At 69.3% G+C, this 55,349-nt stretch carries 53 protein-coding genes (2 of these 53 running past the window's edge); 30 read left to right on the top strand and 23 right to left on the bottom strand.

The features are described from left to right. Positions 1-816 carry the 5' portion of an NCS2 family permease gene (locus AC2YHJ_RS17040; protein WP_487397284.1) on the bottom strand. Its footprint begins 471 nt before the window's first position, so the window shows 816 of its 1,287 coding nt (coding positions 1-816); it begins with the start codon at positions 814-816; its stop codon lies off the left edge, out of view. A gap of 354 nt (positions 817-1,170) precedes the next feature. Between AC2YHJ_RS17040 and AC2YHJ_RS17035 the strand changes: the two genes are divergently transcribed. Then, positions 1,171-2,325 carry an aminotransferase class V-fold PLP-dependent enzyme gene (locus AC2YHJ_RS17035; protein ID WP_487397283.1) on the top strand — a complete coding sequence of 385 codons (1,155 nt, stop codon included), beginning with the start codon at positions 1,171-1,173 and terminating at the stop codon, positions 2,323-2,325. Positions 2,326-2,370: 45 nt separating this feature from the next. Here AC2YHJ_RS17035 and AC2YHJ_RS17030 read toward each other — a convergent pair whose 3' ends face one another. From AC2YHJ_RS17030 to AC2YHJ_RS17020, 3 genes are all read right to left on the bottom strand, one after another. Beyond that, positions 2,371-2,901 (bottom strand): DUF6973 domain-containing protein, encoded by a 531-nt coding sequence (locus AC2YHJ_RS17030; RefSeq protein WP_487397282.1) that lies wholly within the window; start codon positions 2,899-2,901, stop codon positions 2,371-2,373. Positions 2,902-3,098: 197 nt separating this feature from the next. Further along, complete coding sequence (glnA, locus tag AC2YHJ_RS17025; RefSeq protein ID WP_487397281.1) at positions 3,099-4,538, bottom strand: type I glutamate--ammonia ligase; 1,440 nt, start codon at positions 4,536-4,538, stop codon at positions 3,099-3,101. A gap of 209 nt (positions 4,539-4,747) precedes the next feature. Then, positions 4,748-5,086, bottom strand: coding sequence for a P-II family nitrogen regulator (locus AC2YHJ_RS17020; protein ID WP_211869213.1), 339 nt, complete (start codon positions 5,084-5,086; stop codon positions 4,748-4,750). A gap of 358 nt (positions 5,087-5,444) precedes the next feature. Here AC2YHJ_RS17020 and AC2YHJ_RS17015 point away from each other — a divergent pair, with 358 nt between their 5' ends. Both AC2YHJ_RS17015 and AC2YHJ_RS17010 read left to right on the top strand, forming a co-directional pair. Beyond that, on the top strand, positions 5,445-6,635 hold the full coding sequence (locus tag AC2YHJ_RS17015) for an aminotransferase (protein ID WP_487397280.1): 1,191 nt from the start codon (positions 5,445-5,447) through the stop codon (positions 6,633-6,635). 438 nt (positions 6,636-7,073) lie between these two features. Beyond that, positions 7,074-7,331 (top strand): hypothetical protein, encoded by a 258-nt coding sequence (locus AC2YHJ_RS17010; RefSeq protein WP_487397279.1) that lies wholly within the window; start codon positions 7,074-7,076, stop codon positions 7,329-7,331. 117 nt (positions 7,332-7,448) lie between these two features. Here the strand turns inward: AC2YHJ_RS17010 and AC2YHJ_RS17005 are convergent, their stop codons facing one another. After that, on the bottom strand, positions 7,449-7,694 hold the full coding sequence (locus AC2YHJ_RS17005; protein ID WP_487397278.1) for a DUF3297 family protein: 246 nt from the start codon (positions 7,692-7,694) through the stop codon (positions 7,449-7,451). A gap of 81 nt (positions 7,695-7,775) precedes the next feature. Continuing rightward, positions 7,776-8,654 (bottom strand): LysR family transcriptional regulator, encoded by an 879-nt coding sequence (locus tag AC2YHJ_RS17000; RefSeq protein WP_487397277.1) that lies wholly within the window; start codon positions 8,652-8,654, stop codon positions 7,776-7,778. Between the two features lie 103 nt (positions 8,655-8,757). On the opposite strand from AC2YHJ_RS17000, the gene bla reads away from it, so the two are divergent. Next, a complete protein-coding gene (gene bla, locus AC2YHJ_RS16995) occupies positions 8,758-9,639 on the top strand; it encodes a class A beta-lactamase (RefSeq protein ID WP_487397276.1) in 882 nt (293 codons plus the stop codon). Between the two features lie 11 nt (positions 9,640-9,650). Here the strand turns inward: bla and AC2YHJ_RS16990 are convergent, their stop codons facing one another. The 3 genes from AC2YHJ_RS16990 to pdxR all read right to left on the bottom strand — a co-directional run bounded on the left by AC2YHJ_RS16990 (position 9,651) and on the right by pdxR (position 12,942). Then, the gene (locus AC2YHJ_RS16990; RefSeq protein WP_487397275.1) at positions 9,651-10,910 is read right to left on the bottom strand and encodes an Hsp70 family protein; all 1,260 of its coding nucleotides are present in this window, start codon (positions 10,908-10,910) and stop codon (positions 9,651-9,653) included. 91 nt (positions 10,911-11,001) lie between these two features. Next, on the bottom strand, positions 11,002-11,397 hold the full coding sequence (locus AC2YHJ_RS16985) for a (R)-mandelonitrile lyase (RefSeq protein ID WP_487397274.1): 396 nt from the start codon (positions 11,395-11,397) through the stop codon (positions 11,002-11,004). A 123-nt stretch (positions 11,398-11,520) separates the two neighbouring features. Further along, complete coding sequence (gene pdxR / locus AC2YHJ_RS16980) at positions 11,521-12,942, bottom strand: MocR-like pyridoxine biosynthesis transcription factor PdxR (protein WP_487397273.1); 1,422 nt, start codon at positions 12,940-12,942, stop codon at positions 11,521-11,523. Positions 12,943-13,017: 75 nt separating this feature from the next. Here pdxR and AC2YHJ_RS16975 point away from each other — a divergent pair, with 75 nt between their 5' ends. Then, positions 13,018-13,737: a pyridoxamine 5'-phosphate oxidase family protein gene (locus AC2YHJ_RS16975; RefSeq protein ID WP_487397272.1), complete on the top strand. Its 720-nt coding sequence runs from the start codon at positions 13,018-13,020 to the stop codon at positions 13,735-13,737. A 39-nt stretch (positions 13,738-13,776) separates the two neighbouring features. Here AC2YHJ_RS16975 and AC2YHJ_RS16970 read toward each other — a convergent pair whose 3' ends face one another. Beyond that, positions 13,777-15,924, bottom strand: a complete 2,148-nt coding sequence (locus AC2YHJ_RS16970; protein ID WP_487397271.1) for a malate synthase G — start codon at positions 15,922-15,924, stop codon at positions 13,777-13,779. A gap of 150 nt (positions 15,925-16,074) precedes the next feature. Here AC2YHJ_RS16970 and AC2YHJ_RS16965 point away from each other — a divergent pair, with 150 nt between their 5' ends. From AC2YHJ_RS16965 to AC2YHJ_RS16955, 3 genes are all read left to right on the top strand, one after another. Continuing rightward, positions 16,075-17,646, top strand: coding sequence for a gamma-glutamyltransferase (locus tag AC2YHJ_RS16965; RefSeq protein WP_487397270.1), 1,572 nt, complete (start codon positions 16,075-16,077; stop codon positions 17,644-17,646). 89 nt (positions 17,647-17,735) lie between these two features. Continuing rightward, positions 17,736-18,152 (top strand): PilZ domain-containing protein, encoded by a 417-nt coding sequence (locus AC2YHJ_RS16960; RefSeq protein WP_487397269.1) that lies wholly within the window; start codon positions 17,736-17,738, stop codon positions 18,150-18,152. Between the two features lie 266 nt (positions 18,153-18,418). After that, positions 18,419-19,411, top strand: coding sequence for a Bug family tripartite tricarboxylate transporter substrate binding protein (locus AC2YHJ_RS16955; protein WP_487397268.1), 993 nt, complete (start codon positions 18,419-18,421; stop codon positions 19,409-19,411). Positions 19,412-19,560: 149 nt separating this feature from the next. Here the strand turns inward: AC2YHJ_RS16955 and AC2YHJ_RS16950 are convergent, their stop codons facing one another. After that, positions 19,561-20,472: a polysaccharide deacetylase family protein gene (locus AC2YHJ_RS16950; RefSeq protein ID WP_487397267.1), complete on the bottom strand. Its 912-nt coding sequence runs from the start codon at positions 20,470-20,472 to the stop codon at positions 19,561-19,563. Between the two features lie 74 nt (positions 20,473-20,546). On the opposite strand from AC2YHJ_RS16950, the gene rutA reads away from it, so the two are divergent. The 5 genes from rutA to AC2YHJ_RS16925 are packed head-to-tail and all read left to right on the top strand — an operon-like array spanning position 20,547 to position 25,300. Further along, complete coding sequence (gene rutA, locus AC2YHJ_RS16945) at positions 20,547-21,632, top strand: pyrimidine utilization protein A (protein WP_487397266.1); 1,086 nt, start codon at positions 20,547-20,549, stop codon at positions 21,630-21,632. A gap of 48 nt (positions 21,633-21,680) precedes the next feature. Beyond that, a complete protein-coding gene (locus AC2YHJ_RS16940; RefSeq protein WP_487397265.1) occupies positions 21,681-23,096 on the top strand; it encodes an amidase in 1,416 nt (471 codons plus the stop codon). A gap of 4 nt (positions 23,097-23,100) precedes the next feature. Next, complete coding sequence (locus AC2YHJ_RS16935) at positions 23,101-23,409, top strand: alkylphosphonate utilization protein (protein ID WP_487397264.1); 309 nt, start codon at positions 23,101-23,103, stop codon at positions 23,407-23,409. A 13-nt stretch (positions 23,410-23,422) separates the two neighbouring features. Beyond that, on the top strand, positions 23,423-24,292 hold the full coding sequence (locus AC2YHJ_RS16930) for a fumarylacetoacetate hydrolase family protein (protein ID WP_487397263.1): 870 nt from the start codon (positions 23,423-23,425) through the stop codon (positions 24,290-24,292). Positions 24,293-24,328: 36 nt separating this feature from the next. Then, entirely contained in the window at positions 24,329-25,300 is a 972-nt protein-coding gene (locus tag AC2YHJ_RS16925; protein WP_487397262.1) for a tripartite tricarboxylate transporter substrate binding protein, read from the top strand. A 6-nt stretch (positions 25,301-25,306) separates the two neighbouring features. Here the strand turns inward: AC2YHJ_RS16925 and AC2YHJ_RS16920 are convergent, their stop codons facing one another. Continuing rightward, complete coding sequence (locus AC2YHJ_RS16920) at positions 25,307-26,293, bottom strand: Bug family tripartite tricarboxylate transporter substrate binding protein (RefSeq protein WP_487397261.1); 987 nt, start codon at positions 26,291-26,293, stop codon at positions 25,307-25,309. A 137-nt stretch (positions 26,294-26,430) separates the two neighbouring features. On the opposite strand from AC2YHJ_RS16920, the gene AC2YHJ_RS16915 reads away from it, so the two are divergent. The 3 genes from AC2YHJ_RS16915 to AC2YHJ_RS16905 are packed head-to-tail and all read left to right on the top strand — an operon-like array spanning position 26,431 to position 30,630. Continuing rightward, positions 26,431-28,002 carry an ABC transporter substrate-binding protein gene (locus AC2YHJ_RS16915; protein ID WP_487397260.1) on the top strand — a complete coding sequence of 524 codons (1,572 nt, stop codon included), beginning with the start codon at positions 26,431-26,433 and terminating at the stop codon, positions 28,000-28,002. 16 nt (positions 28,003-28,018) lie between these two features. Then, on the top strand, positions 28,019-29,392 hold the full coding sequence (locus AC2YHJ_RS16910) for an amidase (RefSeq protein ID WP_487397259.1): 1,374 nt from the start codon (positions 28,019-28,021) through the stop codon (positions 29,390-29,392). Between the two features lie 59 nt (positions 29,393-29,451). Beyond that, positions 29,452-30,630 (top strand): M20 family metallopeptidase, encoded by a 1,179-nt coding sequence (locus AC2YHJ_RS16905; RefSeq protein ID WP_487397258.1) that lies wholly within the window; start codon positions 29,452-29,454, stop codon positions 30,628-30,630. Positions 30,631-30,737: 107 nt separating this feature from the next. Here the strand turns inward: AC2YHJ_RS16905 and AC2YHJ_RS16900 are convergent, their stop codons facing one another. Together AC2YHJ_RS16900 and AC2YHJ_RS16895 are read right to left on the bottom strand one after the other, a co-directional pair. Beyond that, positions 30,738-31,706 (bottom strand): Bug family tripartite tricarboxylate transporter substrate binding protein, encoded by a 969-nt coding sequence (locus AC2YHJ_RS16900; protein WP_487397257.1) that lies wholly within the window; start codon positions 31,704-31,706, stop codon positions 30,738-30,740. A gap of 64 nt (positions 31,707-31,770) precedes the next feature. Then, a complete protein-coding gene (locus tag AC2YHJ_RS16895) occupies positions 31,771-32,739 on the bottom strand; it encodes a tripartite tricarboxylate transporter substrate binding protein (protein ID WP_487397256.1) in 969 nt (322 codons plus the stop codon). 121 nt (positions 32,740-32,860) lie between these two features. Between AC2YHJ_RS16895 and AC2YHJ_RS16890 the strand changes: the two genes are divergently transcribed. Then, complete coding sequence (locus AC2YHJ_RS16890) at positions 32,861-33,307, top strand: acyl-CoA thioesterase (RefSeq protein ID WP_487397255.1); 447 nt, start codon at positions 32,861-32,863, stop codon at positions 33,305-33,307. On the opposite strand, the gene denD is transcribed toward AC2YHJ_RS16890, so the two are convergent. Continuing rightward, positions 33,304-34,287, bottom strand: coding sequence for a D-erythronate dehydrogenase (gene denD, locus AC2YHJ_RS16885; RefSeq protein ID WP_487397254.1), 984 nt, complete (start codon positions 34,285-34,287; stop codon positions 33,304-33,306). The two genes, AC2YHJ_RS16890 and denD, sit on opposite strands and share 4 nt — an antisense overlap. 65 nt (positions 34,288-34,352) lie before the next feature. On the opposite strand from denD, the gene AC2YHJ_RS16880 reads away from it, so the two are divergent. The 7 genes from AC2YHJ_RS16880 to AC2YHJ_RS16850 all read left to right on the top strand — a co-directional run bounded on the left by AC2YHJ_RS16880 (position 34,353) and on the right by AC2YHJ_RS16850 (position 41,912). Further along, on the top strand, positions 34,353-35,528 hold the full coding sequence (locus AC2YHJ_RS16880) for a diaminopropionate ammonia-lyase (RefSeq protein WP_487397253.1): 1,176 nt from the start codon (positions 34,353-34,355) through the stop codon (positions 35,526-35,528). Between the two features lie 73 nt (positions 35,529-35,601). Continuing rightward, positions 35,602-36,951: a sn-glycerol-3-phosphate ABC transporter substrate-binding protein UgpB gene (ugpB, locus tag AC2YHJ_RS16875; RefSeq protein ID WP_487397252.1), complete on the top strand. Its 1,350-nt coding sequence runs from the start codon at positions 35,602-35,604 to the stop codon at positions 36,949-36,951. A gap of 28 nt (positions 36,952-36,979) precedes the next feature. Continuing rightward, entirely contained in the window at positions 36,980-37,861 is an 882-nt protein-coding gene (gene ugpA / locus AC2YHJ_RS16870) for a sn-glycerol-3-phosphate ABC transporter permease UgpA (RefSeq protein WP_487397251.1), read from the top strand. Beyond that, positions 37,861-38,757 (top strand): sn-glycerol-3-phosphate ABC transporter permease UgpE, encoded by an 897-nt coding sequence (gene ugpE, locus AC2YHJ_RS16865; protein ID WP_487397250.1) that lies wholly within the window; start codon positions 37,861-37,863, stop codon positions 38,755-38,757. The genes ugpA and ugpE overlap by 1 nt, the downstream gene beginning before the upstream one ends. A gap of 4 nt (positions 38,758-38,761) precedes the next feature. Then, positions 38,762-39,829: an ABC transporter ATP-binding protein gene (locus AC2YHJ_RS16860; protein ID WP_487397249.1), complete on the top strand. Its 1,068-nt coding sequence runs from the start codon at positions 38,762-38,764 to the stop codon at positions 39,827-39,829. A gap of 64 nt (positions 39,830-39,893) precedes the next feature. Next, positions 39,894-40,871, top strand: a complete 978-nt coding sequence (locus AC2YHJ_RS16855) for a Bug family tripartite tricarboxylate transporter substrate binding protein (protein WP_487397248.1) — start codon at positions 39,894-39,896, stop codon at positions 40,869-40,871. A gap of 72 nt (positions 40,872-40,943) precedes the next feature. After that, complete coding sequence (locus AC2YHJ_RS16850) at positions 40,944-41,912, top strand: Bug family tripartite tricarboxylate transporter substrate binding protein (protein ID WP_487397247.1); 969 nt, start codon at positions 40,944-40,946, stop codon at positions 41,910-41,912. A 39-nt stretch (positions 41,913-41,951) separates the two neighbouring features. Here the strand turns inward: AC2YHJ_RS16850 and AC2YHJ_RS16845 are convergent, their stop codons facing one another. Next, complete coding sequence (locus AC2YHJ_RS16845) at positions 41,952-42,707, bottom strand: SDR family NAD(P)-dependent oxidoreductase (RefSeq protein ID WP_487397246.1); 756 nt, start codon at positions 42,705-42,707, stop codon at positions 41,952-41,954. A 74-nt stretch (positions 42,708-42,781) separates the two neighbouring features. Continuing rightward, the gene (locus AC2YHJ_RS16840) at positions 42,782-44,011 is read right to left on the bottom strand and encodes an ABC transporter substrate-binding protein (RefSeq protein ID WP_487397245.1); all 1,230 of its coding nucleotides are present in this window, start codon (positions 44,009-44,011) and stop codon (positions 42,782-42,784) included. Positions 44,012-44,143: 132 nt separating this feature from the next. On the opposite strand from AC2YHJ_RS16840, the gene AC2YHJ_RS16835 reads away from it, so the two are divergent. The 5 genes from AC2YHJ_RS16835 (at position 44,144) to AC2YHJ_RS16815 (ending at position 47,910) form a co-directional block, all read left to right on the top strand. Next, positions 44,144-45,151 (top strand): NAD(P)H-quinone oxidoreductase, encoded by a 1,008-nt coding sequence (locus AC2YHJ_RS16835; protein ID WP_487397244.1) that lies wholly within the window; start codon positions 44,144-44,146, stop codon positions 45,149-45,151. Positions 45,152-45,238: 87 nt separating this feature from the next. Next, entirely contained in the window at positions 45,239-45,979 is a 741-nt protein-coding gene (locus AC2YHJ_RS16830) for an SDR family NAD(P)-dependent oxidoreductase (RefSeq protein WP_487397243.1), read from the top strand. Between the two features lie 4 nt (positions 45,980-45,983). Beyond that, entirely contained in the window at positions 45,984-46,169 is a 186-nt protein-coding gene (locus tag AC2YHJ_RS16825; RefSeq protein WP_487397242.1) for a hypothetical protein, read from the top strand. Positions 46,170-46,291: 122 nt separating this feature from the next. After that, complete coding sequence (locus AC2YHJ_RS16820) at positions 46,292-47,149, top strand: DMT family transporter (protein ID WP_487397241.1); 858 nt, start codon at positions 46,292-46,294, stop codon at positions 47,147-47,149. Next, the gene (locus AC2YHJ_RS16815) at positions 47,146-47,910 is read left to right on the top strand and encodes an alpha/beta fold hydrolase (RefSeq protein ID WP_487397240.1); all 765 of its coding nucleotides are present in this window, start codon (positions 47,146-47,148) and stop codon (positions 47,908-47,910) included. Before AC2YHJ_RS16820 ends, AC2YHJ_RS16815 begins: the two co-directional genes overlap by 4 nt. Here AC2YHJ_RS16815 and AC2YHJ_RS16810 read toward each other — a convergent pair. The 5 genes from AC2YHJ_RS16810 to AC2YHJ_RS16790 are packed head-to-tail and all read right to left on the bottom strand — an operon-like array spanning position 47,907 to position 53,743. Then, on the bottom strand, positions 47,907-48,347 hold the full coding sequence (locus AC2YHJ_RS16810; RefSeq protein ID WP_487397239.1) for a MaoC family dehydratase: 441 nt from the start codon (positions 48,345-48,347) through the stop codon (positions 47,907-47,909). The two genes, AC2YHJ_RS16815 and AC2YHJ_RS16810, sit on opposite strands and share 4 nt — an antisense overlap. Continuing rightward, positions 48,344-49,879, bottom strand: coding sequence for an acyl CoA:acetate/3-ketoacid CoA transferase (locus tag AC2YHJ_RS16805; protein ID WP_487397238.1), 1,536 nt, complete (start codon positions 49,877-49,879; stop codon positions 48,344-48,346). The genes AC2YHJ_RS16810 and AC2YHJ_RS16805 overlap by 4 nt, the downstream gene beginning before the upstream one ends. Next, positions 49,876-51,885 (bottom strand): ABC transporter ATP-binding protein, encoded by a 2,010-nt coding sequence (locus AC2YHJ_RS16800; RefSeq protein WP_487397237.1) that lies wholly within the window; start codon positions 51,883-51,885, stop codon positions 49,876-49,878. Before AC2YHJ_RS16800 ends, AC2YHJ_RS16805 begins: the two co-directional genes overlap by 4 nt. Further along, positions 51,882-52,736, bottom strand: coding sequence for an ABC transporter permease (locus tag AC2YHJ_RS16795; RefSeq protein WP_487397236.1), 855 nt, complete (start codon positions 52,734-52,736; stop codon positions 51,882-51,884). Before AC2YHJ_RS16795 ends, AC2YHJ_RS16800 begins: the two co-directional genes overlap by 4 nt. Then, complete coding sequence (locus tag AC2YHJ_RS16790) at positions 52,733-53,743, bottom strand: ABC transporter permease (protein ID WP_487397235.1); 1,011 nt, start codon at positions 53,741-53,743, stop codon at positions 52,733-52,735. The genes AC2YHJ_RS16795 and AC2YHJ_RS16790 overlap by 4 nt, the downstream gene beginning before the upstream one ends. A 76-nt stretch (positions 53,744-53,819) precedes the next feature. On the opposite strand from AC2YHJ_RS16790, the gene AC2YHJ_RS16785 reads away from it, so the two are divergent. Further along, positions 53,820-54,587 (top strand): enoyl-CoA hydratase/isomerase family protein, encoded by a 768-nt coding sequence (locus tag AC2YHJ_RS16785; RefSeq protein WP_487397234.1) that lies wholly within the window; start codon positions 53,820-53,822, stop codon positions 54,585-54,587. On the opposite strand, the gene AC2YHJ_RS16780 is transcribed toward AC2YHJ_RS16785, so the two are convergent. Beyond that, a protein-coding gene (locus AC2YHJ_RS16780) for an ABC transporter substrate-binding protein (protein ID WP_487397233.1) crosses the window boundary here: on the bottom strand, positions 54,584-55,349 show its end. 845 nt of this gene lie beyond the right edge of the window; only the last 766 of its 1,611 coding nucleotides appear in the window; the start codon falls outside the window, past its right edge; it ends in the stop codon at positions 54,584-54,586. The two genes, AC2YHJ_RS16785 and AC2YHJ_RS16780, sit on opposite strands and share 4 nt — an antisense overlap.

The following is a 55,349-nucleotide window of genomic DNA, read 5'->3' as shown; positions in this document are numbered from 1 at the left end:
CCCGTCCTTGTTCATCAACCCAGCGCGGTGGACCGTGCCGATCAGCGTGCCCGTATTGTCGAGCAGATCCACCAGGAAGAAGGTGAAGATGATCCCGCCGATGCCAAGGCTGATCGCGCCGGCGATGTCGAGTTGCAGGAAGGTCGGCGCGAGCGAAGGCGGCAGGGAGGCGAAGCCCTGCATCGTCGTCAGCCCGAAGGGGATCCCGGCTACGGCGGTGGCAAGGATGCCGATGACGATCGACCCCGGCACGCCGCGTGCCGACAGCCCGGCGATCAGCAGGAATCCCGCGCAGGCGAGCAGCGTCGTCGTCTGGGTGATCGGTCCGAGCCCGACCAGCGTCGCCGGATGCGCCACCACCAGGCCCATCCCGCGCAGCCCGATCAACCCCAGGAAGAAGCCGATGCCCGCGGCGATGCCGAACTTCAGCGACAGCGGGATGCCGTTCACCAGCCATTCCCGCACCCGCAGGATCGACACGGCGAAGAACAGCAACCCGGACAGGAACACCGCGCCGAGCGCGACCTGCCAGGGCACGCCCATCCCCTGCACCACGGCGAAGGCGAAATACGCGTTGAGCCCCATTCCCGGCGCCAGCGCGATCGGGAAGTTCGCGATCACCCCCATCAGCATCGACCCAATCGCCGCGGCAAGGCAGGTGGCGACGAAGGCCGCCCCCGCATCGATGCCGGCGATCGCCATGATCGAGGGATTGACCACGACGATGTAGGCCATGGTCAGGAAGGTGGAGAGGCCGGCGAGGATTTCGGTACGCGGATCGGTGCCGCGTTCGCTCAGCCGAAACAGGCGCTCCATGCGTGGATCTCCGGGGATCGTGGTGGCGCGACGCTACGCCACGACTCGATTGCGAATCCTACGCAAATCCAGCGCCGCTGCCGCCGGGCCGCGACCGGCCCGGCGGTTGGCGCGTCAGTGTTGCATCCACGCCGCGCCGGCCTCCGCTTGTGGCGGGCGATCCGGCCGGCCCTGCCGGCGCCCCAAGGACCGGGGCCGATTCGGCCAATGAGGGGTGAGGAGCCGCGACATCGGGGAAAGCGACCTGGCCCTGCCACGACATGTTGAAGGGCGGTCGGGCAGGGCGCCCCGCCCCGGTTGCCCTTCGGCCGGGCTGCTCTAGGCTCGCCGCCGACCGGTCCAAGGATGCACGACATGCTCGCCTCGCAGCGCCACCTCTTCGACATTCCGCGCGACGTTGCCTACCTCAACGCGGCCGCCTGGTCGCCGCTGCCGCTCGCGGTGCAGGAGGCCGGGCGCATGGGCGTCGGCCGCAAGGGCTGCCCCTGGGATGTCGACGCGGCGCTGCCCGCCCGCGTCATCGAGCGCTGCCGCGCCGCCGCCGCCGCACTGATCGGCGCCGCGGCCGAGGATGTCGCGCTGATCCCCTCCGTCTCCTATGGCGTGGCGGTGGCGGGCAAGATCTTCGCCCCGCCCGCGGGCAGTCGCGTCCTGGTTTTCGAGGATGACCATTCCTCGCCGGTGCTGGAATGGCTGCATCGCGCCCCCGCGCAGGGCTTCACGGTGGAAACGGTGAAGCGCCCGGCCGATGGCGACTGGACCGCGGCGGTGGAGGAAGCGATCGCGCGGCCGGGCGCGCCGATCTCGATCGCCTCCATCTCCAACCTGCATTGGGCCGACGGCGCGGTGCTCGACATGGACCGCATCAGCAAGGCGGTGAAGGCGAAGGGCGCGGCGCTGCTGATCGACGCGACCCATGGCGCGGGGATGATGGACCTCGATGTCGCGCGCATCGATCCCGACTTCCTGATCTACCCGACCTACAAATGGGTGCTCGGTCCCTATGGCCGCGCCTTTATCTACATCGCCAAGCGCCACCAGAATGGCGTCCCGCTGGAGCAGACGGGCTTCGGCCGCAAGGGCGTGCTGAACGATCGCGTGCCCTACCTGGCGGACCTGTCCTATGCGCCGACCGCGCGGCGCTTCGACATGGGCGAGCGCGACCATTTCGTGGGTCTCGAGATGGCGGCGGTGGGCCTCGAACTGATGGCGTCCTGGGGCCACAAGGCGATCGGCGAACGCTGCGCGATGCTGACGGCGCGGCTGGAGGACGGGCTCGCCGCCGCTGGTGCCATCCTGCCGAAGCGCGCGCTGCGCGCGCCGCATATCCTCTGCGTGTCCTTTGCCGCCGGCATGCCGGCGGGCTTCATCGAGGCGCTGGCGGCGCAGAAGGCCTTCGCGGCGCCGCGGCTGGGGCGGCTGCGCATCAGCCCGCACGTCTACAATGACGAGGAGGATGTGGACCGCTTCGTCGCGGCCTTCGCCCAGCTTGGGCGGAAGGCGGCTTAGCCGGCAGGAAGGGCGACCAGGGGCGGCCCTGGTCGTCCCGGGCCGTCAGCGCCCGAAGGTTAGCGAGCGCGTCGGCACCAGCTTGTTGCCGTCCATCTTGTCGACCACGCGCAGCCGTCCCTGCAGGAAGGCGTCCATCGTCGCCACCTGAAGGTCCACGTCTGACGCCGCCTTCATCCGGGTGCCGAGTTCCAGCCCCACGGCGTTGTTGTGCAGGTCCATCTGGGACGCCGGCGTGCCCCAGGACGCATTCATCTCATGCGCCACCAGAACCTCCATCGCATCGGTGTAGCCGATGTCGCGCGCCAGCATGGAGGCAAGGAAGCAGTGGCGCAGCGCATCCGCCGGGCCCTCGTTGCGTGAAGCGCTGGCGATCGCCTCGGCCTGCACGGCCGGCAGCCCATCGGTGAAGGAATAGGACACGTTGCGCGACCAGCGCGTCGCCTCGTCCTTGGCCGCGAGCAGCTTCGGCAGGGACGTCGCCTTGCTCAGGATGGTCTTGGCTTCCTCGAGGTTGCTGCCCTGGGTGCCGAGAGCCTGATTCGCGAGGTTGGCGAGGTCGTCCATGAAGGACATGGGTGGTCTCCGTGGGATGGCGGTGGCAGCGATCTACGCCGGTCGTTCCGCCTCGCACAGGAAGCACTTCAGTGCCGCGTGCCGGACTGCGATCCGGATCACACTGGCCGGGTTTCGGCGCATACCGGAGCCGCCACGACGAAAAAGGGCCCCGCGCGATGCGCGAGGCCCCGTCGTGCCGTCCGATCCGGATGGGATCAGGCGGAGTAGTACATCTCGAACTCGACCGGGTGCGGGGTGTGCTCGAACTTGTACACCTCGGACCACTTCAGCTCGATGTAGCTCTCGATCTGCTCCTTCGAGAACACGTCGCCGGCGAGCAGGAACTCATGGTCGGCGGCCAGCGATTCCAGCGCCTCGCGCAGGGATCCGCACACCGTCGGGATGTCCTTCAGCTCCTCCGGCGGCAGGTCGTAGAGATCCTTGTCCATCGGGTCGCCGGGGTGGATCTTGTTCTTGATTCCGTCCATCGCCGCCATGGTCAGCGCGGCATAGGCGAGATACGGGTTCGCCGTCGGATCCGGGAACCGCACCTCGACGCGCTTCGCCTTGGGCGAGGTCGTGTAGGGGATGCGGCAGGAGGCCGAACGGTTGCGCGCGGAGTAGGCGAGCAGCACCGGCGCCTCGAAGCCCGGGATCAGGCGCTTGTAGGAGTTGGTCGAGGGGTTGGTGAAGGCGTTGAGCGCCTTGGCATGCTTGATGATGCCGCCGATCGCATACAGGCAGAGCTCGGACAGGTCCGCATACCCGTTGCCGGCGAACAGCGGCTTGCCCGCCTTCCAGATGGACAGGTGGGTGTGCATGCCGCTGCCGTTGTCGCCATAGATCGGCTTCGGCATGAAGGTCGCGGTCTTGCCGTAGCTGTGGGCGACGTTGTGGACGCAGTACTTATAGATCTGCATCTGGTCGGCCATCGTCACGAGCGTGTTGAACCGCGTGCCGAGCTCGTGCTGGGACTGCGCCACCTCATGGTGGTGCTTTTCGATCGGCAGGCCCATCTCGCCCATGGTCGAGAGCATCTCGGCGCGCAGGTCGGCCTCGGCATCCACCGGTGGGACTGGGAAGTAGCCACCCTTCACCACGGGGCGGTGGCCCATGTTGCCTTCCGGATAGTCCTTCAGGGAGGAGCCCGGGCCCTCGACGCTGTCGAGCTGGTAGATGCCGTAGTTGCCGCCCGTGCCGAACTTCACGCTGTCGAACACGAAGAACTCGGCCTCGGCGCCGACCAGCACGCTGTCGCCCACGCCGGACGACGCGACATAGGCCTCGGCCTTCTTCGCCGTGCCGCGCGGGTCGCGCGCATAGAGCTGGCCGGTCGAGGGCTCGAAGATGTCGCAGATCAGGATCAGGCTCGGCTTGGCCGAGAACGGGTCCATGCAGGCCGTCGTCGGGTCCGGCATCAGGATCATGTCGGACTCGTTGATCGCCTTCCAGCCGGCGATGGAGGAGCCGTCGAACATGAAGCCGTCCGTGAACACGTCTTCCGTCACGGTGGAGACGTGCTGGGCGGTGTGCTGCCACTTGCCGCGCGGATCGGTGAAGCGAAGATCCACGTACTCGACGCTGTGTTCCTTGATCATCTCCAGAACTTTGGAGACGGCGGAATCACCGCCGCCGGAGGCGGGCTTCTTGGCCATGATGTGCGGTCCTGTTCCCTGACTGCGAAAACCCCGAAACCTGTTCCCGCGCCGCGGCTTCGGAGCCCCGCGGAACGGCCCGGCGTGCAGGGCGGTGCGGCGGCGAACGCCACCCCGCCCGGCTGTTCCGGTCCGATGGGCGCGCAGCGCCGCGTCCGGACCAGGCACCACCCCCCCGCCGGGGAAAGGGCGGCGAAATCAGCGCGGCTTCAGACCGCGTCGTCGCCCCGTTCGCCGGTGCGGATGCGGATCACCTCCGCGATGTCGGAGACGAAGATCTTGCCGTCGCCGATGCGGCCGGTGCGCGCGGCGGCCTGGATGGCCTCGACGGCGCGATCCAGCATGTCGTCGCCGCAGACGACCTCGATCTTCACCTTCGGCAGGAAGTCCACGACGTATTCGGCGCCGCGGTACAGCTCGGTATGGCCCTTCTGCCGCCCGAAGCCCTTGGCCTCGACGACGGTCAGGCCCTGCAGCCCTATCTCGTGCAACGCGTCCTTCACCTCGTCGAGCTTGAAGGGCTTGATGATGGCCTCGATCTTCTTCATCGGCTCCTGTCCAGCGACCGGCGGCGCCTTTCGGCGTCTCGGCCGTCCTCCCGGTTGACCCGGTGCCTCGTTCCCGTGTGCAGCGTGTGCCCCGACCCACAGGGAGCGGGACACGCGCCGGGTATTGCACGCGCCATGCCGGGCCAGCAATCGGATGCACCCATGGAAAATCGCCGGGCGAGGCCCAGCATGGCCGATTCTTCGGGCGATTTGCATAAAAAGCAGGCGAAATTTGCCTCCTTTCGGTGCTGTCGCGGCTGCCTCCGGGGATCGGTCCGGCCAAGCAACCCGTTGCCGCCCCGCCCGAGCGGTCCCATAACCGCGCACCGTCACACGCTCAGGACAAAGTGCGAGGCCGATGCAGCCGCAGAACGCCCTTCTCTCCGCCACCGGCACCACGATCTTCACCGTCATGTCGGCGCTGGCGAACCAGCACCAGGCGATCAATCTCGGCCAGGGCTTCCCGGACTATGACGGCCCGGAAGACGTGGTGCGCGCCGCGGCCGAGGCGTTGCTCGACGGCCGCAACCAGTACCCGCCGATGACCGGCGTGCCGGAACTGCGCAATGCCGTCGCCGCGCATAACAGGCGCTTCTACGGCATCGAGGCCGACCCGAATGCCGAGGTCGTCGTCACCTCCGGCGCCACCGAGGCGCTGACCGCCTGCCTGATGGCGGTGCTGAACCCGGGCGACGAATGCGTGCTGATCGAGCCGCTCTACGACACCTACCTGCCGGTGGTGAAGCTGCTCGGCGCCATTCCGAAGCTGGTGCGCCTGTCGCCGCCGAACTGGGAATTGCCGCGCGCCGAGCTGGCCGCCGCCTTCGGCCCCAGGACCAAGGCGGTCCTGTTCAACACGCCGATGAACCCGACCGGCAAGGTCTTCACCGCCGCCGAACTGGCCTTCATCGCGGAACTGATCCAGCGTCACGATTGCTACGCCATCTGCGACGAGGTCTATGAGCACCTGACCTTCGACGGCTGGAAGCACATCCCGCTGATGACGCTGCCGGGCATGCGCGAGCGCTGCATGCGCATCGGCTCGGCCGGCAAGACCTTCAGCCTGACGGGATGGAAGGTCGGCTACATCACCTGCGACCGCTCGCTTGCCGGCAATGTCGCCAAGGCGCACCAGAACCTGACCTTCACCACGCCGCCCAACCTGCAGCGTGCGGTCGCTGTCGGGCTGGTGAAGGACGATGCCTATTTCGCCGGACTGTCGACGCATCTCCAGCAGAAGCGCGACCGGTTGGCGGGTGGCCTCGCGCGCCTCGGCTTCGGGGTGCTGGAGACCAAGGGGACCTACTTCATCACCACCGATGTGCGGCCGCTGGGCTGGAACGGCGACGACGTGTCTTTCTGCCGGACCCTGACGGAGGAAGCGAAGGTCACGGCCATTCCCGTGACGGCCTTCTATGCGACCGAGGGCTCGCCGAACCACTACGCCCGCTTCGCCTTCTGCAAGGGCGATGCGCTGCTCGACGAGGCGCTGGCGCGGATGGAGGCGTGGCTGGCCCAGCGCGGTGCCGGGCAGCGGGCGGCTGGCTGACGAGGATGCTGCGGCGCGACCGGGACGGGCGCCTGGCTCCCTTCGGCCGCCGCCCCTCCTCGCGGATGCTGCGATCGCAAAGTTGAATCTGTACAAAAATATTAGTATTGTATCAATTTTTAGTATTTCACGTGGATCAATATGCGCAATCGGCGCGGGTGGTCCTGACTTCATCGCCTTATTGGCGAGGCGGGGTCACGTCCCACACCACTGTCTCACGTGTCTCACGGGCCTGGAGGTCGCGTGAATTGTGCGTTAATCTATATATAGTAGACCAACGACGAAATTTGCCACAATATCTTGTGGTTTATCGGATCGTATAATTATTAAGACTAGTATTGTGATTATGCTTTCGCGATCCCGTGTGGTCACATACTCGCATCACGTGCATCGAGGACCAGTGCCATGTCGGATGCGGGAAAAGCCCAAGGCCATCGGATGTCGACCTACGGGGGTGGTTCATCCGCTCCGGACGCAGCGGTGGCGGTCGCGCTCGGTCTCGCCGCCCTGTTCGTCGGGCTCGGCGCCACCATGGCGGGAACCTGGATGGCTTATTGGCACGGCGCTGCGCTGGTGCCCTTCGGCACCATGATCGCCGCGCCCGAACCCGACACGGTCAGCCTCTACCTCGTCATCTGCGGCACCGTGACGACGATCCTGGGTGGGCTGAGCATCTACAGGTCGCAGGACATGTGAGCACCGCCCGCCGGTTCGGGGGATTCGGGCCGGGCGGCACATGATCGATGCGACCTGACGCGGGGCCGGGCGAGACGTCGCCCGGCCCTACGCATCTGGAGCGGCGTCGTTCCTGCGCTACCCGGCGGGGTCGCGCAGATAGGGTTCGACCGTGCCGGTTAGCTTCAGCGTCAGCGGCCGGCCGCGGCGGTCCACCGCCTTGCCCATGCTGACCCGCACCCAGCCTTCCGAAACGCAATACTCCTCGACATTCGTCTTCTCCTGTCCGCGGAAGCGGATGCCGACGCCGCGCTGCAGCAGTTCCTCGTTGAAGAAGGGGCTGGACGGATCGGTGGAGAGCCGGTCGGGAAGGGTTTCGGCCATGGGGTACTGCCTCCGGGAATGTTGGCCCACCGCCTAGACCGGCTGGCCGCCAAAGCCAAGAACGCGACAAGGAATGGGCCGTCAGGCGGCGGGCGCGCTGGCCGCGTCCACAAGCCAGCGGCGGAACGCCGCCAGCGCGGCGGTCTCCGGTCGTGACCGCAGCCGCGCCAGCCAATAGGCGCCGAGCGTCACCTCGGCCGCGAAGGGCCGCACCAGGCGTTCCTGTCGGAGGTCGTGTTCGAACATGCGGGCCGGCAGCAGGGCAATGCCTGTGCCCTGCGCCGCCGCCGCCGCCATGGCCAGCGAGGAATCGAAGACGAAGCCGCGAATGGCCGGTGCGGTGAGGCCCACCGCGGCGAACCACTGCTCCCATTCATCGACGCGGTATGACCGCAGCAGCGTCTCCCGCAGCAGGTCGGCCGGCTGGCGCAGCCGCTGCGCGATGTCGGGCGCGCAGAGCGGGCAGAGCGGCGCCGTCAGCAGCCGCGTCGCCTCGGTGCCGTGCCAGGCGCCATCGCCGAAGCGGATCGCCGCGTCCAGCCCTTCGCCCGCCAGGTCCACCCGGTTGTTGTTGGTCATCAGCCGCAGATCGACATGGGGATGCGCGGCGCGGAACTCCGGCAGGCGCGGCAACAGCCAGCCGGTGACAAAGGTACCAACGGCACCGAGCGTCAGCACCTCCTGCAACCGGCCACCCTGGAAGCGGTTCAGCGTGGTGCCGATGCGGCGGAAGGCATCGGTCAGGACGGGCAGCAGGGCCTCGGCTTCCTCGGTCAGCGCCAGGCCGCGCGGCAGGCGGCGGAACAGCCGGACGCCCAAGATTTCCTCAAGTGCCTTCACCTGGTGGCTGACCGCCGCCTGGGTCACGCGAAGCTCCAGCCCGGCCCGAGTAAAGCTGAGATGCCGGGCCGCGGCCTCGAAGGCACGCAGCGCGTTGAGCGGAAGCGGCGGCAGGGTCATGTCGCAGTCATTAGTTTTCCTAGGGTCTTTGGCAAGGATTGATCGTTTGCGGCCGCAGCGCTGCCGGCCGAGTGTCCGCCCGCCAGAGACGGATGGAGACGACATGATCGACAGGCGGCAGTGGATGATCGGTGCGATGGCGGGCGTCGCGATGGGCGTGGCGCGTGACGCCGCGGCGTCCGGCGGGTTCGACGCACTGCCGGCACGCTTCGCGCGGATCGAGGCCGAATACGGTGGCCGCCTCGGCGTCGCGGTACTCGACACCGCCACGGGCCGCCAAGCCGGTCATCGTCTGGCTGAGCGCTTCCCGATGTGCAGCACCTTCAAGGCCCCGCTGGTCGCGGCGGTATTGGCCCGCGTCGATGCCGGCGACGAACGGCTCGACCGGCGCATCCGCGTCGCGCGGTCGGACCTGATCGCCTGGTCCCCCGTCACCGAGACGCGGCTGGGCGGGGAGGGGATGAGCGTGGCCGAGCTCTGCGACGCAACCATGACCTTCAGCGACAATGCGGCCGCCAACCTGCTGCTGGCCTCCATCGGCGGGCCTGCCGGTCTCACCGCCTGGCTGCGCCGCATTGGCGACGATGTGACGCGCCTGGACCGCACCGAGCCCACGCTGAACGAGGCGCGGCCCGGCGATCCGCGCGACACGACGACGCCGGCCGCCATGGCGGCGACGCTGCGGCGCCTCGCGCTCGGCGAGGTGCTGTCGGCGGGCAGCCGTGACCGATTCACCGCCTGGCTGCGTGGCAGCCGCACCGGGGATGCGCGGCTGCGCGCCGCGCTGCCCCAGGGCTGGCAGGTCGGCGATCGTACCGGCACCGGCGCGCGCGGCACCAGCAACGTCATCGGCGTGATGTGGCCGCCTGCGGGTCGCCCGCCGCTGGTGGTGGCGGCCTTCCTCACCGAAGGCGCGCAGGAGGGCGCACGGCGCGATGCCGCGCTGGCCGCGGTCGGTGCCGCCGTCACGGCGGCGACCGGCTGAGCGTCGCCGCGTCAGGCGGGGAGGGGCGCGTCTTCCCGCGCCATCAGCGCGAGCCCCTCGGCAACCGAGACGAATTCACCGCCGGACACGACGCGGCCGGCGCCGAAGCGGTCCTCGAACAAACGCCGCACCGCCGGCACCAGGGAGGTGCCGCCGGTCAGGAACACGCGGTCCACGGCCTCGGCCCCGAGACGCGCATCGGCCAGGGCGGCATCGACCGCGGCGGCGATGCGCGTCAGTTCCGGACTGATCCAGGCTTCGAAATCGCCACGCGCGATCTCCGCCTTCAGCGCGAAATTGCCATGCGCGAAGTCCAACGTCGCGACCTCCTGTCCCGACAGCGCGGCCTTTACGCCGGAGACGGCGCGATACAGCGCATAGCCCGCATCGTCCTCGATCAGTTGGATCAGTTGGCGCAGCCGTTCGGGATGTTCCGCCGTGCGGGCGACGGTGGCGATGTCGCGCAGCGTGCGCGGCGCGCGCATCATCGAAAGCTGGTTCCAGCGCGCGAAGGAGGCGAACCAGGCGGGCGGCACCGGCAGCGGTTCGCCGCCCATGATGCTGTAGGTCGTGCCCTTGCCCAGCAACGGCGAGACGACATGGTCGATGATGCGGTAATCGAAGGCATCGCCAGCGATGCCGACGCCCGCATGACCGAGCGCGGCCACGCGGCGCGGCGGCCCTGGGTCGAAGCGCAGCACCGAGAAGTCGCTGGTGCCGCCGCCGAAATCCGCCACCAGCACGGTCGCTGCGTGGTCGAGGTCCTGCGCGAAGCGATGCCCTGCCGCCGCGGGTTCCAGCCCGACCGAGACCTGCGGCAGCCCGGCCTCGGCGAAGGCGCCGAGCAGGCGCTGCTGGCCGAAGCCATCGTCGGCCGTCTCGCCGACGAAGCGCACCGGCCGGCCAACCGTCACCTGCGCATCGGCGAACTCGCGCGCGAAGGGGCCGAGCAATTCGCGCAGGAAGGCCGCGATCAGCCCTTCCAGCCCCCAGGCACGTCCGAAGATCCGCGTCTCGGTGAAGCTGCGCTGCGCCAGGTAGGATTTCATCGACATGATCAGCCGGCTCTCGAGCGGTTCCTCGAGATAGGCCTCGATCGCCGCAGGCCCGGCGGCCCGGCTGGGACGGCCATCCACCCCGGCCCAGAAGCAGAGGACCGAGCGGAACACCTCGCCTGTCGCGTGGCGCAGGGTACGCACGGAACCATCCGCGCCGACCAGGGCGACCACGCTGTTCGTCGTGCCGAAATCGATGCCGATGGCGGGGCGCATGGGGGATGGGTCCGGGGCAGGGGGCGCGCCTTGAAGCCGTTTCGCGCGCCGATGGCAAGTCTCGACCTGCTGGGGAACCGCGTCCGGGCGGTCAGGCGCCGTATTGCGCGTCGGTGACGTGTTCCATCCAGTCGACGGCCTTGCCCTCGAGCCGCTCCTGGATGGCGATGTGGCTCATCGCCGTGGTCGGGGCGGCGCCGTGCCAGTGCTTCTCGCCCGGTGGGAACCAGACGACGTCGCCGGGGCGGATCTCCTCCACCGGCCCGCCTTCGCGCTGCACCCGGCCGCAGCCGGTGGTGACGATCAGCGTCTGGCCGAGCGGATGCGTATGCCAGGCTGTCCGCGCGCCCGGCTCGAAGGTGACGAGCGCGCCGGCAACCCGCGCCGGGTCCGGCGGGCTGAACAGTGGGTCGATGCGCACCGTTCCGGTGAACCAATCGCCTGGTCCATGTCCCGATGGCTGGGAACCCGCCCGCGTGATCTCCATGCTCGATCTCCCTTCGGCAACTCGTCGCCCTGGTGGCAGGGATCGGCACACAAGCATGCCTCGCGCGCCGTGCTGGCCGTCATGATACCGCGGCCTCCCTGCTCGTGTCGCTTGCGCGCGGCGTCAGCCGGCCTGCCGCCGCACCGCCGCGCCAAGCCGTTGCGCGGCCTGCTGCAGCGCGGCGGGGTCGTGGCCGGAATAGCCGATCACAAAGCCGTCGGCGCCTTCCGGCTCCAGCCGGGTCTCCGACAGCAGCCAGCCTTCGACGCCGGCCGCCGCCTGGATCGCCTGTGCCGTGCCCGGCGGCAGGCCGTCCGGCAGGGTGGCGAGCAGATGCAGCCCATGATCCGGCAACAGGATGCCGAGCCGCCCGCCCGAGGCGCGCGCCAGCGTCCCGGCCACCATGTCCCGTGCCGTGCGGTATTGCGTGCGCATCCGCCGCAGATGCGCGGAGAAGTCGCCGCTCGCCATCACCTCCGCCAGCGCCCCGCCCATCAGCGGGGAGGGGAAGCGGTCCGACACTGCCCGCGCCGCCACCACGCGGTCCATCAGGGTCGCCGGCACCACGACGAAGCCGATGCGCAGGCCGGGGAACAGCGTCTTGGAGAAGGTACCGAGATAGATCACCCGCCCCTGCCCATCGATGCCGGCAAGCGCGGTCAGCGGCGCGCCGGCGAAGCGGAACTCGCTGTCGTAGTCGTCCTCCATGATCCAGGCATCGGCCTGCCGTGCCCAGTCGAGCAAGGCGAGCCGCCGCGCCATCGTCATCGTCACGCCGGTCGGGAACTGGTGGGATGGCGTGACATAGGCCATGCGCGCGCCGGGTGAGCGCTGCCGTCCGGCGGCGACGTCGATGCCGGCCGCATCCACCGGCACTGGCACCAGGGTTGCGCCCAAAGCCATCAGCGTGCGCCGCGCGGTCGGATAGCCAGGATCTTCCATCCACACCGCATCGCCCCGCTGCAGCAGCACCTCCGCACAAAGGCGCAGCCCCTGCTGCGTGCCGCTGGTCGCGATGATGCGGCTGGGGTCGCAGGCGACGCCGCGCGTAGCCGCGAGGTGTTCGGCGATAGCCTGGCGCAGCGCCGCATGGCCGCGCGGATCGCCATAGCCGAGATCGGCTGGGTCCGCCCGCACCACGCGGTCGCGCAGCGCGCGACCCAGGCGCCGCAGCAGGATCGGGTCCGTGTTGGTGCAGCCCACCGCGAAGGGGCCGCGGCCAGACGGCAGGGCGGCTGCCGGCACCGGGTCGGGCGCGGCCGGCCCGCGCGGCACCTGGGCGGCGACATAGGTGCCGTCGCCGATCCGCGCCTCGGCCAGCCCATCGCTCAGCAACAGCTCGTAGGCGACGACGACGGCGTTGCGCCGCACGCCGAGCTGATCCGCCAGCGCCCGGCTGGACGGCAGCCGCAGCCCCGCCGCGAGCCGCCCTTCCAGGATGGCGGCGCGCAGCCCGGCATGGACGCGGCTCGACTGGCTGCCTGCCCCGGCCAGTCGCAGCGCCACGTCGAGCGGCGCCGTGCGAGTTTCACGATTGGTCGGCATATCCCGTTCCTGATTGGCCCTCGCGCCGACCAATTTGGTGGTGCGACAAGGTCCCGGTCAATCGAGGACCAGCCCATGTCCGTTACCGCCGAAGCGCCCTCCTATCCCGTCGGCAAGGTCAACCGCGTGAAGCGCCGCCACGATCGCGGCCACTACGACCATGAGACGGTGCACGGCATCCTCGATGCTGCGGCGCTCTGCCATGTCTCCTACGTCATCGACGGCCAGCCCTATTGCACGCCAACGCTGTTCTGGCGGGAAGGGACGCGGCTCTACTGGCACGGTTCCAGCGCGAGCCGGATGCTGCGCAACCTGTCTGAGGGCGAGCCGACCTGCCTGACGGTGACGCATCTCGACAGCCTGGTCATGGCGCGCTGCGGCTTCAACCATTCGGCCGACTACCGTTCCGTGATGTGCTTCGGCCAGGCGCGCCTGCTGCCAGATGCTGACGAGAAGCGCCACGCGCTGGTGATGATGGTCGATCGCCTGTTCCCCAACCGCACCGCCGGCCTGCGCCAGAGCACGACGCAGGAGATCAAGGCGACCGCGGTGGTGTGGATGGAGATCGAGCGCGCCTCGGCGAAAATCCGCGCCAAGGGCGTGGGCGATGACGATGAGGATTACGCCCTGCCGATCTATGCCGAACGCCTGCCCATACGCACGGTGATCGGGGAACCGGAGCCCTGCCCGCGGCTGATGGAAGGGGTGGTGCGCGGTGCGGACCTCAAGGCGTATCAGCCAGGGCGCGCCTTGGAGGACGCATTGCGCGACGCCTATGCCGAAGCCTATCGCTGACGGCGCTGCGGGAGGGGCGATGCCCCTCCCGAACGTGGTTCAGCCGGCGGCCTTGGCTTCCCGCCGCCGCTTGGTCAGCACAAACTCCGTATAGCCGTTCGGTTGCTTGGCGCCTTCGAACACCAGGTCGCAGGCTGCCTTGAAGGCCGGCCCATCGAAGCCCACCGCCATCGGCTTGTAGGCCGCGTCCTCGGCATTCTGCCGGTCCACCACCGCCGCCATGCGCTTCATCGTTTCCATCACCTGCGCCGAGGTGGCGACGCCGTGCCGCAGCCAGTTGGCGATGTGCTGGGAGGAGATGCGCAGCGTCGCACGGTCTTCCATCAGCCCGACATCGTTGATGTCCGGCACTTTGGAACAGCCCACGCCCTGGTCCACCCAGCGCACGACATAGCCCAGGATGCCCTGCGCGTTGTTGTCGAGTTCCGCCTGCACGTCGCTCGGCGACCAGTTCGTGTCCTTGGCCAGCGGCACGGTCAGGATGTCGGCGAGCTTCGCGCGGCGGCCACCCTTGAACAGTTCCTCCTGCCGCGCTGCCACGTCGATCTCGTGGTAGTGCAGCGCATGTAGCGTCGCCGCGGTCGGGGAGGGCACCCAGGCGGTGTTCGCACCCGCCTTCGGGTGCCCGACCTTCTGTTCCAGCATCGCGGCCATCATGTCGGGCATCGCCCACATGCCCTTGCCGATCTGCGCACGGCCGCGCAGGCCGCAGGCGAGGCCGGTGTCGACGTTCCAGTCCTCATAGGCACCGATCCAGGCCGCCTTGCGCATGTCGTTCTTGCGCACGACCGCGCCGGCTTCCATCGAGGTATGGATCTCGTCGCCCGTGCGGTCGAGGAAGCCGGTGTTGATGAACACCACGCGGTCCTTCGCCGCCGCGATGCAGGCCTTGAGGTTGACGGTGGTGCGCCGCTCCTCGTCCATGATGCCCATCTTGAGCGTCGCGCGCCGCAGCCCGAGCACGTCCTCGACACGGGAGAACAGCGTGTCGGCCCAGGCCACTTCCTCCGGCCCGTGCATCTTCGGCTTCACGATATAGACGCTGCCCGCGCGCGAATTCAGCCGCTTGCCGCGAATGTCGTGCAGCGCGATCGCCACCGTGCACATGGCGTCGAGGATGGTCTCGGGAATCTCCTCGCCATCCAGCGTCGCGGCGTCGGTCATCATGTGGTGGCCGACATTGCGCACCAGCATCACCGAGCGACCATGCAGCGTCATCGCGCCGCCCGAGGGCTTGTTGAAGATGCGGTCGGGGTTCAGCCGGCGCACCATCACCTGGCCGCCCTTCTCGAATTCCGCGGTCAGGTCGCCCCTCATCAGGCCGAGCCAGTTGCGATAGACGCCGACCTTGTCCTCGGCGTCGACGGCGGCGACGGAATCCTCGCAATCCTGGATCGTCGTCAGCGCCGCTTCCATCACGACATCGGCGATGCCGGCGGGGTCGGTCTTGCCGATCGGGTGCGATCGGTCGAACACCACTTCGATATGCAGGCCGTGATTGGTGAAGAGCAGCGCGGCCGGCATGTGGGCCTCGCCGAGGAACCCGGCGCATTGCCCCGGCCGGGCGAGGCCGGTCGCGGACCCGTCCTTCAGCGCGACGGACAGGACACCGGACTCCAGCCTGTAGCCCGTGGCATCCGCATGGCTGCCCTTGGCGAGCGGCACTGCGCGGTCGAGCACCGCGCGCGCCCTCGCGATCACCTTCGCGCCGCGCGCGGGGTCGTAGCCCTTCACCTTCGCCCCGTCCTGCGGAATGGCGTCGGTGCCGTACAGCGCGTCGTACAGGCTGCCCCAGCGCGCATTCGCGGCGTTCAGCGCGTAGCGGGCGTTGGACACCGGTACCACCAGCTGCGGTCCGGCCATCGACGCGATCTCGGCATCCACATCGGTGGTGCCGACCGTCACCTCGGCGGGCTCGGGCAGCAGGTAGCCGACCTCGCGCAGGAAATCGGTGTATTCGGGCAGGTCCACCGGCCTGGCCGGATGGGCGCGGTGCCAGGCGTCGATCTCGGCCTGCAACGCGTCGCGCTTCAGCAGCAGCGCGGTGTTGGCGGGGCTGAGCTCGCGCAGGATGCGTTCCATCCCCTCCCAGAAGCGCGCCGGTTCGACCCCGGTGCCGGGCAGTGCCTCGGTTTCCATGAAGGCCTTGAGCTCGGGCGCGACGACGAGACCCTTGGTTGCGGGCATGGCAAGCTCTCCTCATCGGGTGCGCCCGGGCGGGGCGCGTACATGCCCGGTTACCTAGGGTGAAAGACCGGCCGGGGCAAACGGGGGTTGCCCGATCCGCCCCCCGGCGCGAGGCTGCGGCGCGAACGCAGCCCGAGGAAGGACGCCATCATGGCCTGGACGCCGCCCCCGCATGTCAGCCAGCACTGGCAGGTGACCAAGCCCGGCGCCACCGGCAAGCGCGGCATGGTCGCCTCCCAGGCGCGCGACGCCGCCGAGGCCGGCATCGCCATCCTCGAGCAGGGCGGCACCGCCGCCGATGCCGCGGTCGCGACCGCCTTCGCGCTCGCCGTGGTCGAGCCGTGGAATTCCGGCCTCGGCGGCATCGGCTTCACACAGGTCGCAGCACCCGGGATTGCACCGCAGACCTTCGATTTCGGCCCCGTCTCCCCGCATGCGTTGGACCCGTCCGCCTTCCCGATGACCGGGAAGATGAAGGCCGACCTGTTCACCTGGCCCGAGGTGTTCGAGGACCGCAACGTCCATGGCCCGCTGTCCTTCGCCATCCCCTCCTCGGTGGCCGGATATGCGGAGCTGCATGCCCGCCACGGGAAGCTGCCGCTCGCGATGGTGCTGGAACCGGCCATCGCGCTGGCGAAGCGCGGCCTGTCGCAGGACTGGTTCACCACACTCAAGATCGCCAACAGTGCGGCGGTGCTGCGGATGTATGCGGAGTCCGCGCGCATCTACCTGCCGAACGGACTGCCCCCGGTGCCGCCCTATCAGGGCAGCCCCGGCTTCTTCCGCCAGGGCAAGCTCGCCGAGACGCTGGAGCGGCTGGCCCAGGCCGGCCTGCGTGATTTCTACGAGGGTGAGGTCGCGAGCGCATTGCTGGCCGATTTCCGCGACATGGGATCGCCGATCAGCGCCGCCGACCTCGCCGGCTGCAAGGCGATCGTGAAGCCGGCGCTGGAGGCATCCTGGCGCGGCAAGCGGTTGTACCTGGCCAATGGGCTGACGGCGGCGCCGACCCTACTGCGCGTGCTGGAAGGCATGCGCGGGGCGGATTTCTCCGGCGCCGCGCCGTCCGCGGCCTGGTACGCCCAACTCGCGCGCGTGCTGCGCGGGGCCTACGCGGAACGCCTCGCCGGCCTCGGCGATGCCGAACCCAAGGCGGCGGAATCCTGCACCACCCACCTGACCGTCTGCGACAAGGACGGGATGATGGTGGCGATGACCACAACGCTGCTGTCGTCCATGGGCAGCCGCGTCGTGCTGCCGCGCTCGGGCGTGCTGATGAACAACGGCATCATGTGGTTCGACCCGCGCCTCGACGCGAAGAACGCGATCGCGCCGGGCAAGCGGCCGCTGACCAACATGTGCCCGGTCGTCGGCGCCGAAGGCGACACGCCGACCATCGCGGCAGGCGCATCGGGCGGGCGGCGCATCATGGCCTCGGTCTTCCAGACCCTGTCCTATGTCGCGGATTTTGGCATGTCGCCCGAACAGGCGGCGCATCATCCGCGCCTCGACGTCTCGGGGCCGGAGGGGGTGACGGCCGATATCCGCCTCGGCGCGGAGACCCTCGCTGCGCTGGCGAAGGAGGACACGGTGACCGAGGTGGAGCACGCCGTGCTGCCGGTGAACTTCGCCTGCCCGAACCTGATCCGCATCGCGGACGACGGCACGCGCGAAGGCATCACCGATGCGATGAGCCCCTGGAGCGCCGCCCTCGCGCAATGAGCGCACCTTTCCGCGAGGTGTGATTCCAGCATGCCGGGGAATGCGGTAGCGTCGTTCCGTCGCCGGGATGTCCCGGCGCCGGAGGGGATATGTCCGACACCGACCCGGGATCCGGGGCCGCGTCTGCTGCCAGCCCGGCACCTCTGGCCGTGGAGGCCCCGAACGACGCCGCGGCGGTGATCGCCGATGCGCTCAGTGAGCGGCGCAATGCACCGCGCATCGAAGTCCATCTCCCCTGCTCCGTCTTCGTGGGGACCCATGTGCAGGATGGTGTGGTGCGCGACGCCTCGCCGGGCGGTGCCATGCTGAACGGCGTGCGGGGGCTGCAGGCGCGCGACCTGATCCGGATCCGCCTGGACAACCGCGAGGATTGCCGCTTCGTGGCCGAGGTCCGCGGCATCAGCCTGCTCGGCGTGCATGTCGCGATCCAGAGCGCGGACGACCAGGTGCGGTGGTGGGACGCGATCCGGGAACTGGTGCCCGCGCTGCCGGACGGACGGGCCTAGAACCGGTCCCCTTCGCTCCCGGGCAGCCAGGTCCTTGATGTTGTGAAAGGCATCGCACGGTCAGGTGGCGCCACCTGATCGCGATCCGCGCTGGCCCGGCGACAATCCGCGCGGTCCCGGGACCGACATGCCCGGATGCGGCTGTCCCGTGGCGGCATGGCGCTTGCGATCCCCCTGCATCACGCCGATTGCCCGGCCGGGAATGGGTTTGAATGCCTGTTTCACGGTCATTCGGCGCCACGAATGCCTGGACAGGGAGCATATCCATGAATCGTCGCGCAGTTCTTGGGCTGGCGGCCGCCGGCACCCTTGGCGCATTGGCCTCGCCGCGCCCGGCCGCCGCGCAATCCGGCCCCTGGCCGACCCGCGGATCGATCCGCCTGGTCGCCCAGTTCCCACCGGGCGGGCTGGTGGACACGATCAGCCGGCTGATGGCCCCGATCCTGTCCCAGTCGCTGGGCCAGACCGTGGTGGTCGAGAACCGCGCCGGCGCCGGCGGCGTGATCGGCACCGACTTCGTCGCCAAGCAGCCGGCTGACGGCTACACGCTACTGGTCAGCCACGCCTCGGTGCATGTCTTCTCGGCGGCGACCATGCCGACGCTGCCGTTCCATCCGGTGACCGACTTCACCCATATGGGAATGCTGGTCGAAGCGTCGAACGTGCTGCTGGTGAAGGCGGAATCGCCCTATCGCACGCTGGACCAGTACCTCACCGCCGCGCGCACGCGCCCGGTGCGCTACGGGTCCTCGGGCATCGGCTCGGCGCCGCATCTGCTGGGCGCGATGCTGACGGGCGAGGCCGGCGTGACCAACCTCGACCACGTGCCCTATCGTGGTTCCGCGCCCGCCATGCAGGACCTGATGGCGAACCAGATCGAGTCCATGATCGACCCGATCACCACCAATGTGCAGCTGATGAAGGATGGCGTGCTGCGCGCGCTGGCGGTCTCCACGCCGCAGCGCCTGGCCGCCTTCCCCGATGTGCCGACCTTCGCCGAGCTCGGCTTCGCCAAACTGACCTCGGCGCAGTGGCTCGGCCTCTCGGCGCCGAAGAACCTGCCGGCCCCGATCGCCGAGCGGCTGACCGCGCTGATCCCGCAGATGGTCGCCCGGCCGGAGCTGATGACGCGCTTCGAGGAGTTGCAGACCTTGCCGCGCAACCCGCCGCCGATGGGGGCGGATTTCACGGCCATCATCAATCAGCAGATCGGCGAATGGACCGCGGTGGCGCGGCAGTTCAACATCGTCGTGACGTAGTTTTTTTGCCCTCAGACGGCGGGCGGCCCGCATCCGCGGGCCTTGCCTTCGCGCCTTGCACTGATGCGTCGGCGGGCGCTGTTGGTCTGGGCGCGGTCGCGCCGTGCGCTCCGGGATCGCGGCCTGGCCGCGATCCGGACCTGGTGTCGTCAGCCCTTCGGCGCCATGCCCGCCTGCGTCGCGCACCAGCGTGCCACCTCCTCATGCGTGCCGAACCACACGCCGGGCGTGCCCTTCATCAGCGTCACCAGCCGGTCGAGCAGCGCGATGCGGCTACGGTGGCCGATGACGTGCGGGTGCATCGTCAGCAGGAACAGCCCGCCCTCGGCGACCGCGCCTTCGAACTCGGCGCGGAAGATCTCCTCCACCGCGGAAGGCGGCGTGTAGGGCCTCAGCCCCGAGAAGCGCAGCATGTTGAAGTACACGGCATCGTCGCGGATCCACTCCGGCGGCAATTCGACGATGCCGGTCGGCTTGCCCTGCACCTCCAGCTCATAGGGATCATCATCGGCCATCAGCGAGGAATCGTAGAGCAGCCCGAGCTCGCGGATGATGTCCATGGTATCGACGGAGAAATCCCAGGACGCGGTGCGGATGCCGACGGGGCGGTGGCCGCTGATCTTCTCCAGCGTATCAGCGGCGCGGAAGGTCAGGTCGCGCTCGACGCCCGGCGGCAACTGCGTGTTGGCCTCATGGATCCAGGAATGGATCCCGATCTCGTGGCCTTCATCCGCCACCGCGCGCACTTCCTGCGGATGCAGCAACGCGGAGACGGCGGGGTAGAAGAAGGATGCGCGAACGCCGTGCCGATCGAGCAGCGCGCGGATGCGCTTCACGCCCTGGCGCGACCCGTATTGCCCCTGGCTGATGCGCATCGGGCTTTCATCCGAATCGCGCAGCGGGATCGTCTCATGGTCCGCATCGAAGGAGAGCGAGACGGCGCAGCGCGCCCCGCCCGGCCAGGACGACGGCGCGAGCGATCGTCCCGCCCGGGCACGCCCGACGATGTGACGCCATTCCGCCTCGCTCCAGTCCCAAGGCTTCTTCGCGCTATCGCTCATCGGTGATCTCCGTGCCGTCAGGGATGGCACGGTAATTGCCCGCCAGGGGGCGTCAACCGGCAGCGGAGCGAGCCATGGATATCGGCGTCTTCATCCCGATCAACAACAATGGCTGGATCATCTCCGCCACCTCGCCGCAGTACATGCCGAGCTTCGATCTCAACAAGGCGGTGGTGCAGAAGGCCGAGGGCTACGGCTTCGACTTCGCCCTTTCGATGATCAAGCTGCATGGCTTCGGCGGGAAGACCGAGTACTGGGACCACGGCCTCGAGAGTTTCACGCTGATGGCGGGGCTGGCCGCCGTCACGTCGCGCATCAGGCTCTTTGCCTCGGTCGCGGTGCTGACCATCCCGCCCGCGATCATCGCGCGCATGACGAGCACGATCGATTCCATTTCCGGCGGCCGCTTCGGCGTGAACATCGTCTCGGGCTGGCACGCGAAGGAATACAGCCAGATGGGCCTGTGGCCGGGCGACCAGCACTTCGCCCAGCGCTACGACTACAGCACCGAATACGTCACCATCATGCGCCAGTTGTGGGAGACCGGGCATTCGGATTTCAAGGGCGAGTATTTCCGCATGGACGACTGCGTCCTGTCGCCCCGCCCGAAGGCGCCCGTGAAGGTGGTCGCCGCCGGACAATCCGACCGCGGCATGGCCTTCGCCGCCGAACTCTGTGACTACAATTTCTGCCTCGGCGAGGGCGTGAACGAGCCCACCCGCGCCGCATCGGTCCCCGCGCGCGTGCTGGAGGCCGGCAGCAGGACCGGGCGCGATGTCGGCGCCTACATGCTCTACATGATCATCGCGGAGGAGACGGACGAGGCCGCCTGGGCCAAGTGGCGGCTCTACAACGAGGGCGCCGACAAGGAGGCGCTGGCCTATCTCCACGGCAAGGCGGCCGAGGACACCACGGCGGCCGATACCTCGATGGCCGCGGCCGTGCTGCGCTCGCCCTCCCCGGTGAACTGGAACATGGGCACTCTGGTCGGCTCCTACGCCAATGTCGCCAGGATGATGGACGAGGTCGCGGCCATGCCCGGCGTGAAGGGCATCATGCTGACCTTCGACGACTTCCTCGAAGGCCTCGACAAGTTCGGCGAGCGCATCCAGCCGCTGATGGAATGCCGCAAGGACCGGCTGCCGCTGGCGGCGGAATGACCGGCCCCTGACTTGAACGGCGCGGGTCGGGGGGACATGGTGCCGGCCATGTCCGACACCGACCCCGCCCTGATGCCCGCCGAGACGCTCCTCGGCCTCTATGCCCGCCGCGCCCTTTCGCCGGTCGAGGCGCTGAAGGCCGTGATGGAGCGCGTTGCGCGCTACAACCCCTGGGTCAATGCCTTCGCGGCGATGAATCCGCGCGCCCTGCAGGCAGCGGGCGAGAGCGAGGCGCGCTGGGCCGCCGGCCGCCCCATCGGGCCGCTGGACGGCGTGCCGGCCACGGTGAAGGACCTGCTCAACCTGGCCGGCTTCCCGACCCGGCGCGGCAGCCGCGCGACCGACACGACGCCGGCAGGCGAGGACGCGCCGGCGGTGATGGGGCTGAAGGAAGCGGGCGCCGTCATCCTCGGCAAGACGACGACGACCGAATTCGGTTGGAAGTCGCCCGGCGACTGCCCGCTGAACGGCATCACGCGCAACCCGTGGAACCCGCAGCGGACGCCGGGCGGTTCGAGCAGCGGCGCCGGCGCGGCTGGCGCGGCCTGCTTCGGCCCGCTGCATATCGGCACCGATGCGGGCGGGTCGATCCGCATCCCCGCGGCCTATTGCGGCCTGGTCGGCGTGAAGCCCTCCTTCGGGCGCATCCCGCAATGGCCGCTCGGCGCCTTCGGCCATGTCGCCGTCGCCGGGCCGATGACGCGCACGGTGCGCGACGCGGCGCTGATGTTCTCCGCCATGGCCCGCTTCGACCTGCGCGATCCCTATTGCCTGCCTGATGAACCGCGCGACTGGCGCGCCGGCATCGAGGACGGCGTCGCCGGGCTGCGCGTCGCCCTGGTGCGGCGCATGGGCTTCGAGCCGCCTCTCGACGCGGATGGCGAGGCGGTGCTGGCCGGCGCGGCGCAGATGCTTGCCGAACAGGGCGCGATCGTGGAGGAGGCCGATCCCGGCCTGCCCGACACCCGTGCGATCTTCGGCCGTGTCTGGGGCGTGGCGCTGTCCCGCGTGCTGGCCACAATCCCGGAGGAGAAGCACGCCCTGCTGGACGCCGGCATGGTCGAGGTGGCGCGGAAGAATGGCGGGATGTCCGCCGTGGATTACCTGGCTGCCGAGGCGATGCGCCTGGAGGCCGCGCACGCCATGGCGCGCTTCCACCAGCGCTACGACCTGGTGCTGACCGCCTGCACGCCGACCGCGGCCTTTGCGGCCGACCAGCCGACGACGCAGCCGGACCTCGCATTGTGGCGCGACTGGGCGCCGTGGACCTTCGCCTTCAACCTGACGCGCCAGCCGGCGATCTCCGTGCCGGTGGCGCTGGACGGGGAGGGCATGCCCCGTGGCGTGCAGGTGGTCGCGGCGCTGTATCGCGACGACCTGGCCTTCCGCGGTGCGCGCGCCCTGGAACGCGCGGCGACGCTGCCGCTCGCCAACCCCGCCGAAACCGCGCCGCAGAGGGGTTGAGGCCATGTCCGGCAGCGATGACGACTACGTCTACGACGAAGCGACAGGCGAGTGGCGCCCGGCCGCGGAGGTCGCCGCCGCGGCCGCCGCGGCCGGCCAGCGCGTGGTGCGCGATTCGGCCGGCAACGCCTTGGCTGATGGCGATTCGGTCACCGTCATCAAGGACCTGAAGGTGAAGGGCGCCGGCCAGACGCTGAAGCAGGGCACGGTCATCCGCTCGATCCGCCTGACGGACAATGACGAGGAGATCGACTGCCGCTACGAAGGCATCAAGGGTCTGGTGCTGCGCACCGAATTCGTGCGCAAGCGATAGAAGGGGAATTGCCATGCGCCTGGTCACGTTCAAGGACGCCAAGGGAACGCGCATCGGCGCGCTGGATGAAACCGGCAAGGTGCTGGATCTTCTCGCCGCGGATGCGTCGCTGCCGCGCGACATGCTGGCGCTGATCGCCGGCGGCGCGCTGCCAGCGGCGCGTGCGGCGTCGGAAAAGGCGCCTGTCGCGGAGGGTGCCACCATCCTCGCCCCCATCCCGCGCCCCACGAAGAACGTCTTCTGCGTCGGCAAGAATTACCATGAGCACGCGAAGGAGTTCGCCAGCAGCGGCTTCGACGCGACGGCGAAGGAAGTGGTGCCCGAGGCGCCGGTGGTGTTCAGCAAGCCGCCCACCAGCGTGATCGGCCCGCACGATCCGATCCCCTCCTTCCTCGATTCCTCGAACAGCACGGATTACGAGGGCGAGATCGCCGTGGTGATCGGCAAGGGCGGTCGCGGTATCCGCGAGGCCGACGCCTATGCCCACATCTTCGGCTACACCATCGTCAACGATGTCACCGCGCGGACGCTGCAGCACAAGCACCGGCAGTGGATCCTGGGCAAGGGGATCGATGGCTTCTGCCCCATGGGCCCGGCGATCGTCACGGCGGATGCCGCGGGCGTGCCGCCGAAACTGTCCATCTCGACCTGGGTGAATGGCGAATTGCGCCAGCGTGCCAGCGTCGACGATCTGATCTTCGGCATCCCGACCCTGATCGCGACGATCAGCGCGGCGATCACGCTGGAACCCGGTGACATCATCGCGACGGGCACGCCTGCCGGGGTCGGCATCGGCTTCACGCCGCCGAAGTTCCTCAAGCCGGGCGACAGGATCCGTATCGAGGTGCCGGGCATCGGCGTGCTGGAGAACCCCGTCGCGTGACCTGACCCCAACGACAATCACCGGGAGGAAACAGGAATGAAGCGTCGCGTCCTGATCGGCTCCGCCGCGGCTGCCGCTTTCGCGCGCGCTGCCGTGGCGCAGGAGGTCTTCCCCTCGCGTCCCGTCAGCATCGTCGTCGCCTTCCCGCCCGGCGGCCAGGCGGATGTGGTCGGCCGTCCGGTTGCCGCGGCATTGGAACGCATCTGGCGCGTCGCCGTGCCCATCGTGAATCGCGGCGGTGCGGCGGGCGCGATCGGCAATGCCGCGGTCGCGCGCGCGACGCCGGATGGCTACACGCTGCTGATGGCGCTGTCGTCGATGGCGCTGCTGCCCGAGGCGGCGCGCGTGAACGGCCGGGAGCCGACCTATTCGACCGACCAACTCGCGCCCATCGCGTTGTTCGCTGCCGACCCGACCGTGCTGGTGGTGCCCGCGGCATCGCCGATCCGCACGCTCGAGGCCTTCATCGCCGATGTGAAGGCGCGGCCCGGGCAGGTCTCCTACTCCTCGGCCGGCAACTACTCCGCGCTGCATGTGCCGATGGCGCAACTGGCGCAGGCGGCGGAGCTCGACATGCTGCATGTGCCCTTCCAGGGCGGCGGGCCTGCGCTGACGGCGTTGCTCGCCGGTCAGGTGCAATGCATGGCCTCAGGTCCGGGACCGATCGCCCCGCATGTGCGCAGCGGCGCGCTGCGTCCCATCGCCACCTGGGGCCGCACGCGTCTCGCCGGCTTCGAGGATGTGCCGACGCTGATCGAGAAGGGCTTCCGGGACTGCGAGTTCTACATCTGGGTCGGCCTCTTCGCGCCGACGGGAACCCCCGCGCCGGCCATGGCGCGCATCCGCGAGGCGTCGCGCCAGGTCGCGGCGGATGCCGAGTTCCGTCGCGCCATGACGGCGAGCGGCAATACCCTCGACTTCCGCGAAGGCGACGCTTTCGCCGCCTTCTATGCCGAGGACGCCGCGCGGCTGGTGCGCGTGGTCCGCGCCCTGGGCAAGATCGAGTAGCGCGCGTCAGTCCGGCCGCGCGCCGCTGCTGCGCACGGCTTCCGCCCAGCGGGCGCGTTCGCGTGCGAGGAAGCGGTCGAGGTCGCCATCGCCGACCCTGACCGGCGTGGCGCTGCGTGCACGCATCAGCGCGTGATAGGATTCCGCCGCCGTCACTTCCGCCAGCGCGGCAGACAGGCGCTGCGCGATCGGCACCGGCGTCGCTGCCGGGACGAACAGCCCGAACCAGTTCGGCACATCGAGGTTGGGGAAGCCAGCTTCCACCAGGGACGGCACGTCCGGCAGCTCCGCTGCACGCTCGCGCGTCGCGATGCCGACGATGCGAACCTGTCCGGATTGATGCAGCGGCAGCGCCGTGGTCAGCGCGTCGAACAGCATCGCCACCTGGCCGGCGATCAGGTCGGCGAGCGCCGGCGGGCTGCCGCGATAGGGCACATGCACCATGCGCAGCGTGGCATCGGCCGCGAAGAGCTCTGCCGTCAGATGCGTCAGCGATCCACTGCCGGACGATGCGAAGGGCACCTCGCCGGGCTTGGCGCGCGCCGCGGCGACCAGCGCGGGTAAGGTCGGTTCAGGCAATGCGCGCGGGCTGACCAGCATGACATTCGCTTGGCCGCCCAGCATGCCGAGGCAGGTGAAGTCGCTGTCCGGATCGTAGTTCAGCCTTCCGTAGAGCGGCTTCGCGATGCCCATCACCGCCGGCCCCACGGCGAGCATGGTGTAGCCATCGGGCGCCGATTTCGCGACGGCCTCGGACCCCACATTGCCGCCCGCACCCGCACGGTTTTCCACCACCACCGGCTGGCCGAGCGCGCGCGAGAGCCCTTCTGCGGCCGCGCGCGCCAGGATGTCGGTGATGCCGCCCGGCGCGAAGGGCACGACGACCCGCAGCGGGCGATTGGGGAATCCGCTCTGCTGCGCGCGGGCAATGCGCGGCATGGCGAGCGAGGCCGCCAGCAGCAGGGCGCGGCGCGATAGTGCATGCAACATCATGATCTCCGAGCCAATCGACGTGGCGCGATCCTCGGCCCGATTGGCTCGGCACGAAAGATGCCGCCTGCCGTCGCCCCGTGGTCTTGTCGGGTTTGGAAACACGGATGAGAGTGACGGGTAGGCATCGGAGTGTGCGGATGCGAATGCATTGGGCAGCCGGAATTGCGGCGTGGATCCTCGCCGCGACGCAGAGCGCAATCGCGCAATCGCTGACCGTCGCGCTGGCCGCGACGCCGACCGCGGTCGATCCGCATTTCCACAATTTGGTGCCGAACAACGCCATCGCGGCACACGTCTTCGACCGGCTGGTACATCAGGATGAACGCCAGGCGTTGGTGCCGGGCCTCGCCGAGTCCTGGCGAGCGGTGTCGGACACGCAGTGGGAGTTTCGCCTGCGGGAAGGCGCGGCGTTCCATGACGGCTCGCCGGTGGAGGCGGAGGACGTCGCGGCGAGCCTGCGACGCGTCCCCGCCGTGCCGAACAGCCCCGGCCCCTTCACCCAGTTCGTGCGTGGCATCGCCTCGGTCGAGGTCGTGGATTCGCGCACTCTGCGCCTGACGACACGCGGCCCGCAGCCGCTGCTGCCGACCGACCTGTCGGTGGTGAACATCATCCCGCGCCGCTTCGAGTCGGCGGCGACCGCCGAATTCCGCACCGGCGCAGCGATGATCGGCAGCGGCCCCTTCCGCTTCGAGAGCTTCACGCCGGGCGACCGCGTCGTGCTGACGCGCAACGACGCCTATTGGGGCGGCGCGCCGCATTGGGCACGCGTGACGTTGCGCATCGTGCCGAATGACAGCGCGCGGGTCGCCGGCCTGCTCGCCGGCGATGTCGATGCGATCGAAGCCGCCCCGATCTCGCAGCTCGACGCGCTGCGCCGGCGGCAGGACATGCGGCTGTGGCGGACCACGTCCAATCGCGTGATGTTCATCAGCTTCGATACCTTCCGCGACGTCACGCCGCATGCCGCCGCGCGCAACGGCCAGCCCCTGCCGGCGAATCCGCTGCGCGACGTCCGCGTGCGCCGTGCCATCTCCATGGCGATCAATCGCCCGGCGATCGTCGAGCGGCTGATGGGCAACGAGGCGATCGCGGCTGGCGGCATGTTGGCCGAGGGCTTCTTCGGCGCCAGCCCACGCCTGCCGCCGCCCGCCTTTGACCTGGATGGCGCGCGCCGCCTGCTGCGCGAAGCGGGCTATCCCGACGGCTTCCGCCTGACCATCCATGGCCCGAACGATCGCTTCCCGAACGATGAGCAGATCCTGCAGGCGGTGGCGCAGATGCTGACCCGCATCGGCATCGAGGTGCGCGCGGAGGCGATGCCCTTCAACCTGATCCTCTCCCAGGGCGGGCCGCCGAACTACGCTTTCTCGGCCATGCTGCTTGGCTGGGGCAGCAATACGGGCGAGGCGTCCTCGCCGCTGCGCGGGCTGGTCGCGAGCGTCGATCGCGAGCGTGGCCTCGGTGTGGCCAATCGTGGACGGTATTCCAATCCGGCGCTGGATGCGATCATCGTCCGCGCGCTCGGCACCGTTGATGACGGCGCCCGCCGCGCCTTGCTCGAGGAGGCGCAGGAGCGCGCCATGACCGACCAGGCCCTGGCACCGATCCTCTACCAGGTGAATATCTGGGCGACGCGCGGCGGCGTCGCCTATGTCCCGCGCGCGGACGAATTCACGCTCGCGCGTTTCTTCACACCGGCGCAATGACGCGGAGAATTTCGATATGACTGAGGATATCTGGCGGCTTTCCGCGACGGCGCTCGCCGCGCGCTATCGCGATGGGAGCCTGACGCCGAGTGCCGCGCTGCGCGCGGTGCTGGATCGCATCGCCGCGGCCAATCCGAAGCTGAATGCCTTCGCCACGCTGGATGAGGCTGGCGCGACCGCGGCCGCCAAGGCCGCCGATGCGCGCTTCGCGGCCGGCAAGCCGCTCGGCCCGATGGATGGCGTGCCGGTGTCGATCAAGGACAACATCACCGTCGCGGGGCTGCGCTGCGCCTGGGGCAGCGCACTGTGGATGGACTACGTGCCCGACGCCGACGAGACGCCGGTGGCGCGGCTGCGTGCGGGCGGCGCGGTGATCCTCGGCAAGACCAACGTGTCGGAGTTCACGCTCGGGCGCGGCAATGTGGATACGCCGAGCTTCGGCACCACGCGCAACCCGTGGAACACGGCGCTGACGCCGGGGGCGTCGACCGGTGGCGGCGCGGCATCGGTGGCGTCGGGCTTCGGGCCGGTGACGCTCGGCACCGATGGCGGCGGTTCGATCCGCCGCCCCGCCTGCCATTGCGGGCTGGTCGGGCTGAAGCCATCCACCGGGCGCGTGGCGCGGCGCGACGGGCTGCCGATCATCCTCGACGATGCAGAGGTGATCGGGCCGATCGCGCGCACGGTCGATGACCTCGCCACCACGCTGTCCATTATCCAGGGACCGTTGGACGAGGACCGGCTGTCCGTCGGCGTGCCGGGGCCGCATGAGGAACCGCCGCCGCCCAAGGGCCTGCGCATCCTCTACGTGCCGCGCATCGCGCAGTGGGAGGTGGAGGCACCGGTCGCCGCATCCTGCGCCGAGGCAGCGCGCAAGCTCGCCGCACTCGGGCACAACGTGACCGAGGGCGAGTTGCCTGTCGATATCTCCCTGTTCGAGAAGCACTGGCCGGTGATCGGCGCTGCCGGCCTCGCCTGGGTGCTGCGCGGCAAGGAGTGGAAGGGCCGCATCGGTGCGATCTACGAGGAGATGATGGCGAAGGCGGAGACCCTCTCCGCTGCCGACTATGTCGATGCGATGAACGCCTTCCGCGAGGTGCAGGCGCAGTTCGCCCGTGCGTTCCGCGATTGGGACGTGATCGTGATGCCGTCCGCCGGTGCGATGCCGTGGGATGCGACGAAGTTCGGCCCGCCCTATCACCGCGCCTTCACCGGCATCGTCAATGCGGGCGGGCTGCCGGGGCTGAACGTGCCGGTCGATCCGGCGCCGGACGGGCTGCCGATCGGCGTGCAACTGGTCGGGCCCTATGGCGCCGACTGGAAGCTGATCGCGCTGGCCCGGCAGTATGAGGCCGCCTACCCCTGGGCGCAGCGCTGGCCTTCGATCTGACCGACCCCTTTCCGTGACGCCTTGCCGGTGCAAGTCTCCGCCCGGCAAGGAGACACGGCATGACCACCGAAGCGCAGATCACCGCCTGGCTGGCATCGCAGAAGGACGCGATGCTGGCCGAACTCGCCGAGATGGTGAACACCGACGGCGGGTCCTACGACAAGCTGGGCGTTGACCGCACCGGGGAGCAGGTGAAGCGCTTCCTGCTGTCGCACGGCATCGCGGCGGAGGTGCTGCCGCAGCAGAAGCATGGCGACTGCATCCGCGGCATCGTCGAGGGCGGGCACACGCTCGGCACCGGCAACCAGCGGTCCAACATCGTGCTGATGGGCCATCGCGACACGGTCTTCCCCAAGGGTGAGCCGGAGCGCCGCCCCTTCCGCATCGAGAATGGCCGCGCCTATGGTCCCGGTGTCGCCGACATGAAGGCCGGCATCGTGATGAACATGTTCGTCCTCGCCGCCTTCGCGAAGTTCGGCGGCGCGCCCGGCCCGCTGGTCGGCCTGTTCACGGGCGACGAGGAGATCGGCAGCCCCGAAGGCCGCCCGGTGATCGAGGCCGAGGCGAAGAATGCGCGCGTCGTCTTCAACAGCGAACCGGGCCGTGCCTCGGGCAATGTCGTGAAGGCGCGCAAGGGCGGCGTGTTCTCCGTCGTCGATCTCGAAGGCAAGGCCGCGCATTCCGGCGGCAACTTCGAAGCCGGCATCAGCGCGATCGGGGAGGCGGCGCACAAGATCGTCGCCATCCATGCGCTGACCGACCTGAAGCGCGGGATCACGCTGAATGTCGGGCTGATCCAGGGCGGCCAGTCGGTCAACACCACCGCGCCGAACTGCCAGTTCCAGATCGACCTGCGCTACATCGAGCCGGCCGATCGCGACGAGATCATGGGCAAGATCCACGACATCGTCGCGCGCGCCTTCGTCCCCGGGACGAAATCCAAGCTGACGATCAAGGGCGAGTTCCTGCCGCTGAACCCCACCCCCGCATCGGATCGTGTCTTCGCGGTGTATCAGGCGGCGGCGGCCGATAGCGGGCTGAAGGTGGAAGGCGAGTTCACCGGCGGTTGCGCCGATTCCGGCTTCACCGCGGCGATGGGCGCGCCGACACTCTGCGCGGTCGGGCCGGTGGGCGGCCTCGCGCACAGCCCGGAGGAATACCTCGAGGTCGAGAGCTTCGTGCCGCGCGCGCAGGCGATGGCGCGTGCGATCGCTCGGCTGGAGCAGACGGGGCTGTAGAGCAGATCCCGATCAGGTGGGATCACCTGATCGGGTGAAGATACCCGCGAATACAACTGGCTGGAGACGTCGCCGTGAGCCGGGGCGAACGGGACGATCTCCAGCCGTCAGCCCCGCCAGGGCCGCACCTGCCACAACTGCCGCAGATTGTTGTCCACCTGCTGCGCGAGGGCCTTGTATTCCGCGCCAACGACGGGCCGCAGCGGCATGGATTGCCGCTCCGCCTCGCGCCGGAAGCCCTCGTCGTTGAGCGCGTTGCGGAATGCCGCCTCCAGCCGCGCCACGATGGCGGGCGGCATGTTCGGCGGGCCGACGATGCCGCGCGACGCGCTGCCGGCGACGTCGATGCCGAGTTCACGGAAGGTCGGCACCTCGCCGGCCTCCGGCTGCCGCCGCGCAGCGGCCTGCGCCAGCATGCGCAGCTTGCCCTCCCGCACCAACTGCAGCGCGTCGTTCACATTCATCACGGCCAGATCCATGTTGCCGCCGAGCAGTTGCGGGATCAGCGGCGCGGCGCCGGCGAAGGGCACCTGCACCATCGGCGGGACATTCGCCGCCGCCTCGAAGGCCAGCATGAACAGGTGGTCGTCGCTGCCGATGCCCGTGGTGCCGTAGGTCAGGTGGTTTGGTCGTGCGCGCGCGGCCGCGACGATGTCCGACACGCTGCGGAAGGGGCTCTCGGCGCGGACATAGAAGCAGTTCGCATCCTCGACGATGTTGCACAGGAAGGTGAAGTCCATCGCGCGATAGCGCACCGGACGTTCGAGCGGGATGGCGTTGTGCGCCGGGATCGTCGTGGCACCCAGGGTGTAGCCATCGGCGGCCGCATTGAAGGTCGCCTCCAATCCGATCTGCCCGGCCGCGCCTGTGCGGTTCACCACCACCGGGCGGAAGCCGGGGATCTGCACCGCGACCAGCGGCATGATCAGCCGCGTCATCACATCCACGCCGCCGCCGGCGGGGAAGGGGACGATGATCTCGACGGGCTTGTCGCCCGGCCAGGCGGCCTGGGCACGGGCGATGCCGGGCGCGGCAAACACCCCCGCCCCGGCGAGCAGGGCGCGACGCGTGGTCATGGACCTTCCTCCCTTGGTTCTTGGGAGGAAGGCTAGGCAGCGCGGCGTCGTCGCCGCAAGGAAATCAGCGCCGCCAGGGGCGCCGTGCGAACATCGCGCGCACCATCTCGCCCTCGCTCAGCACCATGTCGCGATAGGCCTGGCCGACCAGCGGGCGCAGCGGCAGGGAGATCCGGTCCGCAGCCTCGGTGAAGGCCGGGTCGGCGAAGGCGGCCGTGAAGGCGGCCTCCATGGCGCGCGTCGCCTCGGGCGGGAAGCCCGGCGGGGCGACGATGCCGCGCGCCGAACCGATCACCACGTCGAAGCCCTGTTCACGGAAGGTCGGCACGTCCGGCGCCGCGGACCAGCGGGCCGGCGATGCCTGGCCAAGGCAGCGGATCCGACCCTCCCGCATCAGCACGATCCCCTCGCTCATGTTGAAGGAGGCGACGTTGACCGACCCGCCCAGCAGGTCGCGCTGCACCTGCGCCGTGCCGTTGAAGGGGGCGTGCAGCGCGCGGATATCGGCCTTCTCCTCCAATCCCAGCAGCACCAGGTGGTCGTCGGACCCGACCCCGGCCGCGCTGCCGACCGACACGCTTTCGGGCTGGCGCTTCAGCGCCGCGACCAGGTCGCCCAGGCTGCGCAACGGCGAATTCGCCAGCACCCAGAGCCCGCAGGCGTCATCGACGATATTGGCGATGTAGGTGAATTCCTCCGCCTTCCAGCGCACCGAGCGCTCCAGCGGCAGGGTCGAGACGTTGAGGCTGCCGATCGCGCCGATCGTGTAGCCATCCGGCGTGGCGTTGAAGACCGCCTCCATGCCCAACTGGCCGGAGGCGCCGGGCCGGTTGCTGGCGACGAAGCGCACGCCGGGCAGGCGCGGCGTGATCTGGTGCGTCGCGAAGCGCCCCACGGCATCCACGCCGCCGCCGGGCGGGAAGGGGATGATGACCTCGATCGGCCGGTCGGCCGGCCAGGCGGCGCGCGCCGGCCGGATCATCGGCAGCGAAAGGCCGAGCGTGACGAGCGGCAGGTGGCGACGAGCGATCATGGCGTTTCCCCGGATGTTCTTGCCGACAGCCTCGCTGCGTCGCGCGGCGCGATCAAGGGGCGACTTTCCCCGCATCGCGCGGCGCAGCACAATCGGCGAGTACGGAATCAGGGACGGGATCATGGATGCGACGCTGCGCGAACGCTTCAGTGTCGAGGGGCAATGGGCGATCTGGCGGGAGCACGCCATCCGCTGGGCGGAATGCGACATCTACGCCCATGTGAACCACGCGGCCTACCTGACGCTGTTCGAGGACATGCGCATCGATTGGTGGCTCGGTGCCGGTGGTGCCTTCGCGCCGGACGCGCCCGGGCCTGTCGTCGGCACGCTGGAGGTGAAGTACCACCGCCCCGGCCATTTCCAGGACAAGGTGCTGCTGACGGCGCGCACCGCTTCCTTCCGCCGAACCTCTTTCGTCCATCAATACGGGATGTGGCGCGACGGGCTACTGTGTTCGGCCCGTGCGCTCTGCGTGGTGGTGGACAATGCAACCGGGAAGAAGGCCGAGATCCCGGAGGCGATGCGCCGGCTGATGGCCGAGCGCGACGGGGCGGTCGCGGAGGGCTAGATCCCCCGCTCCGCCTTGGTCGCGGCGAGGTCATCCTCGATGAAGGCCTGCACCAGGTCCTCGAGCGATTCCTGTTCGACGAAGCCGAGGCGGCGGGCGCGCGTCGCGGCGAAGGCAGCCGGCCAGCCGACGACGATGTCGTGGACTTCTTTGTCGAAGACGAAGCCAACCTTCTCGCGCGCCACATGGCCGGCGACCGCTTCCAGCGCCGCCAGCATCTTCGCCACCGTCGCGCTGCGCCCGGGCGGGTTGATGCCGCGATCCGCCCCGAGCGTGCTGGTGTCCATCGTCGCGGCGTGCAGGAACCACTCCATCGCGCTGCGCGGGGAACAGATCCACACCGCGAATTCCGGCGGCACCGGGCAGTCGGTCGAAAGCCCGAGCAGCGGTTCGCGCACCACCGCCGACACGAAGGAGGACGCCGCCTTGTTCGGCCGTCCGGGCCGCACCATCACCGTCGGCAGGCGGATCGACACGGCATCGAGGAAGCCCTTGCGCGAGGCGTCCTGCAGCAGCAATTCGCCGATCGCCTTCTGCGCGCCATAGGAATTGGTCGGCACCTGCCGCCCGTCATCCGGCACCACCGCATCCTGCCCGCCGCCGAAGGAGGCGACGGAGGAGGTGAAGATCACCCGGGGCTTCGTGCCGAGCGCCCGGCAGGCCTGCAGCACGGCCAGCGTGCCGTGCAGGTTCACCTTCATGCCCAGGTCGTAGTCGGCCTCCGCCGCCGCGCTGACCACGGCGGCGAGGTGGAAGACGACCTCCGTCCCCGTCGGGATGGCGGCGGCCACGGCGGTGGGGTCGGCGACATCCCCGCCCAGGCAGCGCAGCGGGAAGGGCGCGGCGATCGGCGCCGGCGCGGTCAGGTCGAACAGCGTCAGCCCGGTGATGGCCCGGCCGCCCAGCGCGCCGTCCTTCGCCAGCCGCGCGGCAAGCTTGCGGCCCAGGAAGCCGCCGCCGCCGAGGATGGTGATCTTCATGCCGTCCCTCCGATCTGCGCTTCCGGTTTGGCGCGCGCAGCGGCCGGGCGCAATATGCGCGCACCATGATCCCGACCTTTCCGTTCCGCTTCCTGATCAACCGCCGCCACGGGACGCCGGGCGTCGTCGTGCTTCCCGACAGCGGCTTCCGCCGCGCGAAGGAGGAGATCGCCTCCTGGCCGGGCTATGCGCCGACGCCGCTGGTGGACCTGGCGGATGCCGCCGCTGCCGCGCGGGTGGCGAGCGTCCACTATAAGGATGAGGGCGGGCGCTTCGGCCTCGGCTCCTTCAAGGCGCTCGGCGGCGCCTATGCGGTGATGCGGCTGCTGCAGGCGGAACTGGCGAAGCGCGGCACCGCCAATGCGGCGACCGCGGCGGAGCTGATGGAAGGCAAGTTCAAGGACGCCACGCGCGGCATCACCGTCTGCTGCGCGACCGACGGCAATCATGGCCGGTCCGTCGCCTGGGGCGCGCGGCTGTTCGGCGCGGCCTGCGTCATCTTCGTGCATGAGCATGTCAGCCAGGGCCGCCGCGACGCCATCGCGAAGTACGGCGCCGAGATCCGCGTCGTCCCCGGCAACTACGACGATGCGGTGCGGGAGGCACAGAAGCAGGCTGACGCCAATGGCTGGTTCGTTGTCTCCGACACCTCCTACCCCGGCTATACCGAGGTGCCGCGCGACGTGATGCAGGGCTATCGCGTGATGGCCGACGAAGCCGCTGAACAGATCGGCGCCGCACCGACGCATGTCTTCATCCAGGGCGGCGTGGGCGGTGTCGCGGCCGCGGTCTCGGCGCAGATGCGCGCACGCTTCGGCACCGCGGTCCGCATCGTCATCGCCGAGCCGGAGAAGGCCGCCTGCCTGCTCGCCAGCGTCGAGTCGGGGGCGCCGACGACGGTCGAGGGCGATCTCGATACGCTGATGGCGGGGCTTGCCTGCGGGGAGCCGTCGTTGCTCGCCTGGCAGGAACTCGAACGCGGCGCCTTCGCGGTCATGGCCGTGCCGGACGACAGCGCGGTCGCCTGCATGAAGGCGCTGGCCGCGCGCAAACCGGCCGTGGTGGCCGGGGAGAGCGCCGTCGCGGGCCTCGCGGCGCTGCTGCTTGCGGCGGGGGAGCCCTTCGCGCGTGCAGCATTGGGCCTCGATGAATCGAGCCGCATCCTGCTGTTCGGCACCGAAGGCGCGACCGATCCGGAGGTCTATGCGCGCCTCGTCGGACATGCCCCTTCATCTGACTGACGTCGTTCTGTAATCTCCCTGCAAAGACGCGCGGCTAAGCCGCCGCGTCGCCACAACGGGAGAGGACGAGCCGATGCACCGCCGTACATTGCTGACCGGGGCGATGTCCCTTGGTGTCGCCGCGCCCGCGCTGGGGCAGACCCAGCCCGTCGAGATCCAGTTCTGGCACGGCCTCGCCCAGCCGCTCGGCGGGATGCTGGAACAGCGCTGCACCGACTTCAACGCGAGCCAGTCGCGCTTCAAGATCGTGCCGTCCTTCCGCGGCTCCTATCCCGAGACGATGGTCGCCGCCATCGCCGCCTTCCGCGCCAACAACGCGCCACACATCGTGCAGATGTTCGAGGTCGGCACCGGCACCATGATGGGCGCCGGCCGGGCCGTGAAGCCGGTGCATGAGCTGCTGTCCGAGACCGGCGTGCAGATCGACTTCAACGACTACCTGCCCGGCGTGCGCGGCTACTACAGCCTGTCCGACGGGCGGATGATGTCGATGCCCTTCAACAGCTCGACCACCATCGTCTGGTACAACAAGGACGCCTTCCGCCGTGCGGGCGTCGATCCCGACAAGTTCCCCGAGACCTGGCAGGGCGTTGCCGAGATCCTGCCCAAGCTGAAGGCCGGCGGTGGCACCGCCGTGCCGATGAGCACCGCCTGGCTGACCTGGGCGCAGATCGAGAATTTCTCGGCCATCCACGATATCCCGCTGGCGACGCTCGCCAACGGCTTCGGCGGGCTGGGCACTGAATTGCGCATCAACAACCCGCTGGTGCAGCGCCATATGGAAGCGCTGGTGGCCTGGCAGCGCGACGGCCTGTTCCGCTACGGCGGCCGCAACAATGCCGGCGAGCCAGCCTTCCCGAATGGCGAGGCGGCGATCATGTACACCTCCTCCGGCTTCCGCGCCCGCGTGCAGCGGGAAGCGCGCTTCGGCTGGGGTGTCGCGATGCTGCCCTACTACCAGGGCACGCCGAATGCGCCGATCAACTCCATCATCGGTGGCGCCAGCCTGTGGGTGATGAACAAGGGGCCGGCGGCCGGCGGCGGCCGTTCGCGCGATGAATTCCAGGGCGTCGCGGAGTTCTTCAAGTACCTCAGCCAGCCCGAGATCGACGCGCAGTGGCACATGGATACCGGCTATGTCCCGGTGCGCCGCGCCTCCTATGCCATCGCGCGTGAGAAGGGCTTCTACCGCGACAATCCCGGCGCCGACGTGCCGATCGAACAGCTGCTGCGCGGTGGCGGCACGCTGACCGACAACAGCCGCGGCATCCGCCTCGGCGGTTTCGTCGAGATCCGCACCATCATGGAGGAAGAGCTGGAGCGCGCCTTCCAGGGCCAGCAGACGGCGCAGCAGGCGCTGGCGGCCGCGACCACGCGCGGCAACCAGGTGCTGCGCAACTTCGAACGGGCGAATCGCGGCTGATGTCCGCACCGGCGCCGCGGGGGATTGCTTGAGAAAAAAGGTCATCTTCCGCGGCGCCGTGCTGCCCTATCTGCTGCTGATGCCGCAGATGGCGATCACGTTGGTGTTCTTCTTCTGGCCGGCCGGCATGGCGGTGTGGCAGTCCACGCAGCGCGAGGACGCCTTCGGCCTGCGGGCGGAATTCGTCGCGCTCGAGAACTTCATCGACCTGTTCCATGACGCGATCTATCTGAATGCCGCCTGGAACACGGTCATCTTCTCGACCTCGGTGGCCGCGCTGGCGCTCGGTGCCGCACTCTTCCTCGCCGTGCAGGCGGACAAGCAGATCCGCGGCGCCGGCGTCTACAAGACGCTGCTGATCTGGCCCTATGCCGTCGCACCGGCGCTGGCGGCGGTGCTGTGGCTGTTCATCTTCCATCCCTCGATCGGCCTGGTCGGGCGCGGCTTCGCCTCCATCGGCATCAACTGGGATTACCGGGTCAATGGCGGGCAGGCGATGACCATGGTGATCCTCGCCGCCGCGTGGAAGCAGGTCTCCTACAACTTCATCTTCTTTCTGGCCGGGCTGCAGTCGATCCCGACCTCGGTGCTGGAGGCCGCGGCGATCGACGGCGCACGACCGATGCGGCGCTTCTGGACGGTGATCTTCCCGCTGCTGTCGCCCACCGCCTTCTTCCTGCTGGTGGTGAACCTGGTCTACGCCTTCTTCGACACCTTCGGCGTCATCCACGCGCTGACCCGCGGCGGCCCCGGCAATGCCACCGAGACGCTGATCTACAAGGTCTATGTCGATGGCGTGCAGAACCTCAATTTCGGGTCCTCGGCGGCGCAGTCGGTGATCCTGATGATCATCGTTATTGCCTTGACGGCGATCCAGTTCCGCTTCATCGAACGCCGGGTGCATTACTGATGTCGGGCGCGGCCATCGACGTCGAAGCCCTTGCCGCGGCATCACGCCGGCGCAAGGCGCGTGAGCGGGTGCTCACCCATGTCGCCCTGATCCTCGGCATCATCGTCTTCGCCCTGCCGATCTGGATCACCGTCGTGGGCTCCACCCACGACACCGATACGATCGGCCGTGGCGACGTGCCGCTGCTGCCGGGCGCGGAGGCGGTCCACAACTACGCCACCGCCTGGTTCCAAGGCGGCGGCGGGCGCAACACCTTCGTCGTGCCCGCCAGCACCATGCTGCTCAACAGCCTGATGATGGCGCTGCTGATCGCGGTGGGGAAGATCGCGATCTCCCTGCTGTCGGCCTTCGCCGTGGTGTTCTTCGCCTTCCCCGGGCGGATGATCTTCTTCTGGATGATCTTCATCACCCTGATGCTGCCGGTGGAAGTGCGCATCATCCCGACCTTCCAGGTGATGACCGACCTCGCGCTGATCGACACCATGACGGGGCTGACCCTGCCGCTGATCGCGTCAGCTACCGCCACGCTGCTGTTCCGCCAGTTCTTCCTGACCATCCCGGACGAATATGTGGAAGCGGCGAAGATCGACGGCGCCGGACCCTTGCGCTTCTTCAAGGATGTGGTGCTGCCGCTGTCGGTGACCAACGTCGCCGCGCTGTTCGTCATCCTGTTCATCTATGGCTGGAACCAGTATCTCTGGCCGCTGCTGATGGTGTCGAACCGGGATCTGGAAACCATCATCGTCGGCCTGACCAAGATGATCGGCATCGGCGATACGCAGAATGAGTGGAACCTGATCATGACCACCGCGGTCTTCGCCCTGCTGCCGCCCGTCGCGGTCGTGGTGCTGATGCAGCGCTGGTTCATCAGGGGCCTGACCGAGACGGAGAAATAGCCGCGTGGCGAGCCTCGACATCCAGGGCGTGACCAAGTCCTTCGGCGCCACGAAGGTGCTGCACGGCATCGACCTTGCCGTGCGGGACGGCGAGATGGTGGTGATTGTCGGTGCCTCGGGCTGCGGCAAATCCACCCTGCTGCGCATCGTCGCGGGGCTGGAGACGCCGACCGGCGGCCAGGTGCGGATCGAGGGGCTGGACGTCACGCCGCTGGAACCTGCCGACCGCGACATCGCCATGGTCTTCCAGACCTACGCGCTCTATCCGCACATGACGGTCTTCGACAACATGGCCTATGGGCTCAAGATCCGCGGCCTGCCGAAGGCCGAGATCCGCACCCGCGTCGAGGAAGCCGCCGGGCTGCTGTCGATCGGCCAGTTGCTGGACCGCAAGCCGCGCCAGCTTTCGGGTGGGCAGCGCCAGCGCGTCGCCATGGGGCGCGCCATCGTGCGCCACCCCAAGCTGTTCCTGTTCGACGAGCCACTGTCGAACCTCGACGCCAAGCTGCGCGTGCAGATGCGCGCTGAAATCCGCCGGCTGCAGAAGCGCCTGTCCGTCACCTCGCTCTTCGTCACCCATGACCAGGTCGAGGCGATGACGCTCGGTGACCGCCTGGTGGTGATGCATGAAGGCCGCGCCGCACAGATCGGCACGCCGATGGAGGTGTGGTCGCGGCCTGCCGACACCTACGTCGCCAGCTTCATCGGCAGCCCGGCGATGAACTTCCTGCCGGCGACGCTGACCGAGGGCGGCAACGCGGCGCGCCTCGCCGGCGGCACCGTCTGGCGCTTCGCCGACGGCGCGCGGGCAGGTGGCGAGGGTCAGCGCGTCACCATCGGCATCCGCCCCGAACACCTGCTGCCGGATGGCCAGGATGGGCTGCCGGTCACCATCGACCTTGCCGAGCCGCTCGGTTCCGAGACCGTGCTGCATGGCCGGCTGTCCGACGGCACCGCGCTGACCGCGCGCATCGCCGGCGGCGTGCCGACCGAGGCGCTGCGCCTCGCGCCCGAACTCCCCGCGCTGCATGTTTTCGATGCGGAGAGCGGCCGGCGTCTCGATCCCGCCTGACGCCATTGACGCGCGGGGCGCGTGGCTTCCAGATACCGGCAACCAAACCGGGAGGAACCCACGCATGAATCGTCGCCATATCCTCGGCCTCGGCGCTGCCGGCGCCCTTGCGCCATTCGCCGCGCGCGCCCAGGCGCCCGCCTGGCCGACCGCGCCCGGGCGCATCATCGTTCCCTTCGCCGCCGGTGGTCCGACCGACATTCCCGCGCGACTGCTCGCCGATGAGATGTCGAAGTTCCTGCCCCAGCGCCTCGTGGTCGAGAACCGCACCGGATCGGGCGTGGTGATCGGCACCGATGTCGTCGCCAAGGCGCCGAAGGATGGCCAGACCATCCTCTACACCACGGTCGGGCACGCCTATCTGCCGGGCTTGTTCGACCAGCTTCCATTCGACCCGGTGGCGGATTTCACCCCCTGCGCCTTCATCGGCCAGATCCCGCAGATCATGCTGGTCAACAAGGACTTCCCGGCGCGCACCCTGCCGGAGCTGATCGCGCTGCTGCGCGCCGATCCGGGCAAGTACGACTATGCGTCGTCCGGCAATGGCGGCGCCGTCCACCTCGGCACCGAGCTGTTCCTGCACACGGCGGGCGGGCTGCGGGTGAATCACATCGCCTTCCGTGGTTCCTCCGCCGCGATGCCGGAAGTGCTGTCCGGCCGCATCCCGATGATCTTCGACGTCGCCGCCGGCGCGCTGCCCTACATCCAGCGGGGCGAGTTGCGCGCGCTCGGCATCAGCACGCGCACGCGCATGCCCTATGCCCCCGACATCCCCACCTTCATCGAGGGCGGGGTGCCCGATTTCGAATGCTACACCTGGCACATGGCGATGGCGCCCGCGGGCACGCCGATGCCCGTCGTGCAGGCGATCAATGGCGCCTTCAACCGCGCCCTCGCCATCCCGGCGGTGCAGCAGCGCCTGGCGCAGATGACGATGAACGTCACCACCGACAGCACGCCGGACAGCGCCGCACGCTTCCTCCGCAGCGAGATGGCGAAGTGGACGCCGGTGATCCGCGCGGCGGGCATCCGCCCGAGCTAAACGGGCGGTCCCCGGGGCGGTTGACGCATGCCAGGGCTTGGTCCATGCGTCCGCCCTTCGGGAGATTGCCATATGAACCGTCGTGAACTGCTGGGCCTTGGCGCCGCCGCGGCCCTCGCCCCCGTTGCCGCCCGCGCACAGGCCTGGCCGACCCAGCCCGTGCGTCTCGTGGTGCCCTTCGCCGCCGGCGGGCCGACCGACATTCCCGCCCGCCTCTTCGCCGATGAGCTCTCCAAGATCCTGCCGCAGCGGGTGATCGTGGAAAACCGCACCGGCGCCGGCGTGGTGGTCGGCACCGACGCCGTCGCCAAGGCGCCGAAGGATGGGCAGACGCTGCTCTACACCACGGTCGCGCATTCGGTGCTGCGCCCACTGTTCCCGCGCCTCCCGTTTGATCCCGTGGCGGATTTCACCCCCGTCTCGCTGATCGGCGTGATCCCGATGGTGATCACGGTGAACAAGGATTTCCCCGCGCGCACACTGCGCGAACTGATCGACCGCCTGCGCGCCGAGCCCGGCAAGCACGACTACGCCAGCAGCGGCAATGGCGGCGCGCTGCACCTTGCGACGGAATTGCTGCTGCGCGGCAGCAATGTGCGCGCCAACCACGTGCCCTATCGCGGGACCGCGGCGGCGATGCCGGATGTGCTGAACGGCTCCGTGCCGATCATCGTCGATGTCGCGACGACGACGCTGCCCTTCGTGCAGCGCGGTGAGACCCGTGCCCTGGCGGTGATGGACGAACAGCGCCTGCCGCAGCTGCCCGACGTGCCGACCACGGCCGAGGCCGGCTTCCCGGGCCTGCTCGCCTATACTTGGCACATGGTCATGGCCCCGTCGGGCACGCCGGCACCGATCCTCGATGCCGCTGCTGCTGCCTTCGGCAAGGTCGCGGCCGAACCGGACGTGCGGCGGCGCCTGTCCGACCTCGCCATGCGCGTGTCGGACGACACCACGCCCGCGCGGGCCGAGGCCTGGCTCACCGCCGAGCGCACCAAGTGGGAAAGCATCATCCGCGAAGCCGGCATCCGCGCGGATTGATCGACCCGGCGCGCGGCACGGCCGCGCGCCGCGGCCGCGTCAGGGCCCGCCGTTCGCGTTCCACCCGGCATCCACGGCCAGCACCGCCCCGGTGATGGCCCCGGCGGCGGGGGAGGCGAGGAAGCAGGCGAGTGCCGCAACTTCCTCCGGCCGTACCAGCCGCCGCAGCGGCGCGCGCGCGACCAGCCGCGCCCGATCGAGACGGCCCTGCACGACAAGGTCGCTGACCAGTGTCGTGTCCGTGTAGCCGGGTGCCAGCGCATTCACCCGCACCCCTTGCGGCCCCCATTCGCAGGCCAGCGCCCGGGCGAGGTTCGCGACGGCGGCCTTGGTCGCGCAATAGGCGGCGCGCTCCGCCCCGCCGATGCTCCCATAAAGCGAGGAGGTGAACAGGATCAGCCCCGACCCGTCGCGCAGCATCCGCCGTCCGGCGGCCCGCGCTGTCAGGAAGGCGCCGGTCAGGTTCACATCCACCGTGCGCCGCCAATCCGCGACGGAGAGTTCGAGGCTCGGCGTATTCATCGCGAAGCCAGCATTGGCCAGCGCGACATCGACGCCGCCCCAAGCTGCATCCATCGCGGCGAAGGCGGCTTCCACCTCCTCCTCAACGGCGACATTGCCGGTGACGCAGATCCAGCCCGGCGGCGCATCGGGCACCGCGTCGCGGTCGAGGATGCAGATGCGCGCGCCGCACGCGGCGAAGGCCTCGGCGACCGCGCGCCCGATGCCGCGCGCACCGCCCGTCACCAGCACGCGCGGGTCACGGTGTGGCTGCGGCGACAACGCCTCAGCCATCGGCGCGCGCCTTCAGCCGCATGGCTCCTGTCTCGCGCATCGGTTTCCTCCCCTGGCTGTCCACCGCGTCGGCGCTATCCCGACGTGACGCCCATCTGGCCGCGCAGCGACGCGACGGCCGCCTCCTGTGGGAACACCGTCACCTGGTTGCCGTCCTGCCATTGCAGCAGGAAGGGCCGCGCGCGGGTGTTCTGGCCGCGCTCGTCGAAGCGCACGCCCCAGCCGGTGGCGGTGGTGCCCTCGGCGATGTCGGTCGCCAGCACCGCAGTCCGGATGCGGTCCTTGTCCGTGCCTCCTGCGCGCTGCACGGCATCGAGGAATACCTTCGCGCCGAAATAATTCGCCAGCGAATGCCCCGATCGCGGATCGGACCCGTAGCGCCGCTTGTAGAGATCGACGAAGGCGGAAACGCCGGGTGCGAAGCGTTCATTCACGGCGAACTGCGTGAAGTCCACATTCATCACGCCGTTGAAGGCGGGGCCCACGGCGCGCGCGGTCTCGCTCAGCGAATACCCGGCGCCCGAGCCGATCACCATGCGCGGCTTCCAGTTTGCCTCCTGCATGCCGCGGAAGAACACCACGATGTCGTTCTGGTAGCCGGTGTGCAGCACGATGTCCGCATTGGCGCCGCGCAGGCGCTGGATCGCCGAGGCGAGATCCGCCGAACGCGAGGAATAGGCGAGCTTTTCGACCAGGTTCAGCCCGCGCGCGCGGATCTGCTGTTCCTGGAAGCCGGAGACGGTCTGGCCATACAGCGCATCTTCATGCAGCACGGCGATGCGCAGCGTCGTCGGATCGACGTTGTAGATCGGCGCCAGCGCATCCGGCACGGCGGCGACCGTGGCGGTTCCGAAATCCGACGATCGCGGGCAGGTACGGAAGACGTAGCGGAAGCCGCGATCGGTGATCGGGTCGCTGATCGCGCCCATCTCGAAATAGGGAACGCCCTGCAACTCGCTGACCTGCGTCGCGGCGAAGCTCAGCGTGGAGGCATAGGTGCCGAACACGGCGGCGACGCGCTCGGCGCTCATCAGCCGGCGCACCTCGGCGATCGCCTGGGCCTGGTCCACCGCGTCGGCCTTGGCGAGCCGGATCTGGCGCCCGAGCACGCCGCCGGCGGCGTTGCGTTCCTCGACCGCAACCTCCAGGCCGCGGAAGCTCTCGTCGCCGAGCAGGGCGAGGCTGCCGGAAAAGGGGAAAAGCGCGCCGAACCGCAGATCCTGTCCCTGGGCCATGGCCAGCCGCGGCACCGCAGCCGTGGCGGCCAGTCCCGCCAACAGCGGGCGGCGACGGATCTGGTACATGGCCTTCCTCCGGGATCCCGACCTCGCCGCGATGTTCCGCGCCCTGCCAGCCCCTGGCAAGCCCGCCGCCGCCTTGACGCGCATGCGCCACGGGGAGAATGGTCGCGCCACACGCCAAGGGGGAAGACGCGCATGCCGACGCTACCGCAGGAGATGACGATCATCGACCATGGCGCCGGTGGCGGGCCGGAGGTGCTGGTGCCGGCGCGCGCACCCGTTCCGGTGCCGAAGCCGGATGAGGTGCTGATCCGCGTCATGGCCACCGGCGTGAACCGGCCCGATGTGCAGCAGCGCAGTGGCAACTACCCGCCTCCGCCGGGCGCGAGCCCGATCATGGGCCTGGAATGCGCGGGGGAGGTCGTCGCCGCCGGCGATGCCGTCACGCGCTACAAGGTGGGTGACCGTGTCTGCGCGCTGACCAATGGCGGCGCCTACGCCGAGTATTGCGCGGCCCCCGAGGCGCAGACGCTGCCCTGGCCCGCAGGCTACGACGCGATCCGCGCGGCCGCCTTGCCCGAGACCTATTTCACCGTCTGGGCGAACATGTTCGGCCACGGGCGGCTCGAGGCCGGCGAGACGGTCCTCGTCCATGGCGGCACATCGGGCATCGGCGTCACCGCCATCCAGCTGGCCAAGGCCTTCGGCGCGCGCGTCTTCGCCACCGCCGGCAGCGACGACAAATGCGCCGCCTGCCTGCGCTTCGGTGCGAATGCGGCGATCAACTACCGCACCCAGGACTTCGCCGAGGAAGTCCGCCGCCTGACCGACAAGAACGGCGTCGATGTCATCCTCGACATGGTGGGCGGCGCCTATTTCCAGCGGAACCTGCGCAGCCTCGCCTGGGATGGGCGTCTGGTGCTGATCGCGTTCCTCGGCGGGTTCGAGGTGGAGAAGGCCGATCTCCGCCCCATCATGCTGAAGCGGCTGACGGTGACCGGCAGCACGATGCGGCCGCGCACGACGCTGCAGAAGGGCAAGCTCGCCGCCGCGCTGGAAGCCAAGGTCTGGCCGATGCTGGCCAAGGGCGCGGCCGGCCCGGAGATCTACCGCACCTTCCCGCTGGCCGAGGCCGCCGCCGCGCATCGCCTGATGGAAAGCAGCGAGCATATCGGCAAGATCATGCTGAAGGTCGCGGACTGACCAAGGCGGCGGCGCCGCGTGTCGCGACGCTCCGTGGCGGCCTCGTGATGACGTGACGACGCACCGGCAGAAGCAAGGAACACGGCCATGTTCGACCTGACCGGCAAGGTGGCCCTGATTACCGGGGCGAATGGCGGCATCCCGCGCGCCACGGCGGCGTTGTTCCGGCGCCTTGGCGCGCATCTGGTGCTCACCGACCTCGACCCGGAGGCGGTGGAGGCCTTCGCCGCCACGCTGCCGGCCGCTGAGGCGCGCATCCTCACTGCCCGGGTTGATGTGACCAAACCCGAGGAGGTGGACGAGGCCGTCGCCATGGCCGGGCGCGAATTCGGCGGCATCGACATCCTGGTCACCGGCGCCGGCCTTTATGTCGAGCAGGAGGTCACCGCCATGACGGATGCCGATTGGCATCTGACCCTCGGCGTCAACCTCGACGGTGTCTTCTACGCCTGCCGCGCAGCGATGCCGTTGCTCCGCAAGGGCGGGTCGATCGTCAACATCGCCTCCATGGCCGGGCATCGCGGATCGGTGCGCCACGCGCATTACGCGGCCTGCAAATCGGCGGTGCTGGGTTTCACCCGGTCCCTGGTGCATGAACTCAGCCCGCGCGGCATCCGTGCCAACTGCGTCTCCCCGGGCATCATCGCGACGCCGATGACCGAGGCGATCATGGCGCAGAATGGCCCATCACTGATCGCCAACACCCCGATGCGCCGGTTCGGCACGCCGGAGGAAGTCGCCTCCGTCATCGCCTTTCTCGCCTCCGACGCCGCCGCCTTCGTCACCGGCGAGACCATCCACATCAATGGCGGGTTGTACATGGATTGAGCCGGTGTTCCTGACCCTGCTCGCCGTCGCGCTGGTCCTCGCCCTGCTGGTCGGGCGGCTGCCGCGTGGCGCTTCGCGTGCCTTCGCCGCTGGCGGGGCGGTACTGGCCTTGGTCGGCGCGGCCCTGGTCCGGCTGCGCGCCAGCCACCTGCCGGGGCATGGCCCGCGCCGCTGGCACAATCCATCGTGACAGCCTAAGGCTTGATGCCGACGGCCCACGGCTTTCCAAAAAGTCGCGCGTGCGCTCAGAATACCGCGGAATCGCGACCCTCACATGGTTCTTCCAACGGACCGGGACACACTGCCTTCACGATGCGCTCGGCCCTTCACCTCCTGATTGTCGCGATCCTTCTGTTCGGCGGGGCCTGGCCGGTCACCAAGGCGGCGCTCACCCATGCGACGCCGATGTGGTTCGCAATGGGGCGCGCCGGCCTTGCGGCCATCGTCTCCGCCCTGTTGCTGGCGGCGCTGCGCCGGCTGCACCTGCCACGCCGGGCGGACATGCCCTCGGTGCTGGCGCTCGGCCTGCTGCAACTCGGGGCCTTCTTCGTGCTCGCCCACGCGGCTGTCGCCATGGTGCAGGCGGGGCGTACCGCCATCATCTCGGCGGTCGTGACCTATTGGCTGATCCCGCTCTCCGTCTTCGCGCTGGGGGAGAAGGTGCCACCGCATCGCTGGGCGGCGGCGGGGCTGGGCCTCGCGGGGGTCGCCGTGTTGGCGGGGCCCTGGGCGGTGGACTGGGCCGACCCGACACAGCTGCTCGGCCACCTGATGCTGGTGCTCGCGGCGCTGTTCTGGACGCTCGCCATCGTGACCACGCGGCGCTTTCCACCGCGCAGCCCGATCTTCGAATTGCTGCCCTGGTGCTTCGCCCTGGCGACGCTGCTGATCCTGCCCTTCGCGCTGGTGCTGGAACCGCATGGCGGCATTTTCGGCCCGTCCTGGCCCTTCATGCTGTATATCGGCCTGATCGTGGCCCCGATCGGCACCTGGTGCGTCATCGAGGTCGGTCGCCGCCTTCCCGGCGCGGTCGCCTCGGTCGCTTTCCTTCTTGTCCCGGCCTTCGGCGTGCTGGTCAGCAACCTCTGGCTCGGCGAGCCGCTCGGCTGGGACATGCTGCTCGGCGGCGGGTTGATCGTCGCCTCGGTCCTGCTGGCGTCGCGCGAATGATCCTGGCGCTGACCGAGGCCGGGGAGGGGCCGCCGCTGGTCCTGCTGCATGGCTTGTTCGGGGCCGGGCAGAACTGGGGCGGCATCCGCCGCGCGCTCGCGCCGCGCTTCCGCGTGCTGACGCCGGACCTGCGCAACCACGGCGCCTCACCGCGCGCCGCGACGATGGACTACGCCATCATGGCCTCCGACATCGCTGAGACGCTGGACGCGGCCGGCGTGGCGCAGGCGGCAGTGCTCGGCCATTCGATGGGCGGCAAGGTGGCGATGGCCTTCGCTCTGGCGCATCCCGGCAGGGTCGAGCGGCTGGTGGTCGCCGACATCGCGCCGGTCCGCTACCGGCCGACGCTGCGCGGCTACATCGACGCGATGCAGGCGCTGCCGCTCCGCCCCGGGCTGACGCGGCGCGAGGCCGACGCCCATCTCGCCGCCACCATCCCGGAGCCCGGTATCCGCGCCTTCCTGCTGCAGAGCCTGCGCTTCGAGGCCGATCCGCCGGCTTGGCGGCTCGGCCTGCCGGAACTGGCCGCCGCCATGCCGGTGATCGAGGATTTCGCGCCGCCGCCTGGCGCGCGATACGACGGCCCGGTGCTGGTCATGGGGGGCGAGACGTCAGGCTATATCCGCCCTGAGCACCACGCAGCCTTCCGCGCGCTGTTCCCAAGCGTCGCCTTCACCACCATCCCCAAGGCGGGCCATTGGGTGCATGCGGAGAACCCGCAGGGATTCCTGGCGGCGCTGGAGCCGTTCCTCGCCGGTTAGGCGGACGGCACCCAGGCCAGGATATGGCTGCCCACGAGGCAGGTCTCGCCATCCTGGTTCACCACCTCGAGCCGCGCGCGGGTGCGGGCGCGGGCCTCGTCCACCTCCTCGATGACGTAGCGCGCCGTCAGCGTCTCCCCGGCGAAGACCGGCCGGGTGAAGCGGATGCGGTCATAGCCGGCGGAGACCGGCGTGCCGGTCGCCCCGCGTGCGACCGAACGGCGCGACATCATGCTGGCGGTCGTGGACAGCAATCCCATCACATGCGCGCCATGGGCGATGCAACGGCCGAAGGCGGTGCGCGCGGCGAAATCCGGGTCGGTATGCACCGGATCATCGTCACCGCTGATGCGGGCGAAGGCGGCGATGTCCTCGACCCCGATGGTGCGGGTGTATTCGGCGGCCTCACCGACTTCGAGGAAGGTCGGCGCCTTCACGGCAGGCGGTCCGCATTGGCGCGCGCCGGGCGCGGCGGCAGTCGCGCGGCGAGGCCCATCGGGCCATCCGCGAACAGCGCAGCATCCATCGTCCGGAGGGAGGGTGACACCGCCGGGCGGAACGCCATGGCACCGATCACGTCGCGTTCCATATCGAGGCCCGGTGCGATCTCGATCAGTTCCGGCCCGGCGGCGCCGAGGCGGAACACCGCGCGTTCGGTGACGTAGAGCACCTCCTGCCCTCGTTCCCGCGCATAGGGGCCGGAGAAGGAGATCTGCTCCACCTGCCGCACCGCCTTCTTCGACTCACCGGCGGTCAGCGTGCCGCCGAACACGACGCGACCTGCACCCTGGCTGATATTGATGAAACCGCCGGGGCCGACGATGCGCCCGCCGAAGCGCGAGACGTTCACATTCCCCTCCGCGTCGAATTCCGCGAGGGAGAGAAACGCGAGGTCGAGCCCACCGCCGTCATAGAAATCGAACTGATAGGGCTGGTCGATCTGCGCGTCGGGGCTGCTCGCCGCGCCGGCCTCGTTGCCGCTGGCGGGCGCGCCGCCGATATTGCCCTGCTCGTTGGTCAGGCAGATGCGGTCGAGCATCGCCTCCTCCGCCGCGACATTGGCGATGCCGGTGGAAATACCCGAACCGAGGTTGCAGATCGCACCTTCGAACAGTTCCATCGCGCCGCGCCGCGCGACGATGCGGCGCGGCCCGGGCGGCAGGCGCGGCACCTCGTCGAGCGCCACACGGTGATGGCCGGAATAGGCGAGGCTGTCCTGCGTCTCGTAGGTCTGCCACTGGTCGGGCACGATGACGAAGGCATCGATCAGGATGCCCGGCACCTTCACCATCTTCGGATGCAGCGTGCCGCGCGGCACAAGGCGCTTCGCCTGGGCGATGACGATGCCGCCCTGCCGCCGCGTGGCCTGTGCGATAGACAGCATTTCGAGCGTCACCGCCTCATGCTCCATCGACAGGTTGCCCGCCTCGTCGATCGCTGAGCCGCGGATGAAGGCGACGTCCACCTTGTAGGGCTTGTAGAACAGGTATTCCTCGCCGCGCAGCGTGACGACCTCGATCAGGTCCTCGGTGGCGCACTGGCTCTGCCGCCCGCCGCCGATGCGCGGATCGACGAAGGTGCGCAGCCCCACCTTGGTCAGCAGGCCCGCGCGGCCTGCCGCCATCTCCCGCATCAGTTGCGACATCGCCCCCTGCGGCAGGGTGTAGGCCTCGATCTTCTCGTCCAGCGCCAGGCGCGCGATGCCGGGGCTGTTGACGAAGGTGCCGGAGACGACGCGCTTCAGCAGCCCATCCTGCGCCAGATGCCCCGCGCCACGCGTCTTGCCGTCGCCGAGCCCAACCGGATGCAGCGCGGTGATGTCGCGCGGTGTGCCGGTTTCGCGGAAGCGGTGGCCGACGGCTTCCAGCAGCGCGTCCGGCACGGCATGCCCGCCGCCCGAACCGCCGATCAGCAGCGTGTCGCCGTCGCGTAGCACTGCGGCGGCCTGCTCGGCGGTGATCTGTCTCATGAGTGCCCCTGCAATGGCTTGAGCGAGCCCGGCGCGTGGCACAGCACGCGATGCCCCGGCGCGATCTCGGTGAGTGGCGGCGGTTCAGCGCAGACCGGCAGCGCCACCGGGCAGCGCGCGCGGAAGGCGCAACCCTGCGGCAGGCGCAGCGTCGAGGGCGGCTCGCCTCCGAGCACGATGCGTTGCCGCCCCGGTTCCGGCACTGCCGAGAGCAGCGACACCGTGTAGGGATGCGCCGGATGGGCGAAGAGTTCGGCCGCCGGCGCTTCCTCGACGATGCGGCCGAGATACATCACCGCGACGCGGTCGCAGAAGGCGCGCACCACCGCGAGGTCATGGGCGATGAACAGGTAGGACAGGCCCATCCGTTCCCGCAGGTCGAGCATCAGGTTCAGCACCTGTGCCTGCACATTCACATCGAGCGCAGAGACCGGTTCATCCGCCACGATCAGCGCCGGTTCCAGCGCTAGCGCGCGGGCGATCGAGATGCGCTGGCGCTGCCCGCCGGAGAATTCGTGCGGGAAGCGCACGCCCCAAGCCGGGTTCAACCCGACCATGTCGAGCAGCGCGCCGACACGCTCGCTGGCTTCCGCAGTATCTTTGACGCGGCCATGCACGAGCAGCGGTTCGGCCAGGATCTCGCCGATGCGCATGCGTGGGTTCAGTGAGGCATAGGGGTCCTGGAACACCATCTGCAGGCGCGGGCGCAGCAGGCGCAGTTCCTCACCGTTCAGTGTCGCGATGTCCCGGCCGTCGAAGCGGATATGGCCGGCATCGGGCGTGTGCAGCCGCGTGACCAGGCGGGCGAGGGTGGACTTGCCGCAGCCGCTCTCGCCCACGATGCCGAGGCGCTCGCCGGGCATGATGTGCAGGGAGACGCCATTGACGGCATGCACCACCTCGCGCTCACCGAAGAAGGATTTCCTCGGCAGGGGGAAGTGCTTGACCAGATCCTTCGCGACCAGCAGCGGTTCGGCGGTGGATGCGACGGGCGGCTTGGCATGCGCGGGGATGCTCGGCGGCGGCAGGCGGCGGCCATCGGCCGTCACCCAGCAGCGCGCGATGCGTCCGGGCGCGACTTCAGTCAGCGGCGGGCGTTCATCACCGCAGCGCGAGATGCGCCAGGGGCAGCGTGGCGTGAAGCGGCAGCCCTTCGGCATTGCGAGCGGATCGGGCGGCATGCCCTCGATCCCCGGCAGGCGGTCGGCCACCGGCGCATCGAGGCGCGGCACGGCGTTGGCCAGAGCCCACGCATAGGGATGGCGAGGATCGGAGAGGACGGCCTCGGTCGGGCCTTCCTCCACCACCTCCCCAGCATACATCACCACGATGCGTTTGCAGATCGTGCCGATGACGCCGAGGTCGTGGCTGATCAGCACGATGGCCGTGCCGAACTTCTCGTTGAGGTTGGCGAGCAGGTCGAGGATCTGCGCCTGGATGGTGACGTCGAGCGCGGTGGTCGGTTCATCCGCCAGCAGCAGCGTCGGGTCGTTCGCCATGCCCATGGCGATCATCACCCGCTGCCGCATGCCGCCGGAGAATTGGTGCGGGAAGGAAGCGGCGGCGCGTTCGGGCGATGCGACGCCCATCCGGCGCAGCAAGTCGATGCCATGGCGGCGCGCGGCGCGCTTATCCATGCGGCCATGGGCGACGACGTGCTCGCTCACCTGGCGCAGGATCCGCAGCACGGGGTTCAGCCCGGTCAGCGAATCCTGGAACACCATGGCGGCGTTGGCGCCGCGCCAGGCGGTGAGTTCGCGCTTCGACATGGTCAGCACGTCGCGGCCCTCGAACAGCACCTGGCCGCCTTCGATGCGCGCCGGCGGATCGAGCAGGCGCATCAGCGACTGCGCGGTGACGGACTTCCCCGAGCCGCTTTCGCCGACGATGCCGAGCGTTTCCCCCTTCGCCACGGTGAAGGACACGCCATCGACGGCGCGCACCGGCCCGGCATCCGTATGGAACACCGTGACCAGGTCACGGACATCGAGGACCGGTGTGCTCAACGGCTGGCTGCCTTCGGGTCGAGCCAGTCGCGCAGACCATCACCCAGGAAGTTGAAGCCAACGACGACGCTGAGGATGGCGATGCCGGGGAAGGTCGCGACCCACCACTGCTCCACCAGTTCACGACCCTCCGCGATCATCGACCCCCATTCCGGCGTCGGCGGCACCACGCCGAGGCCGAGGAAAGACAGCCCCGCGAAGGTCAGGATGGCGATGCCGAGGTCGAGCGTGCAGAGCACCGCGATCGGGCCGAAGGTGTTGGGCAGGATGTGGCGGAACAGGATGCGCTTCTGCGGTAGGCCGACGACCGTCGCGGCTTCCACATATTCCTGGCTGCGCTGCACGATGGCGAGGCTGCGCGCGAGGCGGGCGAATTTCGGCCACCACACCACCAGCATGGCGATGATGGTGTTGGTGGTGCCGATACCGAGCGCCGCGGCAAGCGCGAGCGCGAGGATGATCGGCGGGAAGCACAGCACGAGGTCGGTGAAGCGCATCAGCGCTTCCTCCCCGAAGCCACGCAGCCAGGCTGCCAGAATGCCGAGTGTGGTGCCGAAGGCGGCGCCGAGCAGAACGACGGAGAAGCCCGCGAAGAGCGACACGCGCGACCCATGCAACAGCCGCGAGAAGACATCGCGGCCGAGGATGTCCGTGCCGAGCCAATGCTCGGCCGACGGCGCGGCCAGCCGATTGGTGATGTCCTGCGCGTCCGCCGGATAAGGCGCCAGCCACGGCGCGAAGATCGCCACCAGGATCCAGCCCAGCACGATCGCCCCGCCGGCCCAGGCGAGGCCGTAGCGCCGGATGCGCCGGCGCAGGCGGGATGCCGGCATCGCCGCGGTCGCGCTCATCGCCGCACCCGTGGGTCGAGCATCGCGTAGGACAGGTCGACGATCAGGTTCACCAGCAGGTAGGTCGCCGAGACGACCAGCGTGATGCCCATGATCGCCGGGAAATCGAGTGCCGCCGCGGAGCGGAAAGTGTAGCGCCCAAGGCCAGGCCAGGCGAAGATCGTCTCCGTCATCACCGCGCCGGTCAGCAGGTTTGCATAGGCGAGGCCGCCCAGTGTCACCACCGGCACCAGCGCATTGCGCAGCGCGTGGTGCAGCACCACGGCGCGTTCCACCAGCCCCTTGGCACGGGCGACGCGCACATAGTCCTGATGCAGGCATTCCAGCATCGCCGCGCGCGTGGTGCGCGTGATCAGCCCGAGTGTGGCTGCCGCCAGCACGATGGACGGCAGGATCAGATGGGCGAGCGCGTCGTTGAACGTTTCCCAATCCCCCGCCCGCGCGGAATCCCACAGGAAGAATCCCGTGCCGCCTTCAGGCGGGAAGGCGATCGGGTCGAGCCGCCCCGGCCCCGGCGCCCAGCCCAACCAGCCATAGAAGATCGCGAGGAAGATGAAGGCGAGCCAGAAGGTCGGCGCCGAGACGCCGAGCAGCGAGACCGCGCGCGCCGCCGCGTCCACGAAGCTGTCGCGCCACACCGCCGCCGCGACGCCGAGCGGGATGCCGATGACGAGCGCGAGAAGGAAGGAGACCGTGGCCAGTTCGATCGTCGCCGGTGCGAATTGCGCGATATCCTCCAGCACCGGCCGGCGCGTCGCGATGGAGGTGCCGAGATCGCCGTGCAGCAACCCCTGCAGGAAGATCCAGTACCGCTCCCACAAGGGCAGATCGAGGCCCCATTTCGCCCGCCATTGGGCAACCACCGTCGGGTCGCTCGCCAGGATGTCGCCGAGCTGCGCCAGCACCGGATCGCCGGGCACGTAGTTGGAGATGAGGAAGATGACGAGGCTCGCGAGCAGCGCCATCACAACAGCCGATAACAGTCGTATGGCGATGTAACGCAGCAAGCGACGGTTTCCTTCCCTTGCCGGACATGCTGCACTTGAGCCGACAAGACAATCAAGGTGGCGGCGGAGGAAGGCGATGGATGGAGCGGTGACGGTGGCCATGCGCGGCCCGGTGGCGGAGCTGCTCCTGGACCGCCCGGCCAAGCATAACGCCGTGACCCCCGCCATGGCCGCCGCCATTGCCGAGGCGGCGCGCGCGATCGATGCTGATGATGCGGCACGCGTCGTGCTGGTGCGTGGCGCGGGGGAACGTGCCTTCTGCGCGGGCAGCGACCTCAACTCGCTCGCTGCCTATCCCAGCACGTGGCATTTTCGTAACCGCGTGGAATACGCGACCGCCATCCGCAACATTCGCAAGCCGGTGATCGCGGCATTGCAGGGATGGACCCTGGGTGGCGGGGCGGAAATGGCGCTCGGCGCCGATATCCGCATCGCCGCCGAGGGCACGCGCTTCGGCTTTCCCGAGGTAACACGCGGCTGGGTGGGCGGTGGCGGCGCGTCCCAGATGCTGCCGCGCATGATCGGAGCGGCGCGTGCCATGCGCATGCTGATGACCGGCGACCCGATCGAGGCCGCTGAGGCGCAGTCGCTCGGCCTGTTCGACCAGGTGGTGCGGCAGGCCGAGTTGCTTACGACAGCAAAGGCGATGGCCGAGAAGATCGCCGGCTTCAGCCCCGTCGCGGTGCAGTCGGTGAAGGCTTCCGTCCGCATGGCAATGGAGGCGCCGCTGACCGCGGGCCTTCTCTACGAGAACGAGATGAACGTCCTGTGCTTTTCGGCGGGCGATCACCTCGAAGGGATCCGCGCCTTCGCCGAGAAGCGAGGCGCGGCGTTCTCGCGTTAGGCCGGCCGCACCTTGCCAGTTTCCAACTGCCAACCCGCCGCGGTCAGCGGGAAGGCACCGATCGTGTTGCGCACCGCGATCTGGTAGGTCGGCTGGAACAGGATGAAGTGGTGGGCGACGTCCACCACACCGCGCTGCCATTCCACCCAGAGCCCGGCGGCTTTCTCGAGGTCCTGTTCCTCCGACGCGCGCTTCACCAGATCCGTCATCGCCTGCGGCACGGTCCAATGCACGCGGCGCGCGACGCGTTCCACCACCGCCGAGGCCCAGAGGTCGTTCGATACCGCCGGCGGGTTCCAGAAGGTCAGCACGCCGCCCGCCAACCGCCCCTGCGTATAGACGGTGCGCAGGTTGACCTGGTCCATCGGGTTCAGCCGTACGCGGATACCCACGCGCGCCAGATCCGCCTGCAGCTTCTGCCCCAGCACCTGATAGGAAATGCCCGCGACCGCGGCGTTGCCGTAGGCGATTTCCATCTCGAAGCCGTCCGGCACGCCGGCGGCCTGCAGCATCTGCCGTGCGCGGTCGAGGTTGGTGTTGAAGCCGACCTCCCGCGCGATGCGCTCGGTGCTGCCATTCACGCCGATCGGCAGGAAATGCGCCGGCCGCACCGCGGCCCCGCCGAGCAGATTGCCGAGGATGCCGTCATAGTCGATCGCATAGCCGATCGCGTGCCGCGCTTCCTTCTTCGCCAGCACGGGGTTCGCGGCCGGGCTTTCGGTCACTGCCATGTAGACGAAGTCGAGGCTTGGCATGCGGTCG

The organism is Roseomonas sp. SRI_022, assembly GCF_057586215.1.
The sequence above is the reverse complement of the archived record's forward strand: the minus strand, read 5'-3'. Positions and strand labels throughout refer to the sequence as shown.

Excerpts from the sequence above, each read along its gene's own strand:
- AC2YHJ_RS16920 (WP_487397261.1), bottom strand. The coding sequence starts at position 26,293 with ATGATGTTGCATGCACTATCGCGCCGCGCCCTGCTGCTGGCGGCCTCG.
- ugpB (WP_487397252.1), top strand. The coding sequence starts at position 35,602 with ATGCACCGCCGTACATTGCTGACCGGGGCGATGTCCCTTGGTGTCGCC.
- AC2YHJ_RS16975 (WP_487397272.1), top strand. The coding sequence starts at position 13,018 with ATGTCCGTTACCGCCGAAGCGCCCTCCTATCCCGTCGGCAAGGTCAAC.
- AC2YHJ_RS16785 (WP_487397234.1), top strand. The coding sequence starts at position 53,820 with ATGGATGGAGCGGTGACGGTGGCCATGCGCGGCCCGGTGGCGGAGCTG.
- AC2YHJ_RS16925 (WP_487397262.1), top strand. The coding sequence starts at position 24,329 with ATGAAGCGTCGCGTCCTGATCGGCTCCGCCGCGGCTGCCGCTTTCGCG.
- bla (WP_487397276.1), top strand. The coding sequence starts at position 8,758 with ATGATCGACAGGCGGCAGTGGATGATCGGTGCGATGGCGGGCGTCGCG.
- AC2YHJ_RS17010 (WP_487397279.1), top strand. The coding sequence starts at position 7,074 with ATGTCGACCTACGGGGGTGGTTCATCCGCTCCGGACGCAGCGGTGGCG.
- glnA (WP_487397281.1), bottom strand. The coding sequence starts at position 4,538 with ATGGCCAAGAAGCCCGCCTCCGGCGGCGGTGATTCCGCCGTCTCCAAA.
- AC2YHJ_RS16955 (WP_487397268.1), top strand. The coding sequence starts at position 18,419 with ATGAATCGTCGCGCAGTTCTTGGGCTGGCGGCCGCCGGCACCCTTGGC.
- denD (WP_487397254.1), bottom strand. The coding sequence starts at position 34,287 with ATGAAGATCACCATCCTCGGCGGCGGCGGCTTCCTGGGCCGCAAGCTT.
- AC2YHJ_RS16830 (WP_487397243.1), top strand. The coding sequence starts at position 45,239 with ATGTTCGACCTGACCGGCAAGGTGGCCCTGATTACCGGGGCGAATGGC.
- AC2YHJ_RS16970 (WP_487397271.1), bottom strand. The coding sequence starts at position 15,924 with ATGCCCGCAACCAAGGGTCTCGTCGTCGCGCCCGAGCTCAAGGCCTTC.
- AC2YHJ_RS17015 (WP_487397280.1), top strand. The coding sequence starts at position 5,445 with ATGCAGCCGCAGAACGCCCTTCTCTCCGCCACCGGCACCACGATCTTC.
- AC2YHJ_RS17020 (WP_211869213.1), bottom strand. The coding sequence starts at position 5,086 with ATGAAGAAGATCGAGGCCATCATCAAGCCCTTCAAGCTCGACGAGGTG.
- AC2YHJ_RS16890 (WP_487397255.1), top strand. The coding sequence starts at position 32,861 with ATGGATGCGACGCTGCGCGAACGCTTCAGTGTCGAGGGGCAATGGGCG.
- AC2YHJ_RS16990 (WP_487397275.1), bottom strand. The coding sequence starts at position 10,910 with ATGCGCCCCGCCATCGGCATCGATTTCGGCACGACGAACAGCGTGGTC.
- AC2YHJ_RS16985 (WP_487397274.1), bottom strand. The coding sequence starts at position 11,397 with ATGGAGATCACGCGGGCGGGTTCCCAGCCATCGGGACATGGACCAGGC.
- AC2YHJ_RS16820 (WP_487397241.1), top strand. The coding sequence starts at position 46,292 with ATGCGCTCGGCCCTTCACCTCCTGATTGTCGCGATCCTTCTGTTCGGC.
- AC2YHJ_RS16850 (WP_487397247.1), top strand. The coding sequence starts at position 40,944 with ATGAACCGTCGTGAACTGCTGGGCCTTGGCGCCGCCGCGGCCCTCGCC.
- AC2YHJ_RS17000 (WP_487397277.1), bottom strand. The coding sequence starts at position 8,654 with ATGACCCTGCCGCCGCTTCCGCTCAACGCGCTGCGTGCCTTCGAGGCC.
- AC2YHJ_RS16855 (WP_487397248.1), top strand. The coding sequence starts at position 39,894 with ATGAATCGTCGCCATATCCTCGGCCTCGGCGCTGCCGGCGCCCTTGCG.
- AC2YHJ_RS16845 (WP_487397246.1), bottom strand. The coding sequence starts at position 42,707 with ATGGCTGAGGCGTTGTCGCCGCAGCCACACCGTGACCCGCGCGTGCTG.
- AC2YHJ_RS16905 (WP_487397258.1), top strand. The coding sequence starts at position 29,452 with ATGACCACCGAAGCGCAGATCACCGCCTGGCTGGCATCGCAGAAGGAC.
- pdxR (WP_487397273.1), bottom strand. The coding sequence starts at position 12,942 with ATGCCGACCAATCGTGAAACTCGCACGGCGCCGCTCGACGTGGCGCTG.
- AC2YHJ_RS16795 (WP_487397236.1), bottom strand. The coding sequence starts at position 52,736 with ATGAGCGCGACCGCGGCGATGCCGGCATCCCGCCTGCGCCGGCGCATC.
- AC2YHJ_RS16930 (WP_487397263.1), top strand. The coding sequence starts at position 23,423 with ATGCGCCTGGTCACGTTCAAGGACGCCAAGGGAACGCGCATCGGCGCG.
- AC2YHJ_RS16910 (WP_487397259.1), top strand. The coding sequence starts at position 28,019 with ATGACTGAGGATATCTGGCGGCTTTCCGCGACGGCGCTCGCCGCGCGC.
- AC2YHJ_RS16880 (WP_487397253.1), top strand. The coding sequence starts at position 34,353 with ATGATCCCGACCTTTCCGTTCCGCTTCCTGATCAACCGCCGCCACGGG.
- AC2YHJ_RS16950 (WP_487397267.1), bottom strand. The coding sequence starts at position 20,472 with ATGAGCGATAGCGCGAAGAAGCCTTGGGACTGGAGCGAGGCGGAATGG.
- AC2YHJ_RS16900 (WP_487397257.1), bottom strand. The coding sequence starts at position 31,706 with ATGACCACGCGTCGCGCCCTGCTCGCCGGGGCGGGGGTGTTTGCCGCG.
- AC2YHJ_RS16835 (WP_487397244.1), top strand. The coding sequence starts at position 44,144 with ATGCCGACGCTACCGCAGGAGATGACGATCATCGACCATGGCGCCGGT.
- AC2YHJ_RS16915 (WP_487397260.1), top strand. The coding sequence starts at position 26,431 with ATGCGAATGCATTGGGCAGCCGGAATTGCGGCGTGGATCCTCGCCGCG.
- AC2YHJ_RS17030 (WP_487397282.1), bottom strand. The coding sequence starts at position 2,901 with ATGTCCTTCATGGACGACCTCGCCAACCTCGCGAATCAGGCTCTCGGC.
- AC2YHJ_RS16940 (WP_487397265.1), top strand. The coding sequence starts at position 21,681 with ATGTCCGACACCGACCCCGCCCTGATGCCCGCCGAGACGCTCCTCGGC.
- rutA (WP_487397266.1), top strand. The coding sequence starts at position 20,547 with ATGGATATCGGCGTCTTCATCCCGATCAACAACAATGGCTGGATCATC.
- AC2YHJ_RS17005 (WP_487397278.1), bottom strand. The coding sequence starts at position 7,694 with ATGGCCGAAACCCTTCCCGACCGGCTCTCCACCGATCCGTCCAGCCCC.
- AC2YHJ_RS16895 (WP_487397256.1), bottom strand. The coding sequence starts at position 32,739 with ATGATCGCTCGTCGCCACCTGCCGCTCGTCACGCTCGGCCTTTCGCTG.
- AC2YHJ_RS16960 (WP_487397269.1), top strand. The coding sequence starts at position 17,736 with ATGTCCGACACCGACCCGGGATCCGGGGCCGCGTCTGCTGCCAGCCCG.
- AC2YHJ_RS16815 (WP_487397240.1), top strand. The coding sequence starts at position 47,146 with ATGATCCTGGCGCTGACCGAGGCCGGGGAGGGGCCGCCGCTGGTCCTG.
- AC2YHJ_RS17035 (WP_487397283.1), top strand. The coding sequence starts at position 1,171 with ATGCTCGCCTCGCAGCGCCACCTCTTCGACATTCCGCGCGACGTTGCC.
- AC2YHJ_RS16965 (WP_487397270.1), top strand. The coding sequence starts at position 16,075 with ATGGCCTGGACGCCGCCCCCGCATGTCAGCCAGCACTGGCAGGTGACC.
- AC2YHJ_RS16805 (WP_487397238.1), bottom strand. The coding sequence starts at position 49,879 with ATGAGACAGATCACCGCCGAGCAGGCCGCCGCAGTGCTACGCGACGGC.
- AC2YHJ_RS16840 (WP_487397245.1), bottom strand. The coding sequence starts at position 44,011 with ATGTACCAGATCCGTCGCCGCCCGCTGTTGGCGGGACTGGCCGCCACG.
- AC2YHJ_RS16935 (WP_487397264.1), top strand. The coding sequence starts at position 23,101 with ATGTCCGGCAGCGATGACGACTACGTCTACGACGAAGCGACAGGCGAG.
- ugpE (WP_487397250.1), top strand. The coding sequence starts at position 37,861 with ATGTCGGGCGCGGCCATCGACGTCGAAGCCCTTGCCGCGGCATCACGC.